Annotated in this window: 53 protein-coding genes (1 of these 53 running past the window's edge); 25 read left to right on the plus strand and 28 right to left on the minus strand. The window is 71.3% G+C overall.

Annotation, left to right across the window (positions count from 1 at the left end; all coding sequences use genetic code 11):
* On the minus strand, positions 1-2522 hold a 2522-nt coding region (locus ABZ464_RS08215), incomplete at its 3' end, for a nitrate- and nitrite sensing domain-containing protein (protein ID WP_359272645.1).
* A 369-nt stretch (positions 2523-2891) separates the two neighbouring features.
* Here ABZ464_RS08215 and ABZ464_RS08220 point away from each other — a divergent pair.
* Positions 2892-3698: a hypothetical protein gene (locus ABZ464_RS08220; RefSeq protein WP_359272648.1), complete on the plus strand. Its 807-nt coding sequence runs from the start codon at positions 2892-2894 to the stop codon at positions 3696-3698.
* Positions 3699-3731: 33 nt separating this feature from the next.
* On the opposite strand, the gene ABZ464_RS08225 is transcribed toward ABZ464_RS08220, so the two are convergent.
* Positions 3732-4211 carry a MarR family transcriptional regulator gene (locus tag ABZ464_RS08225; RefSeq protein WP_359272651.1) on the minus strand — a complete coding sequence of 160 codons (480 nt, stop codon included), beginning with the start codon at positions 4209-4211 and terminating at the stop codon, positions 3732-3734.
* Positions 4212-4368: 157 nt separating this feature from the next.
* A complete protein-coding gene (gene lon / locus ABZ464_RS08230) occupies positions 4369-6789 on the minus strand; it encodes an endopeptidase La (RefSeq protein WP_359272653.1) in 2421 nt (806 codons plus the stop codon).
* Between the two features lie 274 nt (positions 6790-7063).
* On the opposite strand from lon, the gene ABZ464_RS08235 reads away from it, so the two are divergent.
* From ABZ464_RS08235 to ABZ464_RS08245, 3 genes are all read left to right on the plus strand, one after another.
* Complete coding sequence (locus tag ABZ464_RS08235; protein ID WP_359272656.1) at positions 7064-7513, plus strand: GNAT family N-acetyltransferase; 450 nt, start codon at positions 7064-7066, stop codon at positions 7511-7513.
* A 236-nt stretch (positions 7514-7749) separates the two neighbouring features.
* Complete coding sequence (locus ABZ464_RS08240; RefSeq protein ID WP_359272658.1) at positions 7750-8769, plus strand: DUF5954 family protein; 1020 nt, start codon at positions 7750-7752, stop codon at positions 8767-8769.
* A gap of 150 nt (positions 8770-8919) precedes the next feature.
* Positions 8920-10422, plus strand: coding sequence for a sulfatase (locus ABZ464_RS08245; RefSeq protein ID WP_359272660.1), 1503 nt, complete (start codon positions 8920-8922; stop codon positions 10420-10422).
* Between the two features lie 216 nt (positions 10423-10638).
* On the opposite strand, the gene ABZ464_RS08250 is transcribed toward ABZ464_RS08245, so the two are convergent.
* Positions 10639-11379: a rhomboid-like protein gene (locus tag ABZ464_RS08250; protein ID WP_359272662.1), complete on the minus strand. Its 741-nt coding sequence runs from the start codon at positions 11377-11379 to the stop codon at positions 10639-10641.
* A 227-nt stretch (positions 11380-11606) separates the two neighbouring features.
* On the opposite strand from ABZ464_RS08250, the gene ABZ464_RS08255 reads away from it, so the two are divergent.
* The 4 genes from ABZ464_RS08255 to ABZ464_RS08270 all read left to right on the plus strand — a co-directional run bounded on the left by ABZ464_RS08255 (position 11607) and on the right by ABZ464_RS08270 (position 18377).
* Positions 11607-12305: a spermidine synthase gene (locus ABZ464_RS08255; protein ID WP_359272664.1), complete on the plus strand. Its 699-nt coding sequence runs from the start codon at positions 11607-11609 to the stop codon at positions 12303-12305.
* A gap of 122 nt (positions 12306-12427) precedes the next feature.
* Positions 12428-13168 carry a response regulator transcription factor gene (locus ABZ464_RS08260; RefSeq protein ID WP_055635373.1) on the plus strand — a complete coding sequence of 247 codons (741 nt, stop codon included), beginning with the start codon at positions 12428-12430 and terminating at the stop codon, positions 13166-13168.
* Positions 13165-14277, plus strand: coding sequence for an ATP-binding protein (locus ABZ464_RS08265; RefSeq protein WP_359272666.1), 1113 nt, complete (start codon positions 13165-13167; stop codon positions 14275-14277). Before ABZ464_RS08260 ends, ABZ464_RS08265 begins: the two co-directional genes overlap by 4 nt.
* Before the next feature lie 314 nt (positions 14278-14591).
* Complete coding sequence (locus ABZ464_RS08270; RefSeq protein WP_359272668.1) at positions 14592-18377, plus strand: multifunctional oxoglutarate decarboxylase/oxoglutarate dehydrogenase thiamine pyrophosphate-binding subunit/dihydrolipoyllysine-residue succinyltransferase subunit; 3786 nt, start codon at positions 14592-14594, stop codon at positions 18375-18377.
* Positions 18378-18485: 108 nt separating this feature from the next.
* Here ABZ464_RS08270 and ABZ464_RS08275 read toward each other — a convergent pair whose 3' ends face one another.
* Positions 18486-18668 carry a DUF6104 family protein gene (locus ABZ464_RS08275; protein WP_018535226.1) on the minus strand — a complete coding sequence of 61 codons (183 nt, stop codon included), beginning with the start codon at positions 18666-18668 and terminating at the stop codon, positions 18486-18488.
* Positions 18669-18835: 167 nt separating this feature from the next.
* On the opposite strand from ABZ464_RS08275, the gene ABZ464_RS08280 reads away from it, so the two are divergent.
* Complete coding sequence (locus tag ABZ464_RS08280) at positions 18836-19759, plus strand: DUF4097 family beta strand repeat-containing protein (protein WP_359272671.1); 924 nt, start codon at positions 18836-18838, stop codon at positions 19757-19759.
* A gap of 1 nt (position 19760) precedes the next feature.
* Positions 19761-20789, plus strand: coding sequence for a helix-turn-helix transcriptional regulator (locus tag ABZ464_RS08285; RefSeq protein WP_359272673.1), 1029 nt, complete (start codon positions 19761-19763; stop codon positions 20787-20789).
* Positions 20790-20832: 43 nt separating this feature from the next.
* Here the strand turns inward: ABZ464_RS08285 and ABZ464_RS08290 are convergent, their stop codons facing one another.
* The 4 genes from ABZ464_RS08290 to ABZ464_RS08305 all read right to left on the minus strand — a co-directional run bounded on the left by ABZ464_RS08290 (position 20833) and on the right by ABZ464_RS08305 (position 24156).
* The gene (locus tag ABZ464_RS08290; protein ID WP_359273004.1) at positions 20833-21432 is read right to left on the minus strand and encodes a Clp protease N-terminal domain-containing protein; all 600 of its coding nucleotides are present in this window, start codon (positions 21430-21432) and stop codon (positions 20833-20835) included.
* Entirely contained in the window at positions 21432-21641 is a 210-nt protein-coding gene (locus tag ABZ464_RS08295) for an HTH domain-containing protein (protein WP_018571396.1), read from the minus strand. Before ABZ464_RS08295 ends, ABZ464_RS08290 begins: the two co-directional genes overlap by 1 nt.
* A 121-nt stretch (positions 21642-21762) precedes the next feature.
* Positions 21763-22728, minus strand: a complete 966-nt coding sequence (locus ABZ464_RS08300; protein ID WP_359272677.1) for a zinc-binding dehydrogenase — start codon at positions 22726-22728, stop codon at positions 21763-21765.
* A 198-nt stretch (positions 22729-22926) separates the two neighbouring features.
* Positions 22927-24156: an NADP-dependent malic enzyme gene (locus ABZ464_RS08305; RefSeq protein ID WP_359273006.1), complete on the minus strand. Its 1230-nt coding sequence runs from the start codon at positions 24154-24156 to the stop codon at positions 22927-22929.
* 631 nt (positions 24157-24787) lie between these two features.
* On the opposite strand from ABZ464_RS08305, the gene ABZ464_RS08310 reads away from it, so the two are divergent.
* Genes ABZ464_RS08310 through ABZ464_RS08320 form a run of 3 tightly spaced genes read left to right on the plus strand, consistent with a single transcriptional unit; the run spans position 24788 to position 27519 of the window.
* Positions 24788-25753 (plus strand): ABC transporter substrate-binding protein, encoded by a 966-nt coding sequence (locus ABZ464_RS08310; protein WP_359272680.1) that lies wholly within the window; start codon positions 24788-24790, stop codon positions 25751-25753.
* A 39-nt stretch (positions 25754-25792) separates the two neighbouring features.
* Entirely contained in the window at positions 25793-26761 is a 969-nt protein-coding gene (locus ABZ464_RS08315) for an amino acid ABC transporter permease (RefSeq protein WP_359272683.1), read from the plus strand.
* Positions 26758-27519 carry an amino acid ABC transporter ATP-binding protein gene (locus tag ABZ464_RS08320; RefSeq protein ID WP_359272686.1) on the plus strand — a complete coding sequence of 254 codons (762 nt, stop codon included), beginning with the start codon at positions 26758-26760 and terminating at the stop codon, positions 27517-27519. The genes ABZ464_RS08315 and ABZ464_RS08320 overlap by 4 nt, the downstream gene beginning before the upstream one ends.
* 84 nt (positions 27520-27603) lie before the next feature.
* Here the strand turns inward: ABZ464_RS08320 and ABZ464_RS08325 are convergent, their stop codons facing one another.
* Positions 27604-28368 (minus strand): class I SAM-dependent methyltransferase, encoded by a 765-nt coding sequence (locus tag ABZ464_RS08325; protein ID WP_359272689.1) that lies wholly within the window; start codon positions 28366-28368, stop codon positions 27604-27606.
* 99 nt (positions 28369-28467) lie between these two features.
* On the opposite strand from ABZ464_RS08325, the gene ABZ464_RS08330 reads away from it, so the two are divergent.
* Positions 28468-29097, plus strand: a complete 630-nt coding sequence (locus tag ABZ464_RS08330; RefSeq protein WP_359272692.1) for a CGNR zinc finger domain-containing protein — start codon at positions 28468-28470, stop codon at positions 29095-29097.
* On the opposite strand, the gene sodX is transcribed toward ABZ464_RS08330, so the two are convergent.
* Positions 29001-29435: a nickel-type superoxide dismutase maturation protease gene (gene sodX, locus ABZ464_RS08335; RefSeq protein ID WP_359273008.1), complete on the minus strand. Its 435-nt coding sequence runs from the start codon at positions 29433-29435 to the stop codon at positions 29001-29003. The two genes, ABZ464_RS08330 and sodX, sit on opposite strands and share 97 nt — an antisense overlap.
* Positions 29436-29580: 145 nt before the next feature.
* Between sodX and sodN the strand changes: the two genes are divergently transcribed.
* Positions 29581-29976 (plus strand): superoxide dismutase, Ni, encoded by a 396-nt coding sequence (gene sodN / locus ABZ464_RS08340; protein ID WP_055634112.1) that lies wholly within the window; start codon positions 29581-29583, stop codon positions 29974-29976.
* Positions 29977-30078: 102 nt separating this feature from the next.
* On the opposite strand, the gene ABZ464_RS08345 is transcribed toward sodN, so the two are convergent.
* The gene (locus ABZ464_RS08345) at positions 30079-30882 is read right to left on the minus strand and encodes a phosphatidate cytidylyltransferase (protein WP_359272695.1); all 804 of its coding nucleotides are present in this window, start codon (positions 30880-30882) and stop codon (positions 30079-30081) included.
* The gene (locus tag ABZ464_RS08350) at positions 30879-32624 is read right to left on the minus strand and encodes a histidinol-phosphate transaminase (protein WP_359272697.1); all 1746 of its coding nucleotides are present in this window, start codon (positions 32622-32624) and stop codon (positions 30879-30881) included. The genes ABZ464_RS08345 and ABZ464_RS08350 overlap by 4 nt, the downstream gene beginning before the upstream one ends.
* Positions 32625-32794: 170 nt before the next feature.
* Here ABZ464_RS08350 and ABZ464_RS08355 point away from each other — a divergent pair, with 170 nt between their 5' ends.
* The gene (locus ABZ464_RS08355; RefSeq protein WP_359272699.1) at positions 32795-33181 is read left to right on the plus strand and encodes a cupin domain-containing protein; all 387 of its coding nucleotides are present in this window, start codon (positions 32795-32797) and stop codon (positions 33179-33181) included.
* Between the two features lie 3 nt (positions 33182-33184).
* Here the strand turns inward: ABZ464_RS08355 and ABZ464_RS08360 are convergent, their stop codons facing one another.
* The 4 genes from ABZ464_RS08360 to ABZ464_RS08375 form a co-directional block, all read right to left on the minus strand.
* A complete protein-coding gene (locus ABZ464_RS08360; RefSeq protein WP_359272702.1) occupies positions 33185-33988 on the minus strand; it encodes a class I SAM-dependent methyltransferase in 804 nt (267 codons plus the stop codon).
* Between the two features lie 79 nt (positions 33989-34067).
* The gene (gene ppk2 / locus ABZ464_RS08365) at positions 34068-34970 is read right to left on the minus strand and encodes a polyphosphate kinase 2 (protein ID WP_359272705.1); all 903 of its coding nucleotides are present in this window, start codon (positions 34968-34970) and stop codon (positions 34068-34070) included.
* A 20-nt stretch (positions 34971-34990) separates the two neighbouring features.
* A complete protein-coding gene (locus tag ABZ464_RS08370) occupies positions 34991-35134 on the minus strand; it encodes a hypothetical protein (RefSeq protein WP_359272708.1) in 144 nt (47 codons plus the stop codon).
* 18 nt (positions 35135-35152) lie between these two features.
* The gene (locus ABZ464_RS08375) at positions 35153-36097 is read right to left on the minus strand and encodes an inorganic phosphate transporter (RefSeq protein WP_359272711.1); all 945 of its coding nucleotides are present in this window, start codon (positions 36095-36097) and stop codon (positions 35153-35155) included.
* Positions 36098-36166: 69 nt separating this feature from the next.
* Here ABZ464_RS08375 and ABZ464_RS08380 point away from each other — a divergent pair, with 69 nt between their 5' ends.
* Entirely contained in the window at positions 36167-36937 is a 771-nt protein-coding gene (locus ABZ464_RS08380; protein WP_359272714.1) for a VOC family protein, read from the plus strand.
* A 1-nt stretch (position 36938) separates the two neighbouring features.
* Here the strand turns inward: ABZ464_RS08380 and ABZ464_RS08385 are convergent, their stop codons facing one another.
* The 4 genes from ABZ464_RS08385 to ABZ464_RS08400 all read right to left on the minus strand — a co-directional run bounded on the left by ABZ464_RS08385 (position 36939) and on the right by ABZ464_RS08400 (position 40255).
* Positions 36939-37277 (minus strand): DUF952 domain-containing protein, encoded by a 339-nt coding sequence (locus ABZ464_RS08385; protein ID WP_359272716.1) that lies wholly within the window; start codon positions 37275-37277, stop codon positions 36939-36941.
* A gap of 9 nt (positions 37278-37286) precedes the next feature.
* Entirely contained in the window at positions 37287-37490 is a 204-nt protein-coding gene (locus ABZ464_RS08390; RefSeq protein ID WP_359272718.1) for a hypothetical protein, read from the minus strand.
* A 195-nt stretch (positions 37491-37685) separates the two neighbouring features.
* Positions 37686-38804, minus strand: coding sequence for a family 2 encapsulin nanocompartment cargo protein polyprenyl transferase (locus tag ABZ464_RS08395; RefSeq protein WP_359273010.1), 1119 nt, complete (start codon positions 38802-38804; stop codon positions 37686-37688).
* A gap of 44 nt (positions 38805-38848) precedes the next feature.
* Entirely contained in the window at positions 38849-40255 is a 1407-nt protein-coding gene (locus tag ABZ464_RS08400) for a family 2B encapsulin nanocompartment shell protein (protein WP_359272721.1), read from the minus strand.
* A gap of 173 nt (positions 40256-40428) precedes the next feature.
* On the opposite strand from ABZ464_RS08400, the gene ABZ464_RS08405 reads away from it, so the two are divergent.
* A complete protein-coding gene (locus ABZ464_RS08405; RefSeq protein ID WP_359272723.1) occupies positions 40429-41313 on the plus strand; it encodes a pyridoxal-phosphate dependent enzyme in 885 nt (294 codons plus the stop codon).
* Between the two features lie 3 nt (positions 41314-41316).
* Here the strand turns inward: ABZ464_RS08405 and ABZ464_RS08410 are convergent, their stop codons facing one another.
* Complete coding sequence (locus ABZ464_RS08410) at positions 41317-42912, minus strand: Na+/H+ antiporter (protein WP_359272726.1); 1596 nt, start codon at positions 42910-42912, stop codon at positions 41317-41319.
* A 59-nt stretch (positions 42913-42971) separates the two neighbouring features.
* On the opposite strand from ABZ464_RS08410, the gene ABZ464_RS08415 reads away from it, so the two are divergent.
* The 3 genes from ABZ464_RS08415 to ABZ464_RS08425 all read left to right on the plus strand — a co-directional run bounded on the left by ABZ464_RS08415 (position 42972) and on the right by ABZ464_RS08425 (position 45050).
* Positions 42972-43232 carry a UBP-type zinc finger domain-containing protein gene (locus tag ABZ464_RS08415; RefSeq protein WP_359272729.1) on the plus strand — a complete coding sequence of 87 codons (261 nt, stop codon included), beginning with the start codon at positions 42972-42974 and terminating at the stop codon, positions 43230-43232.
* A gap of 268 nt (positions 43233-43500) precedes the next feature.
* Positions 43501-43914, plus strand: a complete 414-nt coding sequence (locus ABZ464_RS08420) for an anti-sigma regulatory factor (protein WP_004925829.1) — start codon at positions 43501-43503, stop codon at positions 43912-43914.
* Positions 43911-45050 (plus strand): SigB/SigF/SigG family RNA polymerase sigma factor, encoded by a 1140-nt coding sequence (locus ABZ464_RS08425; RefSeq protein ID WP_359272731.1) that lies wholly within the window; start codon positions 43911-43913, stop codon positions 45048-45050. Before ABZ464_RS08420 ends, ABZ464_RS08425 begins: the two co-directional genes overlap by 4 nt.
* Before the next feature lie 33 nt (positions 45051-45083).
* Here the strand turns inward: ABZ464_RS08425 and ABZ464_RS08430 are convergent, their stop codons facing one another.
* Positions 45084-45539, minus strand: a complete 456-nt coding sequence (locus tag ABZ464_RS08430; protein ID WP_359272733.1) for a hypothetical protein — start codon at positions 45537-45539, stop codon at positions 45084-45086.
* A 159-nt stretch (positions 45540-45698) separates the two neighbouring features.
* Between ABZ464_RS08430 and ABZ464_RS08435 the strand changes: the two genes are divergently transcribed.
* Both ABZ464_RS08435 and ABZ464_RS08440 read left to right on the plus strand, forming a co-directional pair.
* A complete protein-coding gene (locus ABZ464_RS08435) occupies positions 45699-46667 on the plus strand; it encodes a diacylglycerol kinase family protein (protein WP_359272735.1) in 969 nt (322 codons plus the stop codon).
* A gap of 318 nt (positions 46668-46985) precedes the next feature.
* Positions 46986-47243 (plus strand): WhiB family transcriptional regulator, encoded by a 258-nt coding sequence (locus ABZ464_RS08440; RefSeq protein ID WP_010353616.1) that lies wholly within the window; start codon positions 46986-46988, stop codon positions 47241-47243.
* Between the two features lie 206 nt (positions 47244-47449).
* Here ABZ464_RS08440 and ABZ464_RS08445 read toward each other — a convergent pair whose 3' ends face one another.
* The gene (locus ABZ464_RS08445; protein WP_359273012.1) at positions 47450-48916 is read right to left on the minus strand and encodes a PAS domain-containing sensor histidine kinase; all 1467 of its coding nucleotides are present in this window, start codon (positions 48914-48916) and stop codon (positions 47450-47452) included.
* Between the two features lie 444 nt (positions 48917-49360).
* Here ABZ464_RS08445 and nagB point away from each other — a divergent pair, with 444 nt between their 5' ends.
* A complete protein-coding gene (gene nagB, locus ABZ464_RS08450) occupies positions 49361-50146 on the plus strand; it encodes a glucosamine-6-phosphate deaminase (protein ID WP_359272738.1) in 786 nt (261 codons plus the stop codon).
* Positions 50147-50254: 108 nt separating this feature from the next.
* Here the strand turns inward: nagB and ABZ464_RS08455 are convergent, their stop codons facing one another.
* The 4 genes from ABZ464_RS08455 to ABZ464_RS08470 form a co-directional block, all read right to left on the minus strand.
* A complete protein-coding gene (locus ABZ464_RS08455; protein ID WP_359272740.1) occupies positions 50255-51745 on the minus strand; it encodes a glycoside hydrolase family 3 protein in 1491 nt (496 codons plus the stop codon).
* A 7-nt stretch (positions 51746-51752) separates the two neighbouring features.
* A complete protein-coding gene (locus ABZ464_RS08460; protein WP_359272743.1) occupies positions 51753-52592 on the minus strand; it encodes a carbohydrate ABC transporter permease in 840 nt (279 codons plus the stop codon).
* Positions 52589-53572: a sugar ABC transporter permease gene (locus ABZ464_RS08465; protein ID WP_359272745.1), complete on the minus strand. Its 984-nt coding sequence runs from the start codon at positions 53570-53572 to the stop codon at positions 52589-52591. The genes ABZ464_RS08460 and ABZ464_RS08465 overlap by 4 nt, the downstream gene beginning before the upstream one ends.
* Before the next feature lie 102 nt (positions 53573-53674).
* Positions 53675-54955, minus strand: a complete 1281-nt coding sequence (locus tag ABZ464_RS08470; RefSeq protein ID WP_359272748.1) for an extracellular solute-binding protein — start codon at positions 54953-54955, stop codon at positions 53675-53677.
* 369 nt (positions 54956-55324) lie between these two features.
* On the opposite strand from ABZ464_RS08470, the gene ABZ464_RS08475 reads away from it, so the two are divergent.
* Positions 55325-55619, plus strand: the beginning of a protein-coding gene (locus tag ABZ464_RS08475; RefSeq protein WP_359272750.1) for a GntR family transcriptional regulator. It continues 470 nt past the right edge of the window; 295 of the gene's 765 nt are visible here — the first part of the coding sequence; it begins with the start codon at positions 55325-55327; its stop codon lies beyond the right edge, outside the window.

Raw genomic sequence — 55619 nt, forward strand, 5'->3', positions numbered from 1 at the left:
GTCCCGACGGTCTCTGCCGTCCCGGTCACCCCAGTGGTCCCGGCGAGCCCAGTCGTCCCAGCGGACCCGGCGGCCCCTGGCGTCCCATCCACCCCAGTGGTCCCGGCGAGCCCAGCCGTCCCAGCGGACCCGGCGGCCCCTGCCGTCCCATCCACCCCAGCAGACCTGGCGAGCCCAGCCGTCCCGGCCCGGGTGTCGGCCGTCGGTGTCGGGGCGTCGGCCGTCGGGGCGTCGGTCGTCGGGGCGGTCGTCTGCCGGGGTGTCGGCTGCGGGGTGTCCTCCGCCGTGCGTACGGCCTGTTCCGCCAGGGTGACCAAGGGGTCTTCCGTGGGCTTGGGGCGGCCGGGGAGGACGTTGGAGTTGGCCTCGGCGTCGGCGCCCGGGAGGGAGAAGGCGTGACCGGTGGCGGAGGCGGGGGTGGCGGAGGGGACCGCGGCGGCGGGGGCGGCGGCCAGCAGCGCGGTCGGCAGCACGGCCACGGCCGCGGTTCCGCCCTGCTTCTGCTCACGCAGCTGCACCCGCACCCCGTGCCGGTGGGCGAGCCGGGCCACGACGTACAGGCCGAGGCCGAGACCCTCCTCGCCCTCCTGGTCGTACGGGGTCTCCGGGTCGAAGTCGGCGAGACGGGAGTTGAGCCGGACGAGCCGCTCCGCGTCGAGGCCGATGCCCTCGTCCTGGACGGAGAGCATGACCTCGCCGCTCTCCAGGAGCCAGCCGGAGATCTCGACGGGGAGGTCCGGCGGGGAGAACGAGGTGGCGTTCTCCATGAGTTCGGCGAGGAGATGGCTCAGGTCGTCCGCGGCGAAGCCGGCCACGTGCGCGTGCGGCGGCAGGGAGGAGATACGGACCCGCTCGTAGCGCTCGATCTCGCTGACCGCCGCCCGCACGACGTCCACCAGCGGGATCGGGCCCGCGTGCTGCTGGACGTGCTCGGTGCCGGCCAGGACGAGGAGGTTCTCGCTGTGGCGGCGCATGACGGTGGCGAAGTGGTCGAGCTTGAACAGCGTCGACAGCCGGTCCGGGTCCTGCTCGCGCTCCTCCAGGCTCTCGATCACGGCGAGCTGCCGCTCGACGAGCCCGAGGGTGCGCAGGGCGAGGTTGACGAAGGTGCCGCCGATGGCGCCGCGCAGCCGCTCCAGCTGGGCGGCGGAGTCGGCGAGTTCGGCGCGCAGCTCCTCGCGGGCGTCGGCCATCTTCTGCCGCTGCCCCACGAGGTGCTTGCGGTCGGACTCCAGCGTGTTGACGCGCTCGTGCAGGGCGACGGCGTGCTCGTGCAGGGCGTTGACGGACCGGACGACCTGGGCGAACTCGTCGTTGCGGCCGGTGAACCGGACCGGTTCCTCCGCGCCCGGGTTCTCGGCCTCGGCGAGCCGGGCGGAGCCGCGCCGCAGCACCGACAGCGGGAAGGTGAGGCTGCGGGCCATGCCGGTGCTGACGACGACCGCGAGCAGCATCAGGGCGCCGATCAGCGCGACGCGGATCTCCAGCGCGGTGACGTCGTCGTCGCGGAGCCGCTCGAGGTCCTTGGTGCGGTGGTCGAAGAACGAGGACTCGGCGCCGCGCATCAGCTCGACGCGGGCGGAGAGCGCGGCGTCCAGCTTCTTGGTGCTGGTGCCCAGATCGTCGTCGCTCAGTGTGGGCTGGTCGGTGAGGTCGGCGAGGTACTTCTCGGCGGTGTCGACGTCGCCGCCGGTGACGGTGGAGTCGTAGGAGTCCACCGTGTCGCGCGGGGCGCCCTCACGGAAGTCGGCGAGGGCCGCGTCGGAGCGGACCCGGGCCTGCTGGGCGGCGGCGGTGAGCGCGTCGCGGACCTTGGCGTCGGCGTTCGAGGAGGTCTTCTCGGTGGTCGTCAGACCTGTGGCGGGGTCGTAGACGGTCCGGGAGCTGGTGGGCACGTTCAGCGCGGCGAGCAGCAGCCCGCGGGCCGCGGACGCCTGCTGTACGGCGGCGTCGAGCTCGGCGAGGGCGTAGGCGCCGGAGCCCGCGCGGGGTGGCATGTCCTCGGCGAGCCGGTCGGCGAGGCCGTGCAGCGCGGTGATGATCGCGGAGTACGCCTCGTGCGCCTCGACGGCCGTGTCGTCGCCGGTGAGGGCCTGGGCGCGGACGGACGCGAGGGAGTCGAGGGCGGCGCGCAGCGAGGCGCTGAGGTCCGTCCCCGCCAGTTCGCGTGTCTGCCGGTCCACCCGGGCGCTGCCGTCGGCGGAGGGCGCCTCGGACTTGGGGCGGCCGGCCGCGATGTAGGAGGTGACCTCGTCGCGCTCGTCCGCGAGGGACTGGGCGAGGACGAGGGCGTCCTGGGTCTGCTCGGCGAGCGTGACCAGGTCCTGGGAGTCCTTCAGCTGCCCGGAGGCGGTGAGGACGGCGGGGGCGCCGGCTCCGGCGATGGCGGCGGCCACCACGGCCACCGCGACGATCAGCCGGTTGCGTACGTGGGTGGGACGGCCCTTGCCGACAGGGGTGCGCTCCGCGCCCCCCTCGGAGGCCGTCTGCCTGCCTGTGCGCCGAGGCCGCGTCTTCTGCACCGGTGCTCGCATTCCTGACTCGTGTACCCATGGGCCGGATATGACGCCCCGTCAACTGGTGCGTACGCCCGGTTCGGTCCCCGACCCTCCCAGTGCCGGTGGGCGGGGACCGCGCATCGCCTGCCCCGCCACCCGAAGGAGTGAACATCGGAGGGGAGTTGGCGGGCAAGTTCCTCTGGCGTGTGCAGCGCCCTTGCGCGGCAGGCCGGTTGGACGTGGGCGGCGGGCTTTGACAAGATTCGCCGCCACCGCTTCCCCGACCCCTGCATTACCTCCCAAAACAGGCGTCTGACCTGCGGGCCTACGCCCGTTCGGCGAGCGATGCAAGCCTTTTGCGGAGGCTGTGGAGGGGTCGTGCAGACTGGCCGAATGCGTACGGAACTTGTGTCGCAGCCCGGTGATCCGGCCCGCCCCAACGAGGACTTCGCGAGCGTCGCCCTTCCCGCCTGCGGGCAGGGCGGTTCGGTCGTCGTGCTCGACGGAGTCACTCCGCCGCCGGGCGGCGGGGGCTGTCTGCATTCGGTCCCCTGGTTCACGGCACGGCTGGGCGGGGCCTTGACCGAACTGACCGTTTCGGCACCGGATGTTCCGCTGGTCGAGGCCCTTTCCCTCGCCGTTGCGCGTACCGCCGCGGCCCATGCCGAAACCTGTGACCTTTCTCACCCGCGCACTCCGCAGGCGACGGTGGCCGTGGCGCGCTGGTCGGCGGAGACCGTGGAGTATCTGGTCCTGTCCGACGCGGTGCTGCTGCTCGCCTCCCCGGACGGCTCGGTGACCCCCGTCCTCGACGACCGGCTGGCCCGGCTGCCGCGCGAGCTGCTCAGGAGCGCGGCGTACGTCGACGGCTCGCTGCGCAACCGGGAGGGCGGCTTCTTCACCGCCGCCGCGGATCCGGCGGTGGCCGCGCGGGCGGTGACCGGCAGCGTGCCGCGCGCCGGGGTCGGCGCCCTGGCGGCCCTGTCGGACGGGGCGGCGCGCTGGACGGAGACCTTCCGCGAGGGCACCTGGACGGACCTGTTCGCCCTGGTCCGCGCGCGGGGCGTGCGGGCGCTGGTGGAGCGCGTACGCGAGCTGGAACGCGCGGACGGCGCGGTCGGCGCGGACGGCTCCGGACGGGTGTTCCTGGGGACCGCGAAGACACACGACGACGCGACGGCGGTGTACGTCGAGCTGTAGAGCCGTACGGCTGCCGGCCGGCGCGGGCCCGGGTTACTTCTCCATGCCCCGGTTCAGCTGGTTCAGCAGCCGGGCCAGTTCCGCGACCTCGCGCCGGTCCCAGTCGGAGAAGTGCGTGACGTACCGCTCCCGGCGGGCCTCGCGGACCCGGCCGACCCGGCTGCGGCCCTCCTCGGTCAGGTCGACGAGCCAGGCGCGGCCGTCCGCCGGGTCGGGCTCGCGGGCGATCAGCCCGAGCTGCTCCAGGGCGCGCAGCTGACGGGACATGGTGGCCTTGCCGACGCCGATGTATCCGGCCAGTTCGGTGGCGCGCTGGCGGCCGCACTCCTCCAGCCGCACGAGGAGGCCGTACGCGGCGGACTCCAGGTCCGGATGGACCTCGCGGGCCATCTCGCCCTGGTTGGCGCGGGCGCGCCGGAACAGCACCGTGAGCTCCCGCTCCAGGGAGAGGAACTCCCGGTCGCCCTGGTCCACCCCGCGCGGCGACGGCTCGCCGTTCGCTTCCTCGTGCACGTCAGCACACTCCTGTTTCCGCCGGTGCCCGCCCTGGTCACGGCTCCTCAAGTATTTCGCAGACCGGGACCGGCGGCGGTTTCCCGGGGCGGGGCGGGCGAAGGCCCGGGCCTCCCTCGCGGGGAGCCCGGGCCCTGCCCTTATCCGTCCGCGTCCGTCACGCCGCGGCCGGAACCTCGGGCGACGCGCCGTTCGTGGCGGGCGCGAGCGCCAGTTCCAGGACCTGGCGGACGTCCGTGACGGCGTGGACGTCGAGCTTGTCCAGCACCTCCGCCGGGACGTCGTCCAGGTCGGGTTCGTTGCGCTTGGGGATGACGACCGTCGTCACCCCCGCGCGGTGGGCGGCGAGCAGCTTCTGCTTGACGCCACCGATCGGCAGCACCCGTCCGGTGAGGGAGACCTCGCCGGTCATCGCCACGTCCGTGCGGACCAGCCGGCCCGACAGCAGGGAGGCGAGGGCGGTCGTCATGGTGACGCCGGCGCTCGGGCCGTCCTTGGGGACCGCGCCCGCCGGGAAGTGGATGTGCACGCCCCGGTCCTTCAGATCGGCGACGGGCAGTTCCAGCTCCGCGCCGTGCGAGCGGAGGAAGGACAGGGCGATCTGCGCGCTCTCCTTCATCACGTCCCCGAGCTGACCGGTCAGGGTCAGCCCCGCCGCGCCGGTCTCGGGGTCGGCCAGGGACGCCTCGACGTAGAGCACGTCGCCGCCCGCGCCGGTGACCGCGAGGCCGGTGGCGACACCCGGGACCGCCGTACGGCGCTCGGCCGGGTCCTGGGCGGACTCGGGCACATGGTGCGGCCGCCCGATCAGCGCGCGCAGGTCGGCGTCGGTGATGGTGAACGGCAGCTTCCGCTCGCCCAGTTCGTGCTGGGCGGCGACCTTGCGCAGCAGTCGGGCGATCGACCGCTCCAGGGTGCGTACGCCCGCCTCACGGGTGTACTCGCCGGCGAGCTTGCGCAGCGCGCTCTCGTCGAGGACGACCTCGTCCTTGTTCAGTCCCGCCCGCTCCAGCTGGCGCGGGAGCAGGTGGTCGCGGGCGATGACGACCTTCTCGTCCTCGGTGTAGCCGTCGAGGCGGACCAGCTCCATCCGGTCGAGCAGGGCCTCGGGGATGGCCTCCAGGACGTTGGCGGTGGCGAGGAAGACCACGTCGGACAGGTCCAGCTCGACCTCCAGGTAGTGGTCCCGGAAGGTGTGGTTCTGCGCGGGGTCCAGGACCTCCAGCAGAGCCGCCGCCGGGTCGCCCCGGAAGTCGGAGCCCACCTTGTCGATCTCGTCGAGCAGCACCACCGGGTTCATCGACCCGGCCTCCTTGATCGCCCGCACGATCCGGCCGGGCAGCGCACCGACGTACGTACGGCGGTGACCGCGGACCTCGGCCTCGTCGCGGACGCCGCCGAGGGCGACGCGGACGAACTTGCGGCCCATGGCGTGGGCGACACTCTCGCCGAGGCTCGTCTTTCCGACCCCCGGAGGCCCTACGAGGGCCAGCACGGCACCGCCGCGCCGGCCGCCCACCACACCCAGTCCACGCTCGCTGCGCCGCTTGCGCACGGCAAGGTACTCGGTGATCCGCTCCTTCACGTCCTCGAGGCCCGCGTGCTCGGCGTCGAGGACGGCCTTGGCGCCCTGGATGTCGTACGCGTCCTCGGTCCGTTCGTTCCAGGGCAGTTCGAGGACGGTGTCCAGCCAGGTGCGGATCCAGGAGCCCTCGGGCGACTGGTCGGAGGACCGCTCGAGCTTGTCGACCTCCTTGAGGGCGGCCTCGCGGACCTTCTCGGGCAGGTCGGCGGCCTCCACGCGGGCGCGGTAGTCGTCGGACTCCTCGCCGTCCTTGCCGGCGTCGCCGTTGAGCTCGCGCAGCTCCTTGCGGACGGCTTCCAGCTGGCGGCGCAGCAGGAACTCCCGCTGCTGCTTGTCGACGCCCTCCTGGACGTCCTTGGCGATGGTCTCGGCGACGTCCTGCTCGGCGAGGTGGTCGCGCAGCTGCTGGGTGGCGAGCTTGAGGCGGGCCACCGGGTCGGCGGTCTCCAGCAGCTCCACCTTCTGTTCGGTGGTCAGGAACGGCGAGTAGCCGGAGTTGTCGGCCAGCGCGGAGACGTCGTCGATGGCCTGGACGCGGTCGACGACCTGCCAGGCGCCGCGCTTGCGCAGCCAGGCGGTGGCGAGCGCCTTGTACTCCTTGACCAGGTCGGCGACCTGACCGGGCAGCGGCTCGGCCACGCTCTGGTCGATCCTCGTCCCCTCGACCCAGAGGGCGGCGCCGGGTCCGGTCGTACCGGCGCCGATCTTCACGCGGCCGCGGCCGCGGATCAGCGCGCCCGGGTCGCCGTCGGCCAGTCGGCCGACCTGTTCGACGGTGCCGAGCACACCCGTGCTCGCGTACGTCCCGTCGATACGCGGCACCAGCAGCACCCGTGGCTTTCCGCCCTCGGAGCGGGCGGCGGCCTGAGCGGCCTCCACGGCGGCGCGTACGTCGGTGTCGTTGAGGTCCAGAGGCACCACCATGCCGGGGAGCACGACCTCGTCGTCGAGAGGCAGTACGGGCAGAGTGAGCGATGCGGACGTCGAAGCCATGATCTCCCCTTCGGCAGTCAAGTTGAGTTATGCCGACTCAATGCACATGAGCCCGCGAATGTTCCCCGAGGTGCACCGCGTTCGCTGTGGGCGATCACGAGAGGTGGGTGGTCTCCCGTGGGGCCGCGCCCCCGGTGGCCGAGCCGTGGGGCTGGACGATCGACGTGGGGACGGGCCCGCACCACGTGACCCGGCACGTCCTCGGCGCGACGCACGACGGCGTCGAGGAGGCGACCGTCCGGACGGCGGCCGGGGCCGTGACCGGGGCGGGCGTGTGGCTGAAGGCTTCGCCGACCCGGCGGTCGTCGGCGGCCGGCTCGGCACGGACTGGTGGGTCGACCCCGAACCGGGCCGCCTGATGACGATCCCGCTGACCGGCACCGCCCCCGGCCCCCTGCCTGTCGGCCACCGGCAGCGCACCTGGTCGGCCGGCGGCGTGGCCCGCACGATGATCGTCGCGCCGGACGGTTCCCTGGCGGCGCGCGGCCAGATCGCCCCGACGGGCGCGACGGCGGTCGTCGACCTCGTCGAGACGGCCCCCGCCCACCGCCGCCGGGGCTTCGGCACCCTCGTCCTGCACACCCTCCCGCACACGGCCCACGCCCAGGGCGCCCACACCGCGATCCTGAACGCCACCCCGGAGGGCCGGGCCCTGTACGCGTCCCTGGGCCGGCGGGCGCAGGCACCGGAGACGAGCGCGAGGTTCACGGCAGCCGCGCGCTGAGCCCCACCCCCGGCCCGGCGCCCCCACGGTCACCCCGAAACGCCGCCGGCCACACCCTCGTACCCGCGCGCAAGAGCGGACACCCGAAGCGAGCCCGGCACCCCGAGGCGCTCGGGGGCGCGTCGAGCGGCCATGCACGACCGGCCGTGCCTCCCCGCTCCCGCCTTCCCCCACCCCATCCGCCCACTTCCGGCATTCACCCCGAAGTCACCCGCCGCCGCGACCACAATGCGCGTATGACCGATGACTGGAAGCGACGACTCGACGCGCTGCACGCGGATCTCGTGCGCCGGGACGACCCCGTCGCCTGGGTGATGGAGGCGGACGCCGTGGAGGCCTCCCGGCGCTATCCGCACATCGCGCTGCGCGGGCCCGTCTTCGGTGTCGCCGTCCGGGACCCGGCCGGTGCCGAACCGCGCTGGCGGCTGCTGAAGCCGGTCGTGGACGGCATGCCCCAGCAGGCCCGGGACGGGCTGAACTCGCATCTGTGGTTCATGGCGAAGGACGGCACCGACGACCCGGCCGTCCGGCGCGCGCTCCTCGCGGCCGTCGCGGTGCTGGAGCGTGACCCGGCCGACGAGGTGGAGGCGCTGGGTGTGCGCTACCGGGTCGTACGCGGCGACGAGTTCGCCCGGACCGGCGACGACGGCCTGGAGCCGCCGCGGCCCACGGACCCGGAACCGGTCTGCCCGTCGTGGGAGGAGCGGATGGGGGTCCCCGCCCCCGACGTGGACTTCGCGCTGGATCCCGGCCGGGACGAGGGGCCGATGGCGGGCGCCCTGCGGCTGGGCCTGCGCGATTTCGTGTACGCGGGCGCCCGCTTCCCCGAGGACGTGCTCGCGGACTCGGCGCGGGCGGCCGTCACCCACCCGGACGTGGTGCGGCTGCCCGTCGGCTTCGCGGTGGCCGAGCGCGGCGCCACCGGCTGGAGCCCCTGCGGTTCCCTGCACCCGACGCCGCACGACGCCCGCCGCTCGCTCTACGACGGCATGTCCCGCGTCTGGGCGATGCTGTACCGCTTCGACGACCGCAAGAAGGCCCGCTACGCCCGCGCCGCCGAGGCGTTCCGGGCGGCGGGGCGGGCCGACGAGGCGAGCGTGGAGGACCGGGTGTTCCGGGTCTGCCGCGTCGAGCGGATGGTCCGGATGGGCCCGGACGGCCCGGAGCCGCCCCGCCCGTCGGACGTCGACGAGTACGGCCCCATGAAGATCCACCCGACCCTGCGGGAGGACGGCACGGTCCGCTACGACGACTGACGCCCCTCCCGGCCGCGCCGGTCGCCATACCTTCGCAAGCCCTCCGCCGCATCCCCGCAACACAACTCACAGGCAACTCACGCACACTGCAAGGCGATTCACAGTGAGCAAGCCGCCTGAAACGCGGGCACAACGGGGCCAGGGGGACACATGAGCGACACGACCGACACACCGGGAGAGCGACGGCCGGGCCGCCGCGCCCTCGTCGCCGGAGCGACCGCGATCGCCGCGGGGGCGGTCGCCGCCTCGCTCGCCGTACGGGGGAGCCGTACCGTCGACGCCGGCCGGACCCCGGCCGCGGCCGCCCCCGCACCGGCGGCCCGCCGCAGCGCGCCCCCGGCCTCCCCCGGCCCGCGTCCGCGTTCCGATAACCGTCCGAACATCCTCCTCGTCCTCACCGACGACCAGCCCAAGGACACCGACTGGGCGCTGCGGCAGACGATCGACTGGCTCGGCCGGGGCGGCGTCACCTTCGAGCGCGCGCACGCCAACACCCCGCTGTGCGCGCCGTCGAGGGCGTCCATCATGTCCGGCCGGTACGCCCACCACCACGGCGTCCTCGACACCCGGCACCCCACCCACCTGGACCAGCACACCACCGTCCAGCGTCAGCTGCGCGAGGCCGGCTACCGCACCGGACTGTTCGGCAAGTACCTCAACTACTGGCACCCCGCCGACAACCCGCCCCACTTCGACGAGTGGCTGCTGCAGGAACCGGTCGCCTACGTCGACGGCCACTACAACGACGGCGGTACGGTCCGGACCATCCCCGGCTACAACACCACCGTCATCAAGGACCGCGCCCTCGCCTTCATCGAGCGGTCCCGCACGGACACCCGCCCCTGGTTCGCGTACGTCGCCACGCGCGCGGCGCACGAGGTGAACATCCCGGACGGGACGTACGCCCACACGCGCGTGCCCTCCTGGAAGGGCCGCCCGTCGGTGTTCGAGACGGGGAAGCTGGACAAGCCGCCGTTCCTGCGGACCGCCGACCACTCCTTCGCCGAGGGCAGGGCCCTGCGCACCCGTCAGCTGCGCACCCTGCTCTCCGTGGACGACGCGATGCGCGACTTCCGCGAGAAGCTGCGCGAGCTGGGCCAGCTGGAGAACACCCTGGTGGTGTTCACCAGCGACCACGGCCTGGCCTGGGGCGACCACGGCTGGCTGCGCAAGTCGGTGCCGTACCGGCCGAGCCTGGAGGTGCCGTTCCTGATGTCGTGGCCGGCCGGCGGTCTCGCCGAGGGCGGCCGGGACGACCGGCTGACCTGCCACGTCGACATCGCGCCCACCTTCCTGGCCGCGGCCGGCGTCACCCCCGACACCCCGCACGACGGCCACTCCCTCCTCGACGCCCGCAACGACCGCCACCACGTCCTCGCCGAGTGGTGGTGGAACCGCCAGGACAAGGTCCCGATCCACACCTGGGCCTCGTACGTGGGGAAGAACGAGCAGTACACCGAGTACTACCGGGGCCGCCTGGACGGCGACGGCCGCCCGCGGGGCTCCGGAGAGGTCCTCTTCCGCGAGTACTACGACCTGCGCGCCGACCCCTACCAACTGACCAACCTGCTGCACCTGGCGAGCCCCCAGGACGAACAACGCCTGGGAATCCCGGCTCTGGCCGAGGGACTGGCGGCGGCGAGGGCCGCCTAGAGCCTGTCGTTTGGATCAGGTCGGCTGAGCCGACGTGGCCTCTCGGCCGAGCCGAGCGGGGTGTGGTGCGTGCGGCTGCAAGGCGGAGGAGGGCGGCGACGCGATGGGGGTCCCCCCGCTCGAGCGCAGCCGAGAGCGGGAGTCGTCAACCGACGACAACGCCGCAGACGCGCGTGCCACACCCCGCGACGCGCGGCATGATCCAAACGACAGGCCCTAGGAGCGGCCCCCGGCCCGCTCCCGGCTCCACCGGCGCGCCCACGGCCAGGTCCCGATCCCTATGGTCAGCGCGATCAGATGTCCCCAGTTGGTGAGCGGGTCGGTGAAGGCGATCAGGTCCTGGAGGAGCATGCCGCCGAAGGCGGCGAGGAGGGGGAGGCGCAGCCAGGGGCGGAGCAGGCCGGCCAGGGCGCCCACGCCGCAGGCCACGCCGAAGCTGATGCCGTAGTCGAGGCGGTGCAGGGAGCTGTCGGGCAGATGGCCGACCAGGACGGCGAGACCGACCGGGACCTCGGTGGCGAGGGTGGCGAGGACATGGCCGAGGAGGAAGACGACGGCCGTGCGCGCGCCGCCGAGGCGCCGTTCCAGCGCGCCGAGGACGATCAGGAAGCCCAGGGTGAAGGGCGAGACGAGCCCGCCGGCCACCCACAGCGCGCTGGCGATCAGCACCAGTGCCGGGGCGGTCAGCAGATGGGCCACGTCGGTGCTGGAGTCCTGGTGCAGGGCGTGCACGAGGGCCGGGTCGGCGTGCGCGGCGACGTAGGAGGTGACGGCGAGGACGGCGGCGTAGGACAGGGTGAAGGGGACGGGGATCCGGGGCAGGCGCAGGCGCCGGGCCCGCGGGGTCGCCTCGGCGGGCTGCGTGACCGGCCGTGGGACACGCTGGCCGGGGATGGCGTCCAGCAGTCCGGACACATCGGGAAGGGGCGGGCTCGTACGGGCCACCGTGGGTTCCACCGGGAGTCGCTCCTTCCGTTTCACCCCACCCTTCGTGGCCGACCTGTGCCGTGTCTGTGATCGGCGCCACCCGGAGGCCGATTCACAGGAAGCTCTGAGATTCCCCGGGGCTTCACGACACTCAGCGCACAGGCGTTCGTCAACGTCACACCGGCCTCGCACCCCCGTCCGACCGGCCGTCCCCGTAATTCGTCAACGGACCGTCAGGAAAGTGCCAGGATGGGCCGATGCCCAGTTCGTACGACATCCCCGACGCACCCGTCGTGCTCGACCGTCGCGAGGGGCCCCATGGCGAGGTCGTGCTGCGCCGGCACGGCGAACTGCTCCAGATCATCGCCAACGGCTGCTTCCTGATGGACACCTCCGACGGCCGCTCGGAGCGGCTGCTCGTCGACGCCGCGCTCGCCGCGCTGGACGGCCGCCCGGCACCGAAGCTGCTGATCGGCGGCCTGGGCGTCGGGTTCTCGCTGGCGCACGCCGCCGCCGATCCGCGCTGGGGCGCGATCACCGTCGTGGAGCGGGAGCGGGCCGTCGTCGACTGGCATCTCGACGGGCCGCTCGGGGAACTCTCGGCGCGGGCGCTCGCCGATCCGCGCACGAAGGTCGTGGAAGCGGACCTGCTGGATTATGTCCGTGAGACGTACGACACGTTCGACGCGATGTGCCTGGACATCGACAACGGGCCCGGCTGGACCGTCACCGAGGGCAACGACAGCCTGTACTCACCGGCCGGACTCACCGGCTGCGCAAGGGTGTTGACACCCGGTGGTGTCCTGGCCGTCTGGTCCGCCCGCCCCTCTCCGGAATTCGAGGGAACCTTGGGGAATGCCGGGTTCCGGCAGGTGCGTACCGAAGAGGTCCCGGTTGCCCGAGGCGTGCCGGACGTCGTGCACCTCGCCGTCCGTCCCGCCGTCGGGCCTGGATAGCAATGCGTCGGTGACTCCGGGTACGTTGCATCCCTGACGCCGATCATTTACGCGTCAACCGCAGTCATGCGCAGACAAGGGATCACCCCACTGGTTCCGGAAAGCACACTCAGGGGCGGGCGATGGAGACGACACACACCTCGCACAACGGCACGACGACGGCGACCCCGGGCGCACAGCGGCGCGTCCTGGTGGTCGAGGACGACCCGACCATCGTCGACGCCATCGCGGTCCGCCTGCGCGCCGAGGGATTCCTCGTGCAAACAGCGGGTGACGGTCCGGCGGCCGTCGACACCGCCGAGGCCTGGCAGCCCGATCTGCTGATCCTCGACATCATGCTGCCCGGCTTCGACGGTCTGGAGGTCTGCCGCCGAGTGCAGGCCGCCCGTCCGGTGCCGGTGCTCATGCTCACGGCGCGCGACGACGAGACCGACATGCTGGTCGGGCTCGGCGTGGGCGCCGACGACTACATGACCAAGCCGTTCTCGATGCGGGAGCTGGCCGCCCGCGTGCATGTGCTGCTGCGCCGGGTGGAGCGGGCCGCGATCGCGGCCACCACGCCCCGCAGCGGCATCCTGCGCCTCGGCGAGCTGGAGATCGACCACGCGCAGCGCCGGGTGCGGGTGCGCTCGGAGGACGTGCACCTCACGCCCACCGAGTTCGACCTGCTGGTCTGCCTGGCGAACACCCCGCGCGCGGTGCTCTCCCGTGAGCAGCTCCTCGCCGAGGTCTGGGACTGGGCGGACGCCTCCGGCACCCGCACGGTCGACAGCCACATCAAGGCGCTGCGCCGGAAGATCGGCGCGGAGCGGATCCGTACGGTGCACGGCGTGGGCTACGCGCTGGAGACCCCGACGCCATGAGCGGCGCGGACGGACCGAGAAGCCCCGGCTCCGGGCCGGGCGAGCCCTGGGGCGGCGTGCGCCCGTTCTCGGTCAAGACCAAGCTGGGCGCGCTCGTCGTCATCTCGGTGCTGATCACCACGGGTCTGTCGATGATCGCGGTGCACACCAAGACGGAGCTCCGCTTCATCACGGTCTTCTCGATGATCGCCACGCTGCTGATTACGCAGTTCGTGGCGCATTCGCTCACCGCGCCGCTGGACGAGATGAACGCGGTCGCGCGCTCCATCTCGCACGGTGACTACACCCGCCGGGTCCGTGAGAACCGGCGGGACGAGCTGGGCGACCTGGCCCAGACGATCAACGTGATGGCGGACGAGCTGGAGGCGCAGGACGCCCAGCGCAAGGAGCTGGTCGCCAACGTCTCGCACGAGCTGCGCACCCCGATCGCGGGGCTGCGCGCGGTCCTGGAGAACGTGGTCGACGGGATCGCCGAGGCCGATCCCGAGACGATGCGTACGGCGCTGAAGCAGACGGAGCGGCTCGGGCGGCTGGTGGAGACGCTGCTCGACCTGTCCCGGCTCGACAACGGCGTCGTACGGCTGCGCATGCGCCGTTTCGAGGTGTGGCCGTATCTGTCGGGCGTGCTGAAGGAGGCCAACATGGTGTCCTCGGCGCGCGCGACCATGGGCTCGGGCGGCAGCCACACGCGCACGGACGTCCATCTGCACCTGGACGTGACCCCTCCGGAGCTGACCGCGCACGCGGACCCGGAGCGCATCCACCAGGTCGTGGCGAACTTGATCGACAACGCGGTCAAGCACAGCCCGCCGCACGGCCGGGTGACGGTGAAGGCGCGGCGCGGGACGCAGCCGGACTCGCTGGAGCTGGAGGTCCTGGACGAGGGCCCCGGCATACCGCGCTCGGAGTGGCACCGCGTGTTCGAGAGGTTCAACCGGGGAGCCGTCCGCCGGCCGCACGGTCCGGGCAGCGACGGCGGTACGGGTCTGGGGCTGGCGATCGCCCGATGGGCGGTCGATCTCCACGGCGGACGGATCGGAGTGGCCGAATCCGAGCGGGGTTGCCGGATTCTTATCACTCTTCCGGGAGAGCCTTCTCTTCCAAGTTGACGTAAAGTGCGAACCGGAGCCTCAAGATCCACCGGCTGTCCGCGCTGTCGGACACGTGTGATCAGGCGGAGGACCGGTGCAGGTGGGCACCGGTTCGCACGCGGTCCGCACGGTTGCTGTGCGCGACCTGTCTCAACGCACCCTTTTCTGAGCGCAACCGCGCTTGTTTCCCGCCATTTCAACCCCCGAAACACACTTTCTGATGTGACTTACGCGACGATGGACCGGCTCGACCTGACCTTCGTGCTCTTGGGGGCGTAGCCTTTATTCCCGCTGTCCATCACCTTGTGAAGCGGAAGAGGGCGGTTGCCGCCGTGTCGCCACAGTCCCCCAGTAACGCATCGAGCATCTCGACCGACGCAGACCAAGCGGGCAAGAACCCCGCTGCCGCGTTCGGCCCGAACGAGTGGCTCGTCGACGAGATCTATCAGCAGTACCTCCAGGACCCGAATTCGGTAGACCGTGCCTGGTGGGACTTCTTCGCCGACTACAAGCCGGGTGCGGCCACGCCCTCGGCTCCGGCGGGTACTGCGGCCGCGGGGGCCGCAGCCACCACCACACCTCCGGCGCCCGCCGCCCCGGCCGCTCCGGCTCCCGTGCCGGCCCCGGCCGCCGCCCCGAAGCCCGCTGCCGCCGCCCCGGCCCCGGCCGCGCCCGCTCCCGCGAAGGCCGCCCCGGCGCCCGCGAAGCCGGCCGCCGCCGCTCCCCAGGCCGCAGCCGCCGCCGCGCCCGAGGGCCCCGAGCTGATCACGCTGCGCGGCCCGGCCGCCGCGGTCGCGAAGAACATGAACGCCTCGCTGGAGCTGCCGACGGCCACCTCGGTCCGCGCGGTCCCGGTGAAGCTGCTGTTCGACAACCGCATCGTCATCAACAACCACCTCAAGCGCGCCCGGGGCGGGAAGATCTCCTTCACGCACCTGATCGGCTTCGCGATGGTGCAGGCCATCAAGGCCATGCCGTCGATGAACTGGCACTACGCGGAGAAGGACGGGAAGCCCACCCTCGTCAAGCCGCCGCACGTCAACTTCGGCCTGGCCATCGACCTGGTGAAGCCCAACGGCGACCGCCAGCTCGTCGTCGCCGGCATCAAGAAGGCCGAGACGCTGAACTTCTTCGAGTTCTGGCAGGCCTACGAGGACATCGTCCGCCGCGCCCGCGACGGCAAGCTGACGATGGACGACTTCACCGGTGTCACGGTCTCCCTGACCAACCCCGGCGGCCTCGGCACCGTCCACTCCGTGCCGCGTCTGATGCCCGGCCAGTCGGTCATCATGGGCGTCGGCTCCATGGACTACCCGGCGGAGTTCCAGGGCACCAGCCAGGACACCCTGAACAAGCTCGGCATCTCCAAGGTCATGACGCTCACGTCGACCTACGACCACCGGGTCATCCAGGGCGCCGCCTCCGGCGAGTTCCTGCGGATCGTCGCCAACTTCCTCCTCGGCGAGGGCGGCTTCTACGACGAGATCTTCGAGGCGCTGCGCATCCCCTACGAGCCGGTCCGCTGGCTCAAGGACATCGACGCCAGCCACGACGACGACGTCACCAAGGCCGCGCGGGTCTTCGAGCTGATCCACTCCTACCGGGTCCGCGGCCACGTCATGGCCGACACCGACCCGCTGGAGTACCGCCAGCGCAAGCACCCCGACCTGGACATCACCGAGCACGGCCTCACCCTGTGGGACCTGGAGCGCGAGTTCGCCGTCGGCGGCTTCGCCGGCAAGTCCCTGATGAAGCTGCGCGACATCCTCGGCGTGCTGCGCGACTCGTACTGCCGCACCACCGGCGTCGAGTTCATGCACATCCAGGACCCGAAGCAGCGCCGCTGGATCCAGGACCGCATCGAGCGCGCGCACACCAAGCCGGAGCGCGAGGAGCAGCTGCGCATCCTGCGCCGCCTGAACGCGGCGGAGGCCTTCGAGACCTTCCTCCAGACGAAGTACGTCGGCCAGAAGCGCTTCTCCCTGGAGGGCGGCGAGTCCGTCATCCCGCTGCTCGACGCGGTCATCGACAGCGCGGCGGAGTCCCGACTGGACGAGGTCGTCATCGGCATGGCCCACCGCGGCCGCCTCAACGTCCTCGCCAACATCGTCGGCAAGTCGTACGCGCAGATCTTCCGCGAGTTCGAGGGCAACCTCGACCCGAAGTCGATGCACGGCTCCGGCGACGTGAAGTACCACCTGGGCGCCCAGGGCACCTTCACCGGCCTCGACGGCGAGCAGATCAGGGTCTCGCTGGCCGCGAACCCGTCCCACCTGGAGACGGTCGACCCGATCATCGAGGGCATCAGCCGCGCCAAGCAGGACATCATCAACAAGGGCGGCACGGACTTCACCGTCCTGCCGGTGGCCCTGCACGGCGACGCGGCCTTCGCGGGCCAGGGCGTGGTGGCCGAGACCCTGAACATGTCGCAGCTGCGCGGCTACCGCACCGGCGGCACGGTCCACATCGTCATCAACAACCAGGTCGGCTTCACCGCGGCCCCCGAGTCCTCGCGCTCCTCCATGTACGCGACGGACGTGGCCCGCATGATCGAGGCTCCGATCTTCCACGTGAACGGCGACGACCCGGAGGCCGTGGTCCGCGTCGCGCGGCTCGCCTTCGAGTTCCGCCAGGCGTTCAACAAGGACGTGGTGATCGACCTCATCTGCTACCGCCGCCGCGGTCACAACGAGTCGGACAACCCGGCCTTCACCCAGCCGCTGATGTACGACCTGATCGACAAGAAGCGCTCGGTGCGCAAGCTCTACACCGAGTCCCTGATCGGTCGCGGCGACATCACCCTGGAAGAGGCCGAGCAGGCCCTGCAGGACTACCAGGGCCAGCTGGAGAAGGTCTTCACGGAGGTCCGCGAGGCCACCGCGCAGCCCGCCCCCGGCGACTCCCACGACCCGCAGGACGGCTTCCCCGTCGCCGTCCCGACCGCGGTCTCCGCCGAGGTCGTCAAGCGCATCGCCGAGTCCCAGGTCAACATCCCCGACTACTTCCACGTGCACCCGCGTCTGCTGCCGCAGCTGCAGCGCCGTGCGGCGATGGTCGAGGACGGCACGATCGACTGGGGCATGGGCGAGACCCTCGCGGTCGGCTCCCTCCTCCTGGAGGGCGTCCCGGTCCGGCTGTCCGGCCAGGACTCCCAGCGCGGCACCTTCGGCCAGCGCCACGCGGTCCTCATCGACCGCGAGACGGGCGAGGAGCACACCCCGCTCCAGTACCTCAACGAGGAGCAGGCCCGCTACAACGTCTACAACTCCCTGCTGTCCGAGTACGCGGTCATGGGCTTCGAGTACGGCTACTCGCTGGCCCGCCCCGACGCGCTCGTGATGTGGGAGGCGCAGTTCGGCGACTTCGTCAACGGCGCGCAGACGGTGGTCGACGAGTACATCTCGGCGGCCGAGCAGAAGTGGGGCCAGACGAGCGGTGTCACGCTCCTCCTCCCCCACGGCTACGAGGGCCAGGGCCCGGACCACTCCTCGGCCCGAGTCGAGCGCTTCCTGCAGCTCTGCGCCCAGAACAACATGACGGTCGCGATGCCGACGCTCCCGTCGAACTACTTCCACCTCCTGCGGTGGCAGGTGCACAACCCGCACCACAAGCCGCTGGTCGTCTTCACCCCGAAGTCGATGCTGCGTCTGAAGGCCGCCGCGTCGAAGGCGGAGGAGTTCACGAGCGGCGAGTTCCGCCCGGTCATCGGCGACGCCTCGGTCGAGCCGAACGCCGTCAAGAAGGTCGTCTTCTGCTCCGGCAAGGTCTACTACGACCTGGACGCCGAGCGGCAGAAGCGCGGCGCCACGGACACGGCGATCATCCGCCTCGAGCGCCTCTACCCGCTGCCGGGTGCCGAGGTCCAGGCGGAGGTCAACAAGTACCCGAACGCCGAGAAGTACCTGTGGGCCCAGGAGGAGCCGGCCAACCAGGGCGCCTGGCCGTTCATCGCCCTGAACCTGATCGACCACCTGGACCTGGCGGTCGGCGCCGACGTCCCGCACGGCGAGCGGCTGCGCCGCATCTCGCGGCCGCACGGCTCGTCCCCGGCCGTCGGCTCCGCCAAGCGCCACCAGGCGGAGCAGGAGCAGCTGGTGCGCGAGGTGTTCGAGGCGTGAGCCTCTGACCCATCGGCAAAAGAGCCCGCCCCCGGAGATCTCCGGGGGCGGGCTCTTTGTCGTACGCCGGTCGTCGTATGTCGGTCGTCGTACGTCAGTTCTCGTACGTCAGTCCTCGTCGTCCTCGTCGTCCAGCCGGGCGAGCCAGGTGGCCAGGCGCTCCACCGGCACCTCGAAGTCCGGGTTCAGGTCGACGAACGTGCGCAGCTGCTCGGCGAGCCACTCGAAGGTGACCTCCTCCTCGCCGCGCCGCTTCTCCAGTTCCTCGATGCCTCGGTCGGTGAAGTACAACTCTCGCTCCTGCTCCTGTGGGCCTACGTCCCCAGGGTAGGCCGCGCCGGTCAACGGTGGTCACGGCCGGTCACTCCCACGGGTGCCTTGACTTCCGGCGACCGCGATATATCGTGAATTGAAGAAGACGCGATATGGCGCGTTGCGTCCCGCCGAGGAGGCCTCCCATGTCCGAATGGTCCGTCGCCGAGCCGAGCAAGCTCACCTTCGACGAGCCCGTGAGCACCCTGCACGTCCGCATCGTCGACGGCACGGTGAACGTGGTGGGCACGGACGAGGGCCCCGCCCGGCTGGAGGTGTCCCGCATCGAGGGGCCACCCCTCGTGGTGAGTCATCGTGACGGCACGTTGACGGTCGCGTACGAGGATCTGCCCTGGAAGGGCTTCCTCAAATGGCTCGACCGCAAGGGGTGGCGGCGCAGTGCCGTGGTCTCCCTGGCGGTCCCGGCCGGCACCCGGGTGGAGCTGGGCGTGGTGAGCGCCGGCGCGACGGTGTCCGGGATCGACGGGCGTACGGAGATCAAGGGCGTCACCGGTGACGCCACCCTGGTGGGCCTCGCGGGCACGGTCCGCACGGACACGGTGTCGGGCAGCGTGGAGGCCCAGGCGCTCACCGGCGATCTGCGGTTCAACTCCGTGTCCGGGGACCTGACCGTCGTCGAGGCCGGCTCGTCCGTCAAGGCGGACTCGGTGAGCGGCTCGATGGTCGTCGACGTGGACCCGACGAGCAGGCCCACGGAGATCTCCCTGACCAACGTCTCGGGTGAGATCGCCATCCGGCTGCCCCACCCGGCCGACGCGGAGGTGGAGGCGAACACGGCGAGCGGCGCGGTCTCCAACGCCTTCGAGGATCTGCGGGTCAGCGGCCAGTGGGGCGCCAAGCGGATCACCGGCCGCCTCGGCGCGGGCAACGGCAGGCTGAAGGCGACGACGGTCTCCGGCTCGATCGCCCTGCTGCGACGGCCGCCCGTGGAGGACGGGGACTGGTCCGGCACCGGCTCCGGCACGGGGGACAATGCCGTTTCCGGCCCGGGCGGCGATTCCCCCTCCGCCGGCCCGGCCGACAGCACGACCGACAAGAAGGTGCTCTGACATGCCCCCCGTCTTCGCCCACGGCCGTCTCCGTCTCTATCTGCTGAAGCTGCTGGACGAGGCCCCGCGCCACGGTTACGAGGTGATCCGCCTCCTGGAGGAGCGCTTCCAGGGGCTGTACGCGCCGTCGGCGGGCACCGTCTACCCCCGGTTGGCCAAGCTGGAGGCCGAGGGTCTGGTCACCCACACCACCGAGGGCGGCCGCAAGGTGTACGCGATCACCGACGCGGGCCGGGCCGAACTCGCCGACCGCAGCGGTGAACTGGCCGACCTGGAGCTGGAGATCCGCGAGTCGGTCGCGGAACTCGCCGCGGAGATCCGGGCCGACGTACGGGGCGCGGCGGGCGATCTACGGCGTGAGATGCGGGCGGCGGCCGGCGAGGCCCGGCGTGACGGCCGCGCCGGCCCCGACCCCGACCAGGGCGAGTACGGCGACAAGGAGTCCTGGCGGGCCGCCAAGGAGGAGATGCGCCGCGTCAAGCAGGAGTGGAAGGAACAGGCCCGCCGGGCCAAGGACGAGAGCCGCAGGGCCCGCGAGGAGGCCCAACGGGCCCGCCGTCAGGCCAAGGAGGCACAGGACCATGCGCGGGCCCAGGCGCAGGAGGAGATGCAGCGGATCGCGCGGCGGGTCCAGGACCAGGTCCAGGACCACTTCGCGCGCGGCGACTGGCCGACCGGCGTCCGCGAGGGCCTGACCGAACTGGCCAGGGAGTTCGGGGAGTTCGGCAAGGACTTCGGCAAGGAGTTCGGCAAGGACCTGGGCTTCGGCCGCTCCCCCGCCGATCCGGCCCCGGCCTACTCCCACACCCCCGAGGACTTCCCCGCCGACTACGAACCGGCGTGGGCCCACGAGGACTCCAGCGGCGACCCGGCCCGTGATCTGGACCGTCTGCTCGACCGCTTCCGCGACGACATCCGCGACGCCGCCCGCGACCACGGCATCACCGCCGACCAGCTCCGCGACACCCGCCGCCACCTGTCCTCGGCGGCGGCCCACATCGGGGCGATACTGCGGGCGCCGAAGGCCTGAGGCGGCCGAAGGCCGGGGGCCGGGGGCCGGGGCGAGGAGTCGGTCAGCTCGCCCTGGGTTCTCCCTCGCCGTACAGAACCCGGGTCAGGGCGGTGTGGGTCACGCCGTGGTCGGCGAGGACCTCGGCGGTGGGGCCGGGCTGGGTGGTGAGGGCGAGGAGGATGTGCTCGTCGCCGATGCGCCGGTCGCGGTGGGCCAGTGCCATGCGCAGGGACTGTTCCAGGATCCGCTTGGCGCCCCGGCCGAAGCTCGGGCGCCCCGCCCACCGCCCGGCGTCCCGCGCCCCGCGGCCTGCGGCGCCCGCCCCGGCGGGCACGGTGTCGGCGGCCATCGCGCCCACCCCGTGCATCTCCTCCACCCGGGCGACGATCTCCGTGACGTCGATGCCCAGTCCGGCGAGGGCGTCGGTCTCGGCGCGCGAGAGACCCGCACGCCGGCGCGACTCCTCCAGCGCCTCCCGCACCGAGTCCCTGCGCTCGGCGAGCCCGAGGGCGGCCAGCGCGAAGGAGGCGCGGCTGCCCTCCCGGTCCAGCAGGGCGAGCAGCAGATGCTCGGTCCCGACGGTCCGCACCCCCGCCCCCTCGCAGTGCTCGACGGCACCGCGCACCACGTCGCGGGCGTCCTTCGTGAACCGCTCGAACATCATTGCCTCCCGTACTTCTTGTGCACGGCCTGCCTGCTTACTCCGAGTTCCGCGGCGATCTCCTGCCACGACCAGCCCTGGTTGCGCGCGCTGCGCACCTGCACCGCCTCCAGCTGCTCCAGCAGCCTGCGCAGCGCGGCGACGGCCCGCAGTCCGACCCGTGGATCGCGGTCGCCGGCGCGTTCGGCGAGATCCGTTGCTTCGGTCATGATGTCAACTTAGGTTGACGGCCCCCCTTCTGTCAACCGTGATTGACAACCGGGGTACGCGAAAGGCGGGCCCGGAATCCCGGACCCGCCTTCGGCCGCGCGAGTGGCATGGGCCGGCGGCTCAGCCGTTCGTGAGCACGATCTTGCCGAACTGGTCGCCGGACTCGAGGCGTTCGAAGCCCTCGCGCGCCCGGTCCAGCGGGAGGATCTCGTCGATGACGGGGCGCACCCCCGTGACGGCGCAGAAGGAGAGCAGGTCCTCCAGCTCCTCCTTGGTCCCCATGGTGGAGCCGACGACCTTCAGCTCCAGGAAGAAGATCCGGGTGAGCTCGGCGTGCGAGGGCCGGTCGCCGCTCGTGGCACCGGAGATGACGAGGGTGCCGCCGGGCTTCAGGGACTTCACCGAGTGGGACCAGGTGGCCGCGCCGACGGTCTCGATGACGGCGTCCACGCGCTGCGGCAGCCGCGCACCGGGCTCCACCGCCTCGACCGCGCCGAGCTCCAGCGCCCGCTTGCGCTTGGCCTCGTCGCGGCTGGTCGCGAAGACCTTCAGCCCGGCGGCCTTCCCGAGGACGATCGCGGCGGTGGCGACACCCCCGCCGGCCCCCTGGACGAGGACCGAGTCACCGGGGCGGACACCCGCGTTGGTGAAGAGCATGCGGTACGCCGTCAGCCAGGCCGTCGGCAGACAGGCGGCCTCCGCGAAGGACAGCTCCTTGGGCTTGGGCAGGATGTTCCAGGTCGGCACGGCGACCTGCTCGGCGAAGGTGCCCTGGTAGTGCTCGGTGAGGATGGAGCGGGGCTCCTTCGGGCCGACGCCGTGCCCGGTCTGGCCGATGACGGAGTGCAGGACGACCTCGTTGCCGTCGGCGTCGACTCCGGCGGCGTCGCAGCCGAGGATCATCGGCAGCTTGTCCTCGGCGAGGCCGACGCCGCGCAGGGACCAGAGGTCGTGATGGTTGAGGGAGGCGGCCCGCACGGTGACGGTACTCCAGCCGGGCCGGGCCTCGGGGGCCGGTCGCTCCCCCAACTCCAGTCCGGAAAGCGGCTGGTCGGGGTCGATTCGGGCGGCGTAGGCGGCGAACATGCACCTGACGATAGGCGGCGGGAGGGGTCGGCGAAACCGGGGCCGCCTGTGAGACACACCCTCTTGCCAAATCAGGGCCGATACGGGGGTCCGGGGGCGGAGCCCCCTAGCGCCGTCACCTCGTCATCACCCGATCAGGCGGGTGGGTGGGCAAAAGGAATGGCCCCGCCCGGGCGGACGGGGCCATTCGAGTGCGCGTCAGCGACGGGCGACGCCCTCGGCGCGAGCAGCCGCGGCAACCGCCGCAGTCACCGCCGGAGCAACCCGCTCGTCGAACGGCGACGGGATGACATAGTCAGCGGCGAGATCGTCGCCGACAACACCCGCCAGCGCCTCAGCGGCAGCGATCTTCATCCCCTCGGTGATCCGAGAAGCCCGCACCTGCAGCGCCCCCGCGAAGATCCCGGGGAACGCCAGCACGTTGTTGATCTGGTTCGGGAAGTCCGACCGCCCGGTCGCGACGACCGCCGCGTACTTGTGGGCGACGTCGGGGTGCACCTCGGGGTTCGGGTTGGCCATGGCGAAGACGAACGCGCCCTTCGCCATGGAGGCCACCGCCTCCTCCGGGACCGTACCGCCGGAGACGCCGATGAACACGTCGGCGCCCGCCAGCGCGTCCTCCAGCGCGCCGCTCAGCCCGGCCTTGTTGGTGAACCCGGCGACCTCGCGCTTGACGTCGGTGAGGTCCTCGCGGTCCGCCGAGACGATGCCCTTGCGGTCGGTCAGCGCCACATCTCCGATACCGGCCTCGACCAGCATCTTCGCGATGGCGACCCCGGCCGCTCCGGCGCCCGAGATCACGGCCCGCAGGTCACCGATGGACCGCCCGCTCAGCCGCGCCGCGTTGCGCAGCGCCGCCAGCGTCACGACCGCCGTACCGTGCTGGTCGTCGTGGAAGACCGGGATGTCGAGCGCCTCCTGGAGCCGGCGCTCGATCTCGAAGCACCGGGGCGCCGAGATGTCCTCCAGGTTCACACCGCCGAACGAGGGAGCGAGGCGCACCACCGTCTCGACGATCTCGTCCACGCCGGTGCAGGCCAGCGCGATCGGAACCGCGTCGACCCCGCCGAACTGCTTGAACAGGATGGCCTTGCCCTCCATGACCGGGAGGGAGGCCTCCGGCCCGATGTCCCCGAGCCCGAGGACGGCGGTGCCGTCGGTCACGACGGCGACGACGGAGGACTTCCACGTGTAGTCGTTCACCAGGTCCGGCTGTTCCGCGATCGCGGTGCACACGCGTGCGACGCCGGGCGTGTAAGCGAGGGACAGGTCGTCCTTGTCGCGGACCGGGACGGTGGCCTGCACGGCCATCTTTCCGCCACGGTGCAGCGCGAACGCCGGATCGAAGGAATCGAGGGGTTCCGCACCGCCCTCCTGGCCCGTATGGTCCGCGCTCTCGCTGCGAGGATTGACGATCTCCGCTGCCACTTCGATGTACCCCTTAGCTGTTCTTGGTTTGAGGGTGGCCACTCCGGGTGAGGAGTGGGCGGGCATCGCACAGGCCCCAGGAGAGGTGATGCGTACGGGCGCCTGCGCGTCGGGCGCGCCGCACACGCGCCCTGAGCCCCGGATGAGGGGTGTAAAGAACCTTCATACCGGACGGAGACCACAGCCGACGAGTCCAATCGGTGCAAGGTCACACCGCTCGGGCTGTGGACCCTCGACAGAGGTGATCACGAGTGACATGACTCATGCTCGAAGACCGGCCAAGGACCGGTGAAGCCTTGACACGGACTCAGCTGAACGGACGGGTCGCACGGTCGGCGATCGCATCGTGAGATGAACCGAAGATCCTCCGGCCACGGGGACGGATTCCCGCAGATGGTCCGGCGTCGCCCGGCCGTGATGGACCGGACTGTGCGGCTCGGGGGTCGCCCGTTATCCGATTTTGACATGGCTGGCCCCCTGATTGGCGCAGTCCGAATGGCAAGATGCCGTAATCACACGAGGTCGCGACACCCGAAGCTGTGTGTTCTCGTCGACCCATCGACACTTGTCGACCCCAGTCGACGCGTGTCGACCCATCGGCATCTCCATCCATCCGCCGGAGGAACCCAAAATGACCGCAAGCACCACTCGACGCACGACCGCCGCGCGCACCCGCCTGGCAGCGGTCGGATCTCTCGCGGTCGCGGGCGCCTTGCTGCTCTCCGCCTGCGGCGACCAGACCAACGACAGCGGCAGCGGCTCCTCCGAGACCACGGGCGGCGCCTCCTCGGCGCCCCTGTTCTCGAAGCTGCCGGCCGAGATCCAGAAGAGCAAGGTCATCCAGGTCGGCACGAACGCCGAGTACGCCCCCATGGAGTCCGTCGACGGCGGCAAGATCGTCGGCGTCGACCCCGACATCGCGGCCGCGCTCGGCAAGCAGCTCGGCGTGGAGTTCAAGTTCACCAACGGTGGCTTCGACACCCTGATCACCGCCGTCAACTCCGGCCGCTACGACCTCGCGATGTCGTCCATCACGGACAACAAGCAGCGCCAGGAGGGCCTGGACGACAGCGGCAAGAAGCTCGGCGAGGGCGTGGACTTCGTCGACTACTTCACCGCCGGCACGGCCATCTACGTGCAGAAGGGCAACCCCAAGGGCATCCAGTCCCTGGACGACCTCTGCGGCCAGACCGTCGCCGTACAGCGGGGCACCACCTACGAGGAGGCCCTGCAGGCGCAGTCCAAGACGTGCACCAGCGGTGGCAAGAAGGCCCTGAAGATCGAGTCCTTCGAGAACGACACCGAGGCCCAGACCCGCGTGAAGTCCGGCGGTGCCGTGGCCGGCGTCAACGACTACCCGGTCGCCGTGGACATGGCCCGCAAGGCCGGCGGCGGCAACACCTTCGAGGTCCTCGACAAGCAGTACGAGGCCGCCCCGTTCGGCATCGTCGTCGCGAAGAAGAACACCCAGCTGCGCGACGCCCTGAAGGAGGCCGTCGACGCGATCATCAAGGACGGCTCGTACCAGAAGGTGCTGGAGAAGTGGGGCGCCGAGAGCGGCGCGATCACCCAGTCCGCGATCAACGGCGGCAAGTGATCCACCCGCACCGCTCGAAGCCTTCGAAGGGCAGTCCCCATGACTGACAAGCTCGACAAGACCCCCGCGGGCGCACCGCCGGAGGACACCCCTCCGGTCGCCAAGGACTCGGCGTACGCCGGACCGCCGGAGGCCATCAAGGCCATCCCGGTGCGCCACTGGGGCCGCTGGGTCAGCGCTGTCGTCGTCGTCGCCCTGCTCGCGCTGCTGATCAACGCGTTCGCCAACGGTGACATCCAGTGGTCGACGGTCGGCGACAAGATCTTCGACTCGACGGTCGTCGCCGGTGCCGGGCGCACCCTGCTGATCAGCATCCTGGCGATGGTGCTCGGCGTCGTCCTCGGCATCCTGCTCGCCGTGATGCGGCTGTCGAAGAACCCGGTGACCAGCACCGTCGCCTGGCTGTACATCTGGTTCTTCCGCGGCACCCCGGTCTACGTCCAGCTGCTGATGTGGTTCAACCTGGCGCTGATCTTCCCGATGCTGAACCTCGGTCCGATCTACAAGGACGAGATGACGGACGTCATGACGCCGTTCATGTGCGCCCTGCTCGGCCTGGGTCTGAACGAGGCCGCGTACATGGCCGAAATCTGCCGTGCCGGTCTGTTGGCGGTGGACGAGGGCCAGACCGAGGCGGCGCACGCGCTCGGCATGAGCCACGGCAAGACGCTGCGCCGGATCGTGATCCCGCAGGCGATGCGGGTGATCGTGCCGCCGACCGGCAACGAGTTCATCAACATGCTGAAGACCTCGTCGCTGGTGTACGTGGTGACGTACAACGAGCTGCTGCGCTCGACCTCGGTGATCGGCTCCTCGTCGTTCGCCGTGATGGAGCTGCTGTTCGTCGCGTCCATCTGGTACCTGGTCATGACCAGCGTCTTCAGCATCTTCCAGTACTACCTGGAGCGGTACTACGCCCGCGGTTCGAGCCGCAGCCTCCCGCCCACGGTCTTCCAGAAGGTCAAGGCGAACCTGCTTTCGCTCGGCCGCGATAGGAGCACGGCATGACCGCCATGGTGAAGGCCGAGGGTGTTCACAAGTCCTTCGGCATGGTCGAGGTCCTCAAGGGCATCGATCTGCAGGTCAACACCGGCGAGGTGTTCTGCCTGATCGGTCCGTCCGGCTCCGGGAAGTCGACCTTCCTCCGGTGCATCAACCACCTGGAGAAGATCAACGCCGGCCGGCTGTACGTCGACGGGAACCTGGTGGGCTACCACCAGAAGGGCGACAAGCTGTACGAGCTCAAGGACAGCGAGGTCGCGCTGCAGCGCCGGGACATCGGCATGGTGTTCCAGCGGTTCAACCTGTTCCCGCACATGACGGCGCTGGACAACGTCGTCGAGGCCCCGGTCCAGGTCAAGGGCACCAGCAAGGCCCAGGCCCGGGAGCGGGCGCGGGAGCTGCTGGACCGGGTCGGCCTGGCCGACAAGGCCGGGAGCTACCCCTCGCAGCTCTCCGGCGGCCAGCAGCAGCGTGTGGCCATCGCCCGGGCCCTCGCCATGGACCCGAAGCTGATGCTGTTCGACGAGCCGACCTCGGCTCTGGACCCGGAGCTGGTCGGCGACGTCCTGGACGTCATGCGCGACCTGGCCGAGTCCGGCATGACGATGGTCGTCGTCACGCACGAGATGGGCTTCGCCCGTGAGGTCGGCGACAGCCTGGTCTTCATGGACGGCGGCGTGGTCGTCGAGTCCGGCGACCCGCGCGAGGTCCTGACCAACCCGCAGCACGAACGGACGCAGGCGTTCCTGTCCAAGGTGCTCTAGCGGTACGACGGCGCTCTGGCGGTACGACGCGCAAGGGGCGGTACGGAGACTCCGTACCGCCCCTTCGTCATGCCGGCCGGTGGGTCACTTCAGGGCCAGCAGCAGGGTGTCCGACGGCGAGCACCACACCGGCCGGGCCTCGCCGAAGCCCGCCGCGCGCAGGGTCCGCGCATGCCACGCCGCCGAGGGCATGTCCCCGTCGGCGTGCTCGCCGTAGATCTCGAAGCGGCGGGCCGTGGGCGCGGCGAGGACCGGGTCCTGGGCGGCGAGCCGCCACCACTCGGCCCAGTCGAGGGCGCCGCCGCTCCTGGCCTGTTCCATGCGGGCGTGCCGCAGTGCCCGCTCCGCCGCGTTGATCCGGGGCGTCGTGTCGTCGATCATGTGGTCCGCGTTCATGAAGACACCGCCGTCGCGGACGAGGTCCGCGATCCGACCGTAGAGAGCCGCGAGGGGTTCGCTGTGCAGCCAGTGCAGGGCCGTGGCGGTCAGGACGGCGTCGTACGCGTCGTACGGCAGCCGGGACGGCCAGGTCGGGTCCTTGAGGTCGGCGGTCACCAGGGTGACGCGGTCGTCCCCCGCGAAGGTGCCCTCGGCGATGGTGAGGAGCGCCGGGTCGAGGTCGACGCCGGTGCTGGTGGCGCCGGGGAGGCGGGCCAGCAGCCGGGCGGTGATGGTGCCGGTGCCGCAGGCGAGGTCGAGCACGCGCGGCTCGGGTCCGACGAGCGCCTCGACCATGTCGAGCATGACGCGGAACCGCTCCTCCCGGTCCGGCATGTACCACTCCTGCTGCCGGTCCCAGCTCTCCTGCCAGGCCGCCCAGTCGGTCGTTCCGATACCCGTGGTGGTCATGGAAGCCCCCTCGTCACCCGTCGCGTAATACCCTGAAAGCACGATCAGTCGTTACCCGACCGCACTCACGACCATAGAGCCCCTCCGTAAGGACTACAAGTGGAACTGGCCTATTACTCGGACTACGCCGTACGCCTCGTCAACAGCGAGGAACCGGTCCGGGGCAAGGACTCACTGACCTCGGTCGAGGCCGTCCGTGATCTCTTCGGCGGCAACCAGTCGGCCGCCCGCCGCGCCACCGACGCGGACGTCACCCGCTTCCGCTCGGTCCGGGCCCGGCTGCGCGCGGTGTTCGAGGCGGCCGACCACGGCGACGAGACCCTCGCCGTCGACCTGCTGAACTCACTCCTCCTGGAGTTCCCGGTGAGCCCGCAGATCTCCGGCCACGACCACCGCGACGACGACGGCCGCCCGCTGTGGCACATGCATCTGGCCGACCACCCGTCGAACGCGACGGCGGGCTACGCGGCCATCGCCGCGATGGGCCTGGCCTTCCACCTCACCGAGTACGGCGTCGACCGGCTCGGCCTGTGCGAGGCGGCCCCGTGCCGCAACGCCTACCTCGACACCTCCACGAACCGCTCCCGGCGCTACTGCTCCGACCGCTGCGCGACCCGGGCCAATGTGGCCGCCTACCGAGCCCGCAAGCGCCTGGAGGCCGACCGGACGGCGAGCACGGGCCTGGCCGCCGACAGCACCCAGCGCACCACGGCCAGCGGCGAGCGCTGATCCGGCTTGAGCGGCCGGTAGCGCAGCCGCACCTTGCCCAGGATCAGCTCGTCGGGCACGGTCCCGTAGTCGGTGCTGTCCCCGCCCGCGTACGTGTTGTCCCCGAGCACCCACCACCCCCCGTCCCGCCGCTCGACGGCCCGCTTCACGACCAGCAGGTCCTGCTGGAAGGGATGCCGCAGCACGACGACGTCACCGGCCTTCACCCGCGCCCCGTACTGCACCACCAGCTGATCCCCGTGGTACAGCGTGGGCACCATGGACGGCCCGGTCACCTCGGCCAGCCCGAAGGCCGCTCCGGCCCTCCCCCGCTCGGTCTCCTGCGACAGCTCCGGCATCCCCGGCACCTCCCCGGTCCGTTCCTCCACCAGTCCCAGTCTGACCCCGGACTTTTGTCCTAAGCCCATGGGGGCACTCGCGAAAACCCGTCTTGCAGGGAGTAATGTCCCACCTGAGAAGACGATCACGAGGAAGGAACGCTCCATGCTTTCCCGCCTGTTTGCCCCCAAGGTCAAGGTCAGCGCGCACTGCGACCTGCCCTGCGGTGTGTACGACCCGGCCCAGGCCCGCATCGAGGCGGAGTCGGTGAAGGCCGTGCAGGAGAAGATGGCCGCCAACGACGACCCGCACTTCCAGGCGCGCGCCACTGTCATCAAGGAGCAGCGTGCCGAGCTCGCGAAGCACCACGTCTCCGTGCTGTGGAGCGACTACTTCAAGCCCCCGCACTTCGAGAAGTACCCCCAGCTGCACGTCCTGGTCAACGACACCCTGAAGGCCCTGTCGGCCGCCAAGGCGTCGACGGACCCGAAGACCGGCGAGAAGGCTCTCGAGCTGATCGCCGAGATCGACAAGATCTTCTGGGAGACCAAGAAGGCCTGATCGTCGATCACCTTCTTTCCCTCACCACCCCGCACCCGGCCCGCAGGCCGCCGAACCCGGCGCGCATACGGTCCGGGTGCGGTGTTTGTGCCGTGGGTGCGTTCAGCTCAGCACGAGCAGGACCGCCAGGGCGATCAGCAGCGAGTCGATCCGGTCGAGCAGGCCGCCGGAGCCGGGGAGCCAGCGGCCGGCGTCCTTCGCCTGCGCGCCTCGCTTGACCATGGATTCGAGGAGGTCGCCGGCCGGTCCGCCGACCGCCACCGCGAGCGCCGTCGGCCAGGCCGGCACGGACAGCACGGCGAGCGTGCCGAGGCCGGCCGCCGCCCCGGCCAGCGTGCCGCTCCAGCGCTTGGCCGGTGACAGGGGCGACAGCCGGGGCCCGCCGAGCCGGCGTCCGGCGAAGTACGCCGTGATGTCGGCGACGGAGACCGCCACGAACAGCGCCAGCCCACTCGCCCCGAGCGGCACCAGCGCCGCGAGGACACTAAGCCAGGCCAGCCCCAGCAGACCCGCCCCGAGCCGGCGCAGGCCCTGGTCGGCGTCACCGGCCAGCAGCGGCACCGCGGCCACCGCGAGCGCGCCGACCGCGACGACCCGCGGCACCTGTCCGGGCGCCAGCCAGGCCGCCAGCACCACACCGGTCACCGCCGCGACCAGCACCGCCCGGTCCACCGGGGGCAGCCGCAGCAGCCCGCCGTACTCCAGCGCGGCGATCACCGCGACCACGACGGCGACGGCGGCGGCGCCGGGGCGGCCCAGCCAGAACGCCCCGGTGACCAGGGGCACCCCGACCGCCCAGGCGCACCACCGGACCATCAGCTCCCGCCGCCGGGACACCGCGACGGCGACCCCGCCCAGCGCCAGCGCGCCGCCCAGCCAGGGCGCCAGCGAGGCCGCCGTGATCATCGAGCGGATCCGGTGACGAGTGGGACACCGGTGGGCCGCAGGGCGGCCCGGACCGCGGCCACGATCCGCGCGTTCTCGTCCGTGTCCCGCACCGCGATCCGTACCGTGCGCCCCTCGTAGCGCGGTGACAGCGGCGACAGATCGCGCAGGTACACGTCGTGCCGGCGGCACTCGGACACCAGGCGTGCGGCGCTCGGCCCGTCGGGCGGGAGCGTGACGGTGAGGAAGTTCGCCACGGCCTCCTCGACCCTCAGGTCCCCGTCCACGGCGGCCAGGTCGGCGGCCAGCCGGCGGCGCAGGGCGTGGGTGCGCCGCAGACGGTCGGCGTAGTACGCCGGGTCGCGCAGGGCGGCGACGGCGGCCAGCTGTGCCGGGAGGCCGACCGGCCAGGGCGGGGACCAGCGGCGCAGCTCCGCCGCCGTGACCGGCTCGGCCACCAGGTAGGCGGCCCGCAGGCCGGACAGCGCGTACGTCTTGGACAGGGAGGTGCACACCACCACCCTCGGGTCCGTCGCGGCGAGGCCGGCGAGCGACTCGGCCGGGCCGACGTAGCCCAGGTACGCCTCGTCGATCCACCAGCGGGTGCGGACCGGGGCGGTGGCGATCACCGAGCGCAGTGCGGCGGCCGGGGCGTGGCGTCCCGTCGGGTTGTTGGGGTTGACGAGGACCACGAGGTCGTAGCGGCCGGAGGCGACGGCGGCGGACAGCCGGTCCGGGTCGATGCGCCAGCCGTCCTCGCGGCGCAGCGGCAGCCGGTCCACCCGGCAGCCGATCACGCGTTCGGTGACATGGGCGTACTCGCCGTAGCAGGGGTCCGTCAGCAGGACGCGGCTCTGCGGGGTCAGCCAGTGGCCGAACGCGCGGAAGATCAGGTCGGATGAGCCGGCGCCGACCGCGAGCGTCTCCGTCGGCAGCGCGCGGGCCGTGGCGATCTCCGCCAGCAGTCCCTCGGCGCCGGCCGGCGGGGAGGTGCGGGCGATCCAGGCCGGGTCCTCCGCGAGCACCGCCCGCACGCCGGGGGCGGGCGGGAACCAGGCGTCCAGGACGTCGGCCATGACGATGTCGTGGCGCCGGTGCAGGGTGCGGAAGTCCGTGCCGACGGCGGTGAAGGAGGCGCCGCCGTGTTCGCAGCCGTCCGGCCGGGGCGCGAACGGTACGTCGAGCCGCCAGTCCACGGTGGTCCGCAGCCGCTCCAGCGCGCTGCCGTACCGGTCCGTCACCCGCCTCGTCAGCTCGGTCACGGCGCCGGTCAGCACCTCGAACGTCACGGCGCCGCTGTGGATCGTACGGCCGACCGGGCTGAGGCCGACGGCCCGGTACAGGTCGAGCAGTGCGTCACGCCCCATGGCCACCAGCCGGCGCCCGCCGCGGGCGGCGGTCCAGCGCAGCGCCGCGTACATCAGCAGGGGCGCCGCCGCGGTGGCCCGCCAGCGGGGCTCGACGGTGAGGAGACGCACCTCGAACGGGTCGTCGTGCAGCAGCGGCAGCTCGTCGCGGGTGAGGTACTTGTCGAGCCCGTATCGGCCCACCCAGGGCGGGGTCAGGCTGACGAACCCGATCCGGACCGCGCCGCGCGCCGCGACCAGGTAGACGTTGTCACCGTCGAGCCCGTCCCTGAGCCGCCCGGCCGGATCCGGGGCGTGCTGGCCCAGCTCCTGTGCGTAGACGCGGTGCCGCAGTTCATGGATCCAGTCCAGGTCCTCCTCGGTGGCGGAGCGCAATTGCAGCAGGTCACGGCCCATCAAGCACCTCTCTCGACGTGGAGTTCCCCATGCTGGGGAATCCGGGCCGGTGGCGTGAGGGCCGATCGACGCAACCGGCCTGAGTACGCGTACTCAGGCGGAGTCGTCCGCGAAGACTAGGCTGCTGACAGGAACACTCCGGAAGTGACCATCCACGGATGGAGTCGGTCATGAACGTTCGGCGGGATCGGGTACGGGTCGTCACTCCCCAGGACAGGACGCCGGGGCCGCCGACCCCGGGGATGGACCGGCAGCAGGCCTTCGACACCGAGGGGACCTGGTCGGGTTTCGTCCGTACGGAGGCCGGCATGGTCTCGGGGTGGCACCACCACGGCGAGCAGGAGTCGGTCATCTACGTCCTCACGGGCGCCCTGAGGATGGAGTCCGGCCCCGACGGCCGCGACACGGTGGAGGCGGGGCCCGGCGACTTCGTCCATGTGCCCAAGGGCGTGGTGCACCGGGAGAGCAATCCCACGGCGGAGGCCGCCGACATCATCGTCGTACGGTCCGGGACGGGGCCGTCCACGTTCAACGTCGACGGCCCCTCGCCGGGTTGAGCGTCAGCGGCGGCAGATCAGCAGTCCCGCCCGGCTGTTGACGCGGAAGGTGCCGTTCCGTGCGATCTCGGCGGCGGCGATCCGCCGGGCCCGTTCGACGGTCTCCTCGAAGGGGGCCCCGTACTCGTCGGCCCAGGCGCGGTAGGAGGCCAGATAGGCGGCCACCGGGGACGGGTCGGGGAGTTCGATGACGCCGGGGAGCGGAACCGTCTCGACCGTGCCGAACTCCGCGCCCAGCAGGGCGGGGGCGTTCTCCAGGCTGAAGCGGGTGGCGAAGGCCGGCCGGGGCGTGGCGGGGGCGGTGCCGAGGACGTCGGTGAGGGCCCGGCCCCACAGATCGTCCAGCTCCGCTTTGTCGTGCTCGCTGTTGGTGGAGGCGATCACCGGTGCGCCGGGGGCGACGACCCGGGACAGCTCGCGCACCGCCGCCGGGATGTCGGGCACGTGGTACAGCATGTGCATGGCGAGGGCGGCGCCGGCGCTCCCCGTCGTGAGCGGCAGTCGTGCCGCGTCCGCCACGGCCACCGGGGCCGGGACCTCGGCGAGGATGCCGGCCGAGAGGTCCAGGCCGAGGACCATGAGATCGGGGCGGTCGCGGCGGATCCGCGCCACGAAGGTGCCGTTGCCGCAGCCGACGTCGACGACGGTCCCGCGCACCGCGGTGAGCCGTTCGGCGACGAGGCCGGGGAGGTCGTGTCGCGGTGTCTGCCAGCGGTAGAGGGCCTGCCGTGCGGCGAGGTCGCGGCCGGTGCGGTAGGCGCTGCCGGTCAGTCGGTTCCGTTCGGTGGCGGCGGATGGTTCGAGCACTGCGGGCACCTCCGGGCGGTGGGGCCCGGCCGGGGTTCCGGCCGGACCCGGACAGCGCATCAGAAACGGCCTGCGCCGGCTAGCGGCCGCTGTCGTCGTCCTCGCCCGCCTCCAGCAACCCCGCCGCCGCCCCGATGATCCGCGGGTCGGGTGTGCCCACCACGTCCTCGGCCTTGTCCGAGTAGGGGAAGCGGGCCAGCACGCTGCGCATGGCCTCCACCCGGGCCCGCTTCTTGTCGTTGCTCTTGACCACCGTCCACGGCGCGTACTCCGTGTCCGTCGCGCGGAACATGGAGACCTTGGCCGAGGTGTAGTCCTCCCAGCGGTCCAGGGAGGCGAGGTCCATGGGGCTGAGCTTCCACTGCCGTACGGGGTCGATCTGACGGATCGTGAAGCGGGTGCGCTGTTCGCTCTGCGACACCGAGAACCAGAACTTCACCAGGTCCACGCCGTCGTCCACGAGCATCCGCTCGAACATCGGCGCCTGCCGCATGAAGCGCTGGTACTCGTCGTCGGTGCAGAAGCCCATCACCCGCTCGACCCCGGCCCGGTTGTACCAGGACCGGTCGAAGAGCACGATCTCTCCCGCGGTCGGCAGCTGCTCGACGTACCGCTGGAAGTACCACTGCCCGCGTTCGCGTTCGGTCGGCTTCTCCAGGGCGACGACGCGGGCGCCGCGCGGGTTGAGGTGTTCGGTGAACCGTTTGATGGTGCCGCCCTTGCCGGCCGCGTCACGGCCCTCGAAGACGATGACGAGCCGGCGTCCCGTCTCCTTGATCCAGCTCTGCAGCTTCAGCAGTTCGATCTGCTGGAGCCGCTTGTGCAGGTCGTACTCGTTGCGCTCCATGCGCTGCCCGTACGGATAGTTCTCCCGCCAGGTGTCGACGGGGCTCCCGTCGGGCCGGACGAGTACGGGGTCGTCGTGGTCGCTGTAGTCGACCCGCAGGTCGGTCAGCTCGGACAGCAAGGGGGGCGTGGTCATCGTGTTCTGCCTCCGGGGTCTCAGTGGAACTGCGGCACGATCGGATGGATCCCGTACGCGACCACCGCCGCGCAGGCGAGGAAGCCCAGGCCGGCCTGGGCGAGGCCGAGGGCGAAGACGGTGACCACGGCGACCTGGCCGAGTGCGGTCCAGTCGATGCTCATGGGCTGAACTCCCGTGGATCAGGCGGCCGTTCCGACCTCGGTCGGCTGCGCGGTGCTGAGGATGACCTCATGGGTGTCGTTGACGTTGTGCGCGTGCACGGGGTTGCGGCGGGAGATCAGCACGATGTCGCCGACCAGGGCGGCGGCGGGCAGGGTGATCAGCCATGCGATCACCCTGCGGCCGGCCACGCCCCGGCGCACCTCGGCGAGCCGGCGGCCGAGGCCGGCGCCGAGGATGCTGCCGGAGGCGACCTGGGTGGTGGACAGGGCGAAGCCGAGGTGCGCGGAGGTGAGGATGACGGTCGTGGAGGCGGTCTCGGCGGCGAAGCCCTGCGGGGACCGGATCTCGGTGAGGCCCTTGCCCATGGTGCGGATGATCCGCCGGCCGCCGAGGTAGGTGCCGAGGCCGATGGCGAGACCGGCGGAGGCGATGACCCAGACCGGCGGTCCGGCGTCATGGCCGAGGGCGCCCGCCGAGATCAGGGTCAGGGTGATGACGCCCATGGTCTTCTGGGCGTCGTTCGTGCCGTGCGCGAGCGAGACGAGGGAGGAGGCGGCGATCTGGCCGATCCGGAAGCCCTTGGTCACCGACTTCTCCCGGGCGCGGGCGGTGAGCCGGTGGGCGAGGTACGTCGCGATCAGCGCCGCCACGCCCGCGACCAGAGGGGAGGCCACGGCGGGGATCAGGATCTTCTCGACGACGCCGATCAGCCCGCCGAACAGGGCGTGCGAGGAGCTCGAGGGCAGGCCGACGAGCCAGGTCGCCAGGTTCCACAGGATCGCCCCGACCAGTCCGGCGAAGATCATTCCCAGGGAGACGAGGGTGTCGTCCACGATCCTGCCCGAGATGGTCTTGGCGTTCGCCGTGTCGTGGAATCCGTTGGTGAAGTCGAAGGCCAGTGCCGTGACGACGACCACGGCCACGGCCACGGCCACGGCCACCAGGAACGTGATGTGGTCCATTGGCCCATGCAAACAAGCGCAGGCCAATCCCCGGCGAACCCCGGGCAAAGGCCCCTCTACGATCACCCCATGAGCTCCCGTACACCTGTCCCGGTCCGCTGGACGTACGCCTTCGTCGACCGGCCCGTCGAACGGTTCCGTGCGGCGTCCGCGTTCTGGACGGCCGTCACGGACACCTCGCTGTCCGGACTGCGCGGTGAGCGGGACGAGTTCGGCACCCTGCTGCCGGGTGGCGGCGCCGACGCCTGTGTGAAGATCCAGGCCGTCGCGGACGGGAACGGCGGCGCGCACCTCGACTTCGCGGTGGAGGACGTGCCGGGGTTCGCGGACGCGGCACTGGCCTCGGGTGCGACCACGGTCGCCGCGCACGACGGGTGGACCGTCCTGCGCTCCCCCGCCGGACAGGTGTTCTGCGCGGTGCCCTGGCAGGGGGAGTCCGTGCGGCCGCCCGTCGTCGGGGGCAGCCGGCTGGACCAGGTGTGCGTCGACGTCCCGCCGTCCGCGTACGAGGCCGAAGTCGCGTTCTGGAGCGAGCTGTTGCCGGACTGGTCGGCGCGGCCGGGGTCCCGGCCGGAGTTCCATGTGGTCGCGCCCCCGCCGGGGCTGCCGGTGCGGATCCTGCTCCAGCGCCTGGGCGAGGAACGGCCCGTCTCCGCCCACCTGGACCTGGCCTGCGGCTCCGGCATCGACGCCGTGCGGGCCCGGCACGAGCGGCTCGGGGCTTCCCTCGTCGCCCCCGCCGCCCACTGGACGGTGATGCGCGACCCGGCGGGCGCCCTGTACTGCCTGACGGGCCGTGACCCGCAGACGGGCGGACTGCCGGTTCAGCCGGCCGGCTGAGTCACCGCTGCCAGGGCTCCACGTCCACCACGGCGTCCACCGGGATCGGCCCGTACACGTGCGGGAACTCCTCGCCGCCGGGTTCCGGGGCCTCGTACCGCAGCGGGACGTCCAGCCGGGCCGGGTCCACCACCAGGACCACCAGGTCGCCGGGGCCGTCGTCGGAACCGTAGAGGAAGGCGGCGACCTTGGGGAGCTGGGCGCGGGTGGAGCAGTGGACGAACCCCTCCTCCGCGAGGGTGCGGCCCCGGGTGGACCAGGTGTAGGAGCCCTGTTCGCGGGCCGCCGCCCAGAGCGCGCGTTCGGTGATGTGGAGGATGTGCGGGAGGGGCTGGGTCATGGGGTCACGCTAGCCGGTGGGCTCGGGGCGGGCCTCCGGTTTCTCCTCGTGCGCCGCCGCGGGGACGCCCTCCTCGGCGTACGCCTCGCATTCGGGGTTGTGGCACGGGCCCGGCACCCAGCGCGGGACCCAGGTGCCCAGGGTCTTGTGGCGCCGGACGACGGACTGTACGGGCTGCCCGCAGACGGGACAGACACGCTGTTCTCTGTCCATGCCCTCAGCGTAGGGCGGGTGGGCCCTCAGCGCTCCCTTCTGTACGTCCGTACGACGACGCCGTTGCCGAAGGCGCGCAGTTCTCCGGGCGGGCTGGTGGAGCGGATCGTGGCGGCGGTGCTGCCGCAGGGGGCCTGACCGGCGGGAACACCGACGGGCCCCGCACGCCGTGGGGAGGTGCGGGACCCACCGGGGTCAGGTGCTGCGCCGGGTCACGAACTCGGCCAGGGACAGCAGGCCGCCCGCGGACTCCGGGTCCGGGATCGCGCGGGCCAGCTCGTCCATCGCCCGGGACATCCGGTCGGCCGCCTGGTCCTGGGCCCAGGCCCGGCCGCCGGCCCGTTCCACCGCCAGTGCCGTGCGGTCGAGGTCGTCCGGGTCCTCCGGCACGGGCGGCCGGGCGTACAGCTCGGCCAGTTCCCCGGCGGCCGGGGTGCCGGAGACCAGGGCGGCGACCACCGGCAGGGACTTCTTGCGGGCGGCGAGGTCGGCGCCCGCGGGCTTCCCGGTGTGCCCGGGGTCGCCCCATATGCCGATGACGTCGTCGATGAGCTGGAAGGCCAGCCCGGCCTCACGGCCGAACGCGTCCAGCGCGTCGACGTCCTCCGGCGCCGCACCCGCGTACAGCGCGCCCACCGCGCAGGCGCAGCCGATCAGCGCACCCGTCTTGGCCTCGGCCATGACGAGCACCTCGTCGAGGGTGACCTCGGCGGGTGCGCGCTTCTCCAGGGCCGTGTCGGTCTGCTGGCCCTCGCAGAGCTCCACCACACAGGCCGCGAGCCGGGCCACCGCCGCCGCGGACGCCGGATGCGGGTCCTCGGCGAGCATGCCGAGGGCCTGCGCCTGGAGGGCGTCTCCGGCGAGGATCGCGTCGGCGTCGCCGAACACGGTCCAGGCGGTGGCGCGGTGCCGGCGGGTGCTGTCCCGGTCCATCACGTCGTCGTGCAGCAGCGTGAAGTTGTGGACCAGTTCGACCGCCGCGGCGGCCCGGACCGCCGCCGCCCGGGCCGCCGGGCCGCCGAGTGCGGCGGCCGCGGCGAGGACGAGCGCGGGCCGGATCGCCTTGCCCGCGTTCCCCGCGGCCAGGGTGCCGTCGGCGTGCTCCCAGCCGAAGTGGTAGCGGGCGACCCGGCGCATCTGGCGGGGTAACGAGTCGACGGCGGAGCGCAGTGCGGGGTCGACCGTCGCCCTGGTGCGCTCCAGGATCGCCGTCGCCTCCTGTCCGTCGGACGCCGCCGGCCCGGTCCTCCCCTCGCCGCCGGCCGCGCCGCCGTCCTGCCCGCCCTCGCCCTGGCTCCCGCCTTGGCTGCCGATGGACCTCCGCCTTTCGCGCGTCCCGTACGGCCTGGTGGCGAAGGTCACCGCCAGCGGCCGATCTCGACGTTCTCCAGAACGCCCAGTGCGTCCGGCACCAGCACCGCCGCCGAGTAGTAGGCCGTCACCAGGTAGTTGATGATGGACTGTTCGTTGATGCCCATGAACCGCACGGACAGGCTCGGCTCGATCTCGTCCGGGATCCCGGACTGGCGCAGACCGATGACGCCCTGGTCCTGCTCGCCCAGACGCATCGCGATGATCGAGCTGGTGCGGGCCTCGGTGACCGGGATCTTGTTGCACGGGTAGATCGGCACCCCGCGCCAGGTGGGGATCCGGTTGCCGCCCATGTCGATCGTCTCGGGCACCAGCCCGCGCTTGTTGAGCTCGCGGCCGATCGCGGAGATCGCGCGCGGGTGGGCGAGGAGCATCTTGGTGCCGCGGCGCCTGCTGAGCAGTTCGTCCAGGTCGTCCGGGCTCGGCACGCCGTCGTGCGGCTGGAGCCGCTGGTCGTACTCGCAGTTGTGGAGCAGGCCGAACTCCCGGTTGTTGACGAGCTCGTGCTCCTGACGCTCCTTGATCGCCTCGACCGTGAGCCGCAACTGCTGCTCGGTCTGGTTCATGGGCTGGTTGTAGAGGTCGGCCACGCGCGTGTGGATGCGCAGGACGGTCTGGGCGATGCTCAGCTCGTACTCGCGCGGGCGGGCGTCGTAGTCCACGAACGTGTGCGGGATGTCCGGCTCGCCGGCGTGGCCCGCGGCCAGGTCGACGGCCTTCTCGCCGTACTTGTTGGTGCGCTGCTCGGGAATGGCGCGCAGCTGGTGCAGGTGCGCACGCAGCGAGTCGGAGCGCTCCGCGACCTGCTCGACGTCCTGGCGGGCCAGGATCAGCACCGTGCAGGCGGTGTCGGCGCGGGCGGTGTACTCCCAGATGGCGTCGGCGTCGAGCAGCGCCTGGTCGCCGAAGTAGGCGCCGTCGGCGAGGACGCCGAGCACCTGGTCGTCGCCGTAGGGGCCGGTGCCGACCTTCTCGACGCGGCCGTGCGCCAGCAGATAGACCTCGTCGGACTGGTTGCCGAAGGAGGCGATGACCTCGCCGGGGCCGAACTCCCGCTGCCGGCAGCGCTGGGCGAGCTCCGCCAGCACCTCGTCGTCCGCGTAGTCGCGCAGCGCCGGCAGTTCGCCCAGCTCGGCCGGGATCACCTCGACACGGTCGCCGGTCTTGACGAACGTGATGCGGCCGTCCCCGACCGCGTACGTCAGCCGCCTGTTGACCCGGTACGTACCACCCTGTACGTCCACCCAGGGCAGGGTCCGCAGCAGCCAGCGGGAGCTGATCTCCTGCATCTGCGGTGCGGACTTGGTCGTGGTGGCCAGGTTCCGCGCGGCCGCGGTGCCGAGACTCTGCTGCGGCTTGCCCGAGTCCGTGCGGACCTCTTCGCCTACCGACATGGAGAAATGCCCTCCCGAATCACGCACGGGCGCCGAACTGCGCCGGTGCACTGGTACGCGGCCAAGCCTTCCATCACGGTGCGTGGTCGTGGTATTACACGAAAGAGCGGGAATGGATCATCGCGGAGCTGGGAAGAGGGACGTTTCGGCGAGCGGTGTTCGACAATGTGCGGATGACCGACCTGCGCCCGCGCCTGCCCTCCCCGCTCCAGGAGGCGGCCGACGACCGGTTCGCACGGCACGGGGTGCGGCTGCTGCTGAAGCGGGACGACCTGATCCATCCGGAGCTGATCGGCAACAAGTGGCGCAAACTCGTGCCCAATCTGTCGGCGGCGGCCGGGCGGACGGTGCTCACCTTCGGCGGCGCCTGGTCCAACCATCTGCGCGCCACCGCCGCGGCCGGCCGGCTCCTCGGGCTGCGCACGGTGGGCGTGGTGCGCGGTGACGAGCTGGCCGGCCGGCCGCTGAACCCCTCCCTCGCCCGGTGCGCCGCCGACGGCATGCGGCTGCACTTCGTGGACCGCGCGACCTATCGCCGCAAGGCCGATCCGCAGACCCTCGCGGCCCTGCTGCGGACGGCCCGCGCCGAGGACGCGTACGTCGTCCCGGAGGGCGGCGGCAACGCGGTGGCCGTGCGCGGCTGCCGGGCGCTCGGCGCGGAGCTGCGCGGCCGGGCCGACGTGGTCGCGATCGCCTGCGGCACCGGCGGCACCCTCGCGGGCCTGGCCGCCGGGCTGGACGCGGGGCAGCGGGCGCTGGGCATACCGGTCCTGAAGGGCGGCTTCCTGGGCGAGGACATACGGGCCCTGCAGACCGAGGCGTTCGGCGGCCCCACGGGCGACTGGCGGCTCGACGAGCGCTTCCACTTCGGCGGGTACGCCCGGGTCACGCCCGGACTGGAGGCCTTCGCGGAGGACTTCGAGCGCCGGCACCGCCTGCCGGTGGAACGTCTCTATGTCGCCAAGTTGCTCTACGGACTTGTCGCCCTTGCCGAAGAGGGCGCCTTTCCGGGCGGGACGACGGTGGCGGCGGTCGTCACCGGGCGCCCCTTCCCGTAGGGCTCAGCCCGCCTCCCGGTACGCCGCCGCCTCCTCCAGGTCCAGTCGGCGCAGCAGGATCCGGAGCATCTCGTCGTCGATGTAGCGACCGTCGCGCAGCCGGACGAACACCGCGCGCTCGGCGCTGATCATCTCGCCGGACAGCCTGCGGTAGGTGTCGTCGACGGTCTCGCCGGTGACCGGGTTGGTCTGGCCGAGGCGCTCCCAGACGGCGTTGCGGCGGCGCTCCAGGACGCTGCGCAGCCGGTCGGCGAGGGGCGGGGGCAGGGCGTTGCGTTCGTCGGACAGCAGGTCGTCCAGGCGCTTCTCGGCGGCCCGGGAGGCCTGGGCCTGGGCGTTGGCCTCGGCGAGCGTGGCGGCCTGTGCGTCGGGGCCGGGGAACTTCAGCATGCGGATCAGCGGGGGCAGGGTGAGGCCCTGCACGACCAGGGTGCCGATGACCGTGGTGAACGTCAGGAAGAGGATCAGGTTGCGGTGCGGGAAGGGTTCGCCGTGCTCGACGGTGAGCGGGATGGAGAAGGCGATGGCCAGCGAGACCACGCCCCGCATGCCGGCCCAGCCGATGACGAAGGGCCCCCGCCAGGTGGGGTTGTCCTCGCGCGCACGGATGCGTGCCGAGAGGGCCCGTGGCAGGAAGGTCGCCGGGTAGACCCACAGGAAGCGGGCCGCGACGACCACCAGGAAGAGGGCGACGGCGTACCAGGCGGCGTCCAGGCCCTCGTACGAACCGAGGCCCCTGAGGACCACCGGCAGCTGGAGGCCGATCAGCGCGAAGACCGCCGACTCCAGGACGAAGGCGACCATCTTCCACACGGCCTCCTCCTGGAGTCGGGTGGCGAAGTCGACCTCCCACGCGCGGTGGCCGAGATAGAGGGCGACGACGACCACGGCGAGGACGCCGGAGGCGTGGAACTGCTCGGCGGATGCGTAGGCGACGAACGGGATGAGCAGGGAGAGCGTGTTCTGGAGGAGGGGCTCCTTGAGGTGGGTGCGCAGCCAGTGCAGGGGGGCCATGAGGATCAGGCCCGCGGCGACCCCGCCGACCGCCGCGACCAGGAACTCCTCGATGCCGCCCGCCCAGGATGCGCCCTCGCCGACCACGACGGCGAGGGCCACCTTGTAGGCGGTGATGGCGGTGGCGTCGTTCAGCAGGGACTCGCCCTGGAGGATCGTGGTGATCCTGGACGGCAGGCCGACCCGGCGGGCCACCGCCGTGGCCGCGACGGCGTCCGGCGGCGCCACCACCGCGCCCAGCACCAGCGCGGCGGTGAGCGGCAGCCCGGGGACGAGCAGATAGGCGGCCCAGCCGACGGCGACCGTCGCGAACAGCACGTATCCGACCGAGAGCAGGGCCACCGGCCGCAGCTGGGCGCGCAGGTCGAGGTAGGAGCTGTCGGTGGCCGAGGTGTAGAGCAGCGGGGGCAGCAGCAGGGGGAGGACGACGTCCGGGTCCAGGGTGTAGTCCGGGACTCCGGGTACGTACGACACCACCAGGCCGGCCGCGACCAGCAGCAGCGGCGCCGGCACCGGGGTGCGCCGGGCCGCCGCCGCGATCGCCGCGCTGCCCGCCACCAGCAACAGCAGTGGCATCACGTCCATGTCTCGCCCGCCTCGTTTTTCCGCGCGGTCCTCCGCGCGACCGTCGTAATCTGGCAATCATGAAACAGTGCACGCACGCCGAAGCGCTGCCCGACCCGGAACCCGTCCCGCTCGGTGAGACGTGTCCGGAGTGTCTGCGGGACGGCACCCACCCGGTGCAGTTGCGGCTGTGCCTGACGTGCGGCCATGTCGGCTGCTGCGACTCCTCGCCCAGTCGGCACGCCTCGGGGCATCACCAGGAGACCGGGCATCCGGTGATGCGGACCTTCGAGCCCGGGGAGAGCTGGCGCTGGTGCTTCGTCGATCATGTCCTCGTTTGAGCGTCGGAGAGACGGTCCCGCCGTCCGGCGGGTACGGTTCGACCATCTGACGCCTGGGTACGTCAACCCGGCGCGCCCTCTTCCCTTTTGGGCCCGCAGACCCCTAGACACGGAGCGTGTTCACAGCTTTACTGTGAGTGACGCCAGGGGGTTGGGGTCCCGGGGACAGGACACTTGAGAGCGCGATAGCGTCACCGCTGCACCACACACGCGTTACCCGGGGGGCGACCCTCGGCCCCGAAAAGCTTGTACCACCTTGGAGGTGAGGGTGTCCCAGATCGCAGGCGAGCCCGCGACCCAGGACTTCGTGGAAGTCCGGCTGCCGGCTGCGGGTGCCTACCTGTCGGTGCTGCGCACGGCCACGGCCGGCCTCGCGGCCCGTTTGGACTTCACCCTGGACGAGATCGAGGACCTGCGCATCGCGGTGGACGAGGCGTGCGCGATCCTGCTCCAGCAGGCCGTGCCGGGCTCGGTGCTCAGTTGTGTGTTCCGGCTCGTCGACGACTCGCTCGAGGTCACCGTCTCGGCACCGACCACCGACGGCCACGCCCCCTCGCGGGACACCTTCGCCTGGACCGTGCTGTCCGCCCTCGCGGGGAAGGTCTCCTCCGCCGTCGACGAGGACAAAACCGTTTCGATCAGCCTCTACAAACAGCGCGGCGCGGGACCCGGGCCGGCGTGAGGAACGGGGACGGGCCGGTGCGGGACGAAGAGCGCGGCACACGGGAGCTGCCGGCCGAGAACGATTCAGTCTCTCCGGGCGGTTCCCGACGCATGACCGCTGACGGTATCGACGGCATTCCCGAGCAGGCCAGGCCGCATCCGGAGGACGACACCGGGCGCCGGGACCTGGATGCCGCGCAGGGCTCGCCCCGCAAGGGGCGGATCGGGGGCTCCCCCGGCCGGGCTGAGGACAGGGCTCGACAGAGGGCGACGGGCGGGACGATGAGCGAGCACGAGCGAGACGACGAACAGGGCGTGCCGGGCACCCAGCACGAACCCCGTGACCAGCACGAACCCCGGAACCAGCACGAACCCCGGAACCAGCACGAGCCGAGGAACCAGGCGGACCGCAGCGGGGCGCGGGCGATGTTCATCGAGCTGCGCGGACTGAAGGACGGCAGCCCGGAGTACGCGGAGCTGCGCAATAAGCTGGTTCGGATGCATCTGCCGCTCGTGGAGCATCTGGCCCGGCGCTTCCGCAACCGCGGCGAGCCGCTCGACGACCTCACGCAGGTCGCCACCATCGGCCTGATCAAGTCGGTCGACCGTTTCGACCCGGACCGCGGCGTGGAGTTCTCGACGTACGCGACCCCGACGGTCGTCGGCGAGATCAAGCGGCACTTCCGCGACAAGGGCTGGGCGGTGCGCGTCCCGCGCAGGCTCCAGGAGCTGCGGCTCGCGCTCACCACGGCGACGGCGGAGCTCTCGCAGCAGCACGGCCGCTCCCCCACGGTCCATGAGCTGGCCGAGAAGCTGGCCATCTCGGAGGAGGAGGTCCTGGAGGGCCTGGAGTCCGCGAACGCGTACTCCACGCTGTCGCTGGACGTCCCCGACACCGACGACGAGTCCCCGGCGGTCGCCGACACGCTCGGCGCGGAGGACGAGGCGCTGGAGGGCGTCGAGTACCGGGAGTCGCTCAAGCCGCTGCTGGAGGATCTCCCGCCCCGGGAGAAGCGGATCCTTCTCCTCCGCTTCTTCGGCAACATGACCCAGTCGCAGATCGCACAGGAGGTCGGCATCTCGCAGATGCACGTCTCCCGGCTGCTGGCGCGCACGCTGGCGCAGCTGCGGGAGAAGCTGCTGGTGGAGGAGTAGGGGCCAGGGGCCCCGCGGCCGCTGGCCCTGCGGCTACTGGTCCCGCGTCCCGCCGGGTCCCCGGATCCCGAGGGCCCGGGTCGTCTCCGCGTTGACGAGCAGGACCAGCGCCGCCACGGCGACGACCGCGAGGGCGATGCCCGCCGGGATGGCCATGCTGTCGGCCTGCAGCAGGTTGTAGGCCACCGGCAGCGCCATGATCTGGGTGATGACGGCGGGCCCCCGGCTCCAGCTGCGCCGGCCGAGCAGTCCGCGCGCGGCGAGCAGCGGCAGCAGCGCGAGCACCATCAGGGTCACGCCCCCGGTGACGGCCTGGCCCCGGTCGTCCGGGTCGCCGGTGATCCCGAGAACCAGGATCCACACCCCGCCGACGACGAGCGCCAGCCCTTCCAGAGCGGCCAGCGCGGCGGCGTACGTCAGCCGGCGAGGGCGCGGACCGGTGGCGTCCGGGGCGGTCTCGGGGGCGAGGGGGGTCTGCTCACTGCTCACCCCTGAAGGGTAGCCCCGGCCCGCCCGACGCCTCGGGTGCCCCGCCCGGCACCCGCCCCGCACCCGCCGGGAACCCGTGTCGAGACTCACGTCCGATGTCTTACCGGTTCCCTACCTCGGCCTGTGCCCGGGTACCACCCAGTAGGTACGCTGCACCCCATGCGTGCACTTCTTGTGGTCAATCCGGCGGCAACCACCACCAGTGCACGGACGCGTGACGTCCTCATCCACGCGCTCGCCAGCGAGATGAAGCTGGAGGCGGTCACCACCGAGTACCGCGGGCACGCACGCGACCTGGGCCGGCAGGCGGCGGAGAGCGGGAACACCGATCTGGTGGTGGCGCTCGGCGGCGACGGCACGGTCAACGAGGTGGTCAACGGCCTGCTGCACGCCGGCCCCGACCCGGAGCGGCTGCCCGGTCTCGCGGTGGTCCCCGGCGGTTCCACCAATGTCTTCGCCCGCGCCCTGGGCCTGCCCAACGATCCGGTGGAGGCGACCGGCGCACTGCTGGACGCCCTGCGCGAGCAGCGTGAGCGCACGGTCGGTCTGGGAATCGCCTCGGGCACGCCGGGCACGGAGGACGAGTCGGTGCCCTCGCGCTGGTTCACCTTCAACGCCGGGCTCGGTTTCGACGCGGGGGTCGTCGGCCGGGTCGAGCAGCAACGGGAGCGGGGCAGGAGGTCGACGCACGCCCTCTATCTGATGCAGGCCGTACGGCAGCTGCTGGGCGAGCCGGACCGCCGGCGCGGTTCGATCACCCTGGAAACGCCGGGTGTCGATCCGGTGACCGATTTGGTGCTGTCCATAGTCTGCAACACGGCTCCGTGGACCTATCTGGGCAATCGCCCGGTGTACGCGTCGCCTAAGGCCTCGTTCGATACCGGGCTCGACGTACTCGGTCTCAGCCGTCTGTCCACCGCCGCGGTTGCCCGGTATGGCACCCAGTTGCTCACTTCGTCCCCCGAGCGCGGCCCGCAGGGGAAGCATGCCCACTCCTTCCACGATCTGGACCGGTTCACCTTGCATTCGAAGGTGCCTCTCCCCCTCCAGATGGACGGCGACCACCTCGGACTGCGTACGAGCGTGACGTTCACAGGCGTACGCCGTGCACTGCGTGTGATTGTGTGAGCAGAAAGGGCTGAAGTCCTTTCACTCGAACGTTTAGGCCAGGATCCACCCCATGGAAGTACGGCTGTGATGTAGTCGACACCGAGGAATCAAAAAAAACTTTCCGGTAGGGGTTGTATCCGCCGCTGAGGTTTGCGAGTCTCTACGTGGCGATCGGGACGGCCCGCAACACCAGCCTCCACTGATCACCAGAACCCCTCTTCAACTCACAGGACCACGCCAGCGAACCTGGCGGGTTGGCCCTTCACTTGTTGAGGGATTCGTGAAAGCGTTCACATTCACAAGCAACCTGCACGTAATCAAGGAGAGGTAGCAGCCATGGACTGGCGTCACAACGCCGTTTGCCGCGAGGAAGACCCCGAGCTCTTCTTCCCCATCGGCAACACCGGTCCTGCGCTGCTGCAGATCGAGGAAGCCAAGGCCGTCTGCCGTCGCTGCCCCGTCATGGATCAGTGTCTGCAGTGGGCGCTCGAGTCCGGCCAGGACTCCGGCGTCTGGGGTGGTCTCAGCGAGGACGAGCGCCGTGCCATGAAGCGTCGCGCCGCCCGCAACCGGGCCCGTCAGGCCACCGCCTGACAACACCCGCCCCGCAAGCCTGAGCTTGGCGGCGCGTACAGCGAGTACGCTTCTCCCGCCCCCGAGCCGCAGCGCGCAGTACCCCCGATGCGCAGCTAATCGCTGGCAACGAGCATTCGAGCCCCGGACCCCTGAACGGTCCGGGGCTTCGTGCTGTGCCCAACTGCTCTTACCCGGGCCTTACTTATGGGCCTTGCCGCCGGGTTCTACTTCTGTGCCCGTACCGGGAGGTCCAGGATCACCTGGGTGCCGCGGTCCGGAGCCGGGACCATGTCGAACGTTCCGCCCAACTCGCCCTCCACCAGCGTGCGGACGATCTGCAGGCCGAGGTTGCCGGAGGTGTGCGGGTCGAACCCCTCGGGCAGGCCCACGCCGTCGTCCTGGACGGTGACCAGGAGGCGGGCCTCCTTCGTCGTGCCGCCGCGGACCGCCGAGACCTCGACCGTGCCGGTGTCACCCTCACGGAAGCCGTGCTCCAGGGCGTTCTGCAGGATCTCGGTGAGGACCATGGACAGCGGGGTGGCGACCTCCGCGTCCAGGATGCCGAAGCGTCCGGTGCGCCGGCCCATGACCTTGCCCGGCGAGATCTCCGCGACCATCGCCAGCACCCGGTCGGCGATCTCGTCGAACTCCACCCGCTCGTCCAGGTTCTGGGACAGCGTCTCATGCACGATCGCGATCGAGCCGACCCGGCGCACGGCCTCCTCCAGCGCCTCCCGGCCGCGCTCGGACTCGATCCGGCGGGCCTGCAGGCGCAACAGCGCGGCGACCGTCTGGAGGTTGTTCTTCACCCGGTGGTGGATCTCCCGGATGGTGGCGTCCTTGGTGATCAACTCGCGTTCGCGGCGACGGAGTTCGGTGACGTCCCGGAGCAGTACGAGCGAACCGATCCGGGTGCCCTTGGGCTTGAGCGGGATCGTGCGGAACTGGATGACCCCGTCCTTGGCCTCGATCTCGAACTCGCGGGGCGCCCAGCCGCTGGCCACCTTGGCCAGGGCCTCGTCCACCGGGCCCCGGGTGGGGGCCAGTTCGGCGGTGGTCTGTCCGAGGTGGTGGCCGAGGAGGTCGGAGGCGAGGCCCATGCGGTGGTAGGCGGAGAGCGCGTTCGGGGAGGCGTACTGGACGATGCCGTCGCCGTCGACCCGGATCAGGCCGTCGCCGACGCGCGGGGCGGCGTCCATGTCCATCTGCTGGCCCGCGAAGGGAAAGGAGCCGGCCGCGATCATCTGGGCGAGGTCGGAGGCGCTCTGGAGGTAGGTCAGCTCGAGGCGGCTCGGGGTGCGCACGGTGAGCAGGTTGGTGTTGCGGGCGATGACGCCGAGGACGCGTCCCTCGCGCCGTACGGGGATGGACTCGACCCGTACGGGGACCTCTTCACGCCACTCCGGGTCGCCCTCGCGCACGATCCGGCCCTCGTCCAGGGCGGCGTCGAGGAGGGGACGCCGGCCGCGCGGGACCAGGTGGCCGACCATGTCGTCCTGGTAGGAGGTGGGCCCGGTGTTGGGGCGCATCTGGGCCACGGAGACATAGCGGGTGCCGTCGCTGGTGGGCACCCACAGGACCAGGTCGGCGAAGGAGAGGTCGGAGAGCAGCTGCCACTCCGAGACCAGCAGGTGGAGCCACTCGAGGTCGGAGTCGTCGAGGGCGGTGTGCTGGCGTACGAGTTCGTTCATGGAGGGCACGTGTGCGAGCGTACCCGCGGGTCTGTCCCTGGCCTAAAAACGCCGGGTCCCGGAAACACCCGCGGGCCGCGGCGCCTGGGAGGGACCCTCAGCCCTCCCGGCACCGCAGCCCGGAGCAATATCGGCCGCGGGGTGTGCGGTCCCGTCGGCCGAAGGTGAGGAGCCGGGGCAGTCAGGGCAGAGAGCTCCGGACCCTCGGTCCGCCCTCCTGTGCGGGGAGGACGGAAGTCTTCTCGTGCTGTGCGCTCATGTGCTGTTCTCGCACGGTTCATTGTGGACTAGACCACTAGGTGTGTCCATGCCCCACCGTCCATAACGCAGCCTAGCCTGTGCGGGTTCCTCCACGGACTGAGATGCGGGGAGCAATTTCACCGGGCTCTGCTAAATTTGATTCCGGATTGGTCTAAACCACTCAGCTCAGAACGGCAGGTCAGCGTGGAAGTTGTCATCGTTCCGGACGCCAGGTCGGGCGGCGAGCTGATCGCCGAGGCCATGGCGGAGCTGCTGCGGCGCAAGCCGCACGCCCTGCTGGGCGTGGCCACCGGCTCCACCCCGCTGCCCGTCTACCAGGCGCTGGCGGCCAAGGTGCGGGCCGGGGAGACGGACACCTCGCGGGCACGGATCGCCCAGCTCGACGAGTACGTGGGGCTGCCCGCCGACCACCCCGAGTCCTACCGCTCGGTGCTGCGGCGCGAGGTGCTGGAGCCGCTCGGCATCGGCATGGAGGCGTTCCTCGGGCCCGACGGCACGGCCGAGGACATACGGGCGGCCTCCCAGGCGTACGATGCGGCGCTCGCCGCGGCCGGCGGGGTGGACCTCCAGCTGCTGGGGATCGGGACCGACGGACACATAGGGTTCAACGAGCCGTGTTCCTCGCTGGCCTCGCGGACCCGGATCAAGACGCTCACCGAGCAGACCCGGGTGGACAACGCGCGGTTCTTCGGCGGGGACATCGAGCAGGTGCCGCATCATGTGATCACCCAGGGGATCGGGACGATCCTCGAGGCGCGGCATCTGGTGCTGCTCGCGACCGGGGAGAACAAGGCGGATGCGGTGGCGGCGACGGTGGAGGGGCCGCTTGCCGCGGTGTGTCCTGCCTCGGCGCTTCAGTTGCATCCGCATGCGACGGTTGTGGTGGACGAGGGGGCCGCGTCCAAGCTGAAGCTTGCGGATTACTTCCGGCACACGTTTGTCAACAAGCCGGAGTGGCAGGGCATTTGAAAGAGCGGGACCCGGCAGAGCGGATTCGTCTGCCGGGTCCCGTTGTCTTCGGGCTGCGGGTGGTAGGGGGCTGGTCGCGCAGTTCCCCGCGCCCCTGAGGGGGCGGGGCTACGCCCCCGCCATCGCCTCTGCCGCCGCTCTGCCGCACACTCGTGCCGCGCCGTGGGTTGCTATGTGCAGGAGGCCCCGGGGTGGGGACTGGGGGACGCCCATCTCCACCACGATCGTGTCGGGGCGGGACCGCAGGAGTATGTCCAGGGCCTGCGCCATCCAGGGGTGGCGGTGTTCGTCGCGGACCACGGCCACGATGTGGCGGTCCCCCGCCGCGGCAAGCGCCGCCTGTGCGGCCTGTTCGCCGTCGTCGCCCCGGAAGGTTCCCGTGGTCGTTCCGGGGAGCAGGCGGGTCAGTTCCGTCGCCACGCCCCACGGGGTCTCGTCGCCCACGGCGATGTTGGCCACCGGGGTGAAGGCCGCGACGAACGGGGGGTCGGTGAGGGGGTGGAAGGTGTCCCCGCCGGTGAGCCGCAGGGCGCGGCGGGCGGCCAGGAGGCCGACGTCCGGTTCGGTCCCGGCGGTGCTCGTGGGCGCCGCACCCGTCCAGCGGGCCAGGGACCGCACCCGTTCCGCCGCGTCCGCCAGGCGTTCCTCCGGGAGTTCCCCGGTGCGTACGGCGGTGATCAGGGCGTCGCGCAGACGGCGTACCGTCGCGTCGTCCTGGAGGCCGCCGCCCACGCAGATCGCGTCGGCGCCGGCGGCGATCGCGAGGACGCTGCCGCGTTCGATGCCGTAGGTCGCGGCCACCGCCTGCATCTCCATGCCGTCGGTGACGATCAGGCCGTCGTAGCCGAGTTCGCGGCGGAGCAGGTCCGTGAGGACGGGGCGGGACAACGTTGCCGGGCGGACCGGGTCCAGGGCGGGGACCAGGATGTGGGCGCTCATGATCGCCTTCGTGCCGGCGCCGATGGCCGCGAGGAAGGGGATCAGTTCGCGTTCGGCCAGGGCCTCGGCCGCGATGTCGATGCGCGGGAGCGCGTGGTGGGAGTCGACGGCCGTGTCGCCGTGGCCCGGGAAGTGCTTGGTGCAGGCCGCCACGCCCGCCGACTGCAGGCCGGTGACGTAGGCGGCGGTGTGCCGGGCGACCAGGGCGGGGTCGGCGCCGAAGGAGCGGACCCCGATGACCGGGTTCGCCGGGTTGGAGTTGACGTCGGCGGACGGGGCCCAGTTGAGGTTGACCCCGCACTCCGCGAGCCGGCGGCCCAGTTCGTGGGCCACCCCGTGGGTCAGATCGACGTCGTCCACCGCGCCCAGCGCGTAGTTGCCGGGGAAGGAGGAGCCGGTGCGCACCTCCAGGCGGGTGACGTCCCCGCCCTCCTCGTCGACGGCGACCAGGACGTCGTCGCGTTCCGCGCGCAACTGGGCGGTGAGGGCCGCGAGTTGTTCCGAGGAGGCGATGTTGCGGCCGAACAGGCCGACCGAGGCCAGGCCCTCGCCGAGGCGGCGCAGCAGCCAGTCGGGGGCGGTGGTGCCGGGGAAGCCCGGCTGGAGGACGGTGAGCGCGTCACGGGTGAGCGTGTCCGTGCCGTGGGTGATGGTGGTCATCGGGGCGTCATCCCTTCACGGCGCCCGCGGTCAGGCCCGCGGCCATCTTGCGCTGGACGAGGAGGAAGAGGGCGACGATGGGGACGGCCATCAGGGTGGCGCCGGCCATCATCGGGGCGTACTCGGTGCCGTGCTTGGTGGTGAAGTTGCCGAGCCAGACGGTCGCGGTCTGGTTCTTCTGGCTGAGCAGCATCAGGGCGTACAGGTACTCGTTCCAGGCCTGGATGAAGCCGTAGACCGAGGTGGCGACCATGCCGGGGGCGAGGAGGGGGAAGACCACGCGGACGAAGGCGCCGGTGCGGGAGCAGCCGTCGACCATCGCGGCCTCCTCCAGCTCCCTGGGGATGTTGACGATGAAGCCGCGCAGGGTCCACACCGTGAACGGGAGGATGAAGGTCAGATACGTCATGATCAGACCGGACAGCTTGTCGTACTGATCGAGGTCGTTCAGGAGCAGGAAGACCGGGATGATCATGGCGACCAGCGGGACCATCTGGACCGCGAGGATGCCGACGATCACGATCTTGCGGCCGCGGAAGGCGAACCGGGAGATGGCCAGCGCGGCCAGCATGCCCACGACGATGCCGATCGCGACGACCGCGAGGGAGACGATCAGGCTGCGCCCGACCGGGCCCCAGAAGTCGGCGATGTTCAGCGCGCGGCTGAAGTTGGCGAGGGTGAAGCCGGTCGGCAGCAGGCTCGGGTCCGGGTCGATCGCGTCCTTCGCGGGCTTGATCGCCGTGTTGAGCATCCAGTAGACGGGGAAGCCGGCGGCGGCGAAGACGAGGAGGCCGAGGAGGTTCCAGCCGAATCGCCCCCGTACGGTCGTGGCACTCGTGCTGCTCATTCGACCTCTCCGATCTTCAGCATCTGGCGCATGTAGACGGCGACCACCCCGAGCAGGAGCAGCACGGTGATCAGGGCGATCGCCGAGCCCTGGCCGTAGTCGTTGACGACGAAGGCGCGGTCGTAGGAGTACGTCGTCAGGAGCTGGAACTCGGGCTCCGGGTGTCCGTTGCGCATGACGAAGACCTGCGGGAAGACGCCCATGTCCCAGATGACCGACAGGGTCGTGAGCATCACGATGATCGGCTTGAGGATGGGCAGGGTGACGTACCGGAAGACGCCCCAGGAGCCGGCGCCGTCGAGGCGGGCGGCCTCCTCCAGTTCGGCGGGCACCTGGGTGAGGCCGGCGCTGAGGGTGATGACCACGAAGGGGACCGCGCCCCAGATCACCAGCAGCATGATGACGGCGAGGCCCTGCGGTCCGCTGGCGAACCAGTTGTGGCCGATCAGGTCGACGCCGGGGAGCTTGCTGAGGACCGCGTTGAGGATGCCGTAGTCGGAGTCGAACAGCCACTTGAAGACGGTGGTGGCGACGATGACGGGCATGCCCCAGCTGGCCACGAGCGCGATGTTGACCAGGGTCTTCACCCAGCCGGAGACCCGCTGGAGCAGCAGGGCGATCAGCATGCCGAGGACCATCGTGAGGATCACACAGCCCGCGGCGAAGACGATCGTGCGGACGACGACCTGCCAGAACTCGCCGTCGTCCAGGACGCCGGTGAAGTTGTCGAGGCCGACGTTCTCGGCGGGCTGGAAGCCCCAGAGCTGGGACTGGCCGAACTTCTGGAAGGAGAGGGTGACCAAGCGGACCAGCGGATAGCCCATCACCAGCAGGAGGACGAGCAGACAGGGCGCGAGCAGCAGCCAAGGGGTGCCGGCGGAGGTGCGCTTCGGCCGTGGTCTGCCCGGTGGGGCGGGCGGTGGGGGTGACGGCCGCGTCGGCGGCACCTTGGCAGGGGTGGTCGTGTCTGCGGCACTCATCCGCGCGCTCCTCAGCGGTCCCTCGGGTCGTACGAAGGCGAAGCCCCGTACGGGTCGTACGGGAGGCGGCGCCCGGCTCGTGAGCTGGGCGCCGCCCTCAGGTCACGAGTTGTTGATGACCTTGTCGATCGCGGCGTCCGCTTCCTTCGCGGCGTCCTCGACGCTCTTCTTGCCGGTGCCGATGGACTGCAGCATGTTCTGCAGGACCTGGGCCTTCTCGACCTGGCCCCAGCCGGGGGCCATCGGGACGAACCAGTTGGACTCGGCCGCGGTGGCCGGGACGGCCGTCGCCGGGTCGTTCTTGAGGGTGGCGAGGTCGGTCTTGTTGTTGGGCAGGTTGCCCTTGGCCATCAGGCCCTTCTGGCCGGAGGGACCGGTGAAGGCGTTGATCCACTCGGCGGCGAGTGCCTGGGCGTCGGACTTGACCGGGACGGCGAGGTCGGAGCCGCCGAGGAAGACCGGGAGGTTCTTGCCGGACGGGCCGGGCATCACGAAGTTCTCGACGTTGCCGGCGAGCTTGCCGGTCTTGTCGTTCTCCTTGGCCGCGGCGGTCGCGCCCTCCCAGGCGGGGGCGAAGATCATGCCGGACTTGCCCTGGCCGTAGACGATGTACCGGTCGGACTCGTCCTTGGTCTTGTCGCCGTGCATGTACTTGTCGACGACGTCCTTGAACTCGTTGAGGCCCTTGACGGACTCCGGCGAGGACAGGTTGGCCTTCCACTTGCCGCCCGACTCCACGGCGATGGAGCCGCCGGCGTCGTAGACGAAGGACATGGCCGCGTACCAGTCGCGGGTGGGCTGGTACCAGGCGGAGAACTTGTCGCCCTCCTTCTTCTGGACCTTGTCGAGGGCGGCGGTCAGCTCGGCGTAGGTCTTCGGGGCGGACTTCACGCCCACCGAGGCGAAGAGGTCCTTGCGCCAGTTGGCGACGCGGCCGCCGGCGTAGTACGGGACGCCGTAGGTCTTGCCGTTGTAGGTGACGGAGGCCTTGAGGCCGTCGAGCCAGGCGGAGGAGTTGTCGAACTGGGCGGCGTCGAGGGGGGCGAAGGCGCCCTTGACCATGTAGCCGAGCATCTCGGTGTTGCCCATCTCGACCACGTCGGGGGCCTTGTCGGTGGCGAGGACCGCGTCGAGCTTGGCGTTCTTGTCGGGCCAGCCGTAGTACTCGTGGTTGATCTTGACGCCCGGGTGCTTCTTCAGCACCGCCGCGTCGGCCGCCTTGACCAGGGCGGGCCAGTTGTTCTGGGCGTCGACGGTCAGCCAGACCGTCAGTTCCTTGGCGTCGGAACCCTTCGAGTCCCCGCTGTCCTTGTCGCCGCCGCACGCCGCGATGGAGACCATCATGCCCGCGATACCGATCGCGGCTATCAGCTTGCGCTTCACGCCACCCTCCTCAGGGATGCCCACACCCCCCGCCCACATGCCGGGACCTGGACCAATGGTGTAGACCAGTGCGGTGAGCTTGGCGCAGACCATTTCGCCTGTCAAGGGTGGCCGAAACTGCTTTGACCAGCCGTTATGGGTTCTAGATATGCAGGAACCTTTAAGTAAGAAGCCGTCGAAAACATCGACGCCGGAGGGCCGCGGTCCGGTAGACCACTTGCCGTTCTGGACTAGACCAGAGAAGGGTGCGACGGTATACAGAGGGGATCACGGAACGGCGGGGCGATCCACGCCGCCACCGTGCCACGATGTGAAGCCGCGGCCGACGGTGTGTCGGCCCTTCGGCTCCGGGAGCCGGGAAGGCAGGCCATGACCACCGACGTCAGCAGTGCGGAGAACGAGGGTGGGGCGACCGTCCGTACCGCGCGCGTGCCCAAGTACTACCGCCTGAAGAAGCACCTGCTCGACATGACGGAGACCCAGGCGCCGGGCACCCCCGTCCCGCCCGAGCGGACCCTGGCGGCCGAGTTCGACACCTCGCGCACCACCGTCCGCCAGGCCCTGCAGGAGCTGGTCGTCGAGGGGCGCCTGGAGCGCATCCAGGGCAAGGGCACGTTCGTCGCCAAGCCGAAGGTCTCCCAGGCGCTGCAACTCACCTCCTACA

Origin of the sequence: Streptomyces sp. NPDC005820 (assembly GCF_040630255.1) — a bacterium.
Taxonomy (GTDB): Bacteria; Actinomycetota; Actinomycetes; order Streptomycetales; family Streptomycetaceae; genus Streptomyces.

Coding starts and splice junctions, on each gene's coding strand:
- ABZ464_RS08380 (WP_359272714.1), top strand. CDS start 36,167: ATGAGCTCCCGTACACCTGTCCCGGTCCGCTGGACGTACGCCTTCGTC.
- ABZ464_RS08285 (WP_359272673.1), top strand. CDS start 19,761: ATGCCCCCCGTCTTCGCCCACGGCCGTCTCCGTCTCTATCTGCTGAAG.
- ABZ464_RS08435 (WP_359272735.1), top strand. CDS start 45,699: ATGCGTGCACTTCTTGTGGTCAATCCGGCGGCAACCACCACCAGTGCA.
- sodX (WP_359273008.1), bottom strand. CDS start 29,435: ATGCCGGAGCTGTCGCAGGAGACCGAGCGGGGGAGGGCCGGAGCGGCC.
- ABZ464_RS08445 (WP_359273012.1), bottom strand. CDS start 48,916: ATGAACGAACTCGTACGCCAGCACACCGCCCTCGACGACTCCGACCTC.
- lon (WP_359272653.1), bottom strand. CDS start 6,789: ATGGCTTCGACGTCCGCATCGCTCACTCTGCCCGTACTGCCTCTCGAC.
- ABZ464_RS08355 (WP_359272699.1), top strand. CDS start 32,795: ATGAACGTTCGGCGGGATCGGGTACGGGTCGTCACTCCCCAGGACAGG.
- sodN (WP_055634112.1), top strand. CDS start 29,581: ATGCTTTCCCGCCTGTTTGCCCCCAAGGTCAAGGTCAGCGCGCACTGC.
- ABZ464_RS08350 (WP_359272697.1), bottom strand. CDS start 32,624: ATGGGCCGTGACCTGCTGCAATTGCGCTCCGCCACCGAGGAGGACCTG.
- ABZ464_RS08410 (WP_359272726.1), bottom strand. CDS start 42,912: ATGGACGTGATGCCACTGCTGTTGCTGGTGGCGGGCAGCGCGGCGATC.
- ABZ464_RS08460 (WP_359272743.1), bottom strand. CDS start 52,592: ATGAGCAGCACGAGTGCCACGACCGTACGGGGGCGATTCGGCTGGAAC.
- ABZ464_RS08245 (WP_359272660.1), top strand. CDS start 8,920: ATGAGCGACACGACCGACACACCGGGAGAGCGACGGCCGGGCCGCCGC.
- ABZ464_RS08265 (WP_359272666.1), top strand. CDS start 13,165: ATGAGCGGCGCGGACGGACCGAGAAGCCCCGGCTCCGGGCCGGGCGAG.
- ABZ464_RS08405 (WP_359272723.1), top strand. CDS start 40,429: ATGACCGACCTGCGCCCGCGCCTGCCCTCCCCGCTCCAGGAGGCGGCC.
- ppk2 (WP_359272705.1), bottom strand. CDS start 34,970: ATGACCACGCCCCCCTTGCTGTCCGAGCTGACCGACCTGCGGGTCGAC.
- ABZ464_RS08390 (WP_359272718.1), bottom strand. CDS start 37,490: ATGGACAGAGAACAGCGTGTCTGTCCCGTCTGCGGGCAGCCCGTACAG.
- ABZ464_RS08240 (WP_359272658.1), top strand. CDS start 7,750: ATGACCGATGACTGGAAGCGACGACTCGACGCGCTGCACGCGGATCTC.
- ABZ464_RS08370 (WP_359272708.1), bottom strand. CDS start 35,134: ATGAGCATCGACTGGACCGCACTCGGCCAGGTCGCCGTGGTCACCGTC.
- ABZ464_RS08300 (WP_359272677.1), bottom strand. CDS start 22,728: ATGTTCGCCGCCTACGCCGCCCGAATCGACCCCGACCAGCCGCTTTCC.
- ABZ464_RS08375 (WP_359272711.1), bottom strand. CDS start 36,097: ATGGACCACATCACGTTCCTGGTGGCCGTGGCCGTGGCCGTGGCCGTG.
- ABZ464_RS08260 (WP_055635373.1), top strand. CDS start 12,428: ATGGAGACGACACACACCTCGCACAACGGCACGACGACGGCGACCCCG.
- ABZ464_RS08440 (WP_010353616.1), top strand. CDS start 46,986: ATGGACTGGCGTCACAACGCCGTTTGCCGCGAGGAAGACCCCGAGCTC.
- ABZ464_RS08255 (WP_359272664.1), top strand. CDS start 11,607: ATGCCCAGTTCGTACGACATCCCCGACGCACCCGTCGTGCTCGACCGT.
- ABZ464_RS08415 (WP_359272729.1), top strand. CDS start 42,972: ATGAAACAGTGCACGCACGCCGAAGCGCTGCCCGACCCGGAACCCGTC.
- ABZ464_RS08465 (WP_359272745.1), bottom strand. CDS start 53,572: ATGAGTGCCGCAGACACGACCACCCCTGCCAAGGTGCCGCCGACGCGG.
- ABZ464_RS08400 (WP_359272721.1), bottom strand. CDS start 40,255: ATGTCGGTAGGCGAAGAGGTCCGCACGGACTCGGGCAAGCCGCAGCAG.
- ABZ464_RS08385 (WP_359272716.1), bottom strand. CDS start 37,277: ATGACCCAGCCCCTCCCGCACATCCTCCACATCACCGAACGCGCGCTC.
- ABZ464_RS08295 (WP_018571396.1), bottom strand. CDS start 21,641: ATGACCGAAGCAACGGATCTCGCCGAACGCGCCGGCGACCGCGATCCA.
- ABZ464_RS08455 (WP_359272740.1), bottom strand. CDS start 51,745: ATGACCACCATCACCCACGGCACGGACACGCTCACCCGTGACGCGCTC.
- ABZ464_RS08280 (WP_359272671.1), top strand. CDS start 18,836: ATGTCCGAATGGTCCGTCGCCGAGCCGAGCAAGCTCACCTTCGACGAG.
- ABZ464_RS08345 (WP_359272695.1), bottom strand. CDS start 30,882: ATGATCACGGCGGCCTCGCTGGCGCCCTGGCTGGGCGGCGCGCTGGCG.
- ABZ464_RS08325 (WP_359272689.1), bottom strand. CDS start 28,368: ATGACCACCACGGGTATCGGAACGACCGACTGGGCGGCCTGGCAGGAG.
- ABZ464_RS08315 (WP_359272683.1), top strand. CDS start 25,793: ATGACTGACAAGCTCGACAAGACCCCCGCGGGCGCACCGCCGGAGGAC.
- ABZ464_RS08290 (WP_359273004.1), bottom strand. CDS start 21,432: ATGTTCGAGCGGTTCACGAAGGACGCCCGCGACGTGGTGCGCGGTGCC.
- ABZ464_RS08310 (WP_359272680.1), top strand. CDS start 24,788: ATGACCGCAAGCACCACTCGACGCACGACCGCCGCGCGCACCCGCCTG.
- ABZ464_RS08320 (WP_359272686.1), top strand. CDS start 26,758: ATGACCGCCATGGTGAAGGCCGAGGGTGTTCACAAGTCCTTCGGCATG.
- ABZ464_RS08220 (WP_359272648.1), top strand. CDS start 2,892: ATGCGTACGGAACTTGTGTCGCAGCCCGGTGATCCGGCCCGCCCCAAC.